Here is a 54,939-nt window from a genome sequence, read left to right as displayed (position 1 = left end):
GGCGGCACTAGGGGTTCGGGGTCCCGACGGCGGTGAGCGTCTACCTCGACTACGCGGCGACGACCCCCGTGGACCCCCGCGTGCTCGCCGCGATGCTCCCCTACTTCAGCGAGCGCTGGGGCAATGCCAGCAGCACGCATGCCTTCGGGCAGGAGGCGCGGGCGGCGGTAGACCGCGCGAGGCAAGAGGTCGCCGCGCTGCTCGGCGCGCGGCCGGGCGAGATCGTCTTCACCGGCGGCGCGACCGAGGCCGACAACCTGGCGGTGCTCGGCGTCGCAAGCGCCGCCGGACGCGCCGGGGGGCACGTGATTACGTCCGCGATCGAGCACCACGCGATCCTCGAGGCGTGCCAGGTGCTCCGACAGCGCGGCGTCGAGGTGACGGAGGTGCCGGTCGGCGCGTCCGGGATCGTGGATCCGGACGACGTGCGCCGCGCCCTGCGGCCGGACACCGCGTTGATCTCGATCATTGCGGCCAACAATGAGATCGGCACGCTGCAGCCGCTGCCGGAGATCGGGACCGTCGCGCGGGAGCACGGCGTGCCGTTCCATTCGGACGCGACCCAATGGGTCGGCGCGCTGCCGTCGCGGGTCGACGACCTGCGCGTCGACCTGCTTTCGCTTTCCGGTCACAAGCGGTACGGGCCGAAGGGCGTCGGCGCCCTCTACGTGCGGACCGGCACGCCGCTCACGCCGCTGCAGCGAGGCGGGGGCCACGAGCGCGGCCGCCGCGGCGGAACCGAAAACGTGCCGGGGATCGTCGGGTTCGGCGCGGCGCTGCGCATCGCCGGCGAGACGATGGAGGCGGAGACGGCGCGCCTCGCCGGCCTGCGCGACCGCCTGATCCAGGGCGCGCTCGGCATTCCCGGGGTCGCGTTGAACGGCGATCCCGTCCGCCGGCTTCCGAACAACGTGAATCTCTCGGTCGAGGGCACCGACGGCCAGTCGCTGGTGATCGGCCTCGACCTCCGCGGCGTCGCGGTGAGCGCGGGCGCGGCATGCTCCTCGGGGACGATCGAGGCGTCCCACGTGCTCACGGCTCTCGGCCTCCCGGCCGAGCGCGCGATGTCCGCGATCCGGCTGACACTCGGCCGGCCGACGGAGGCGGCGGAGGTCGAGGCGGCGCTCGAGGCGCTGCGCGCCGTGGTGACGCAGGTGCGGCGCGCGGCGTAGCGGAGGCGCCGCCCGCGCTCGTTGACACTACTTGGCGCTTCTGCAATTATGGGCGGTGAGCGCCTGTCGGGCGCGGCGTCACAGCGTTGGCACTCCAGAGGGGCACATCGATGTCGGGCTACGTCCCCGTGCTGGTGCACTTCACGCTCGCGCTCCTCCTCGCCGGCACGCTGATGGGTCTCCACATGGCGGTCGGAGGCCGGCGCGCGACGCTGCAAAAGGGCCTGCCGTACGAGGCCGGCGTGTGGCCGTCCGGCAGCGCCCGGGAGCGCGTTCCCATTCGCTACTATCTCGTCGCCATGCTGTTCATTCTGTTCGACGTGGAGATCGTGTTCGTCTATCCGTGGGCGGTGCTCGTCCGCGAGTTGGGGCCGGCCGGCATCGGCGAGATGTTCGCCTTCCTCGGGCTGCTGGCCGTCGGCTACGTCTACATCCTGAAGCGGAGGGCCCTCGAGTGGGAGTGATCGCGACCGAGCGCGACGTCGAGCGCAACGTCCTCACGACGACGATCGACCGGCTGCTCAACTGGGCGCGCGCGAGTTCGGTGTGGCCCGTGCAGTTCGGCCTGGCGTGCTGCGCCATCGAGATGATGTCGAGCGCCGCGTCGCGCTTCGACATCGCGCGGTACGGCTCCGAGTTGTTCCGCGCCTCGCCGCGGCAGGCCGATCTCATGATCGTCGCCGGCCGGGTCAGTCAGAAGATGGCGCCGGTCGTCCGCCACATCTACGACCAGATGCTCGAGCCCAAGTGGGTCATCGCGATGGGCGACTGCGCCAGCACGGGCGGGCTCTACAACAACTACGCCGTCGTGCAGGGCGTCGACAAGGTCATCCCGGTCGACGTCTACATCGCCGGCTGCCCGCCGCGGCCCGAAGCCCTGCTCCACGGCCTGGGTCTGCTGCAAGACCTGATCGCGCGCGGCGCCACCGCCCGGCAGCGCTAGGCCTGTGGATCGCGAGGCGGGGATGCAGGAGTCGCTCCTCGACCGGCTGCGCCCCCACGTGCCGTGGGGCCTCACCACGCCGCGGGAGGAGCGAGGCCGCGCGATCATCCTCGTCACGGTCGGCGCCCTGCTCGACGTGCTGCGTGCCGCGCGCGAACGGCTCGGCCTCGACATGCTGATCGATCTTACGGCGTGGGACCGCCTCCCGTCCGTGCCCCGCTTCGAAGCGGTCTACCTGCTCGGCCGCGCCGGCTCGGGCGACCGCCTGACCGTCAAAGTGCAGGTGGACGGCGAGCCGCCGCGCCTGCCGACGGCGACGGCGCTTTACCCGGCGGCCGCGTTCCCCGAGCGCGAAGTCTACGACATGTTCGGCGTCGTGTTCGACGGCCATCCCGACCTGCGGCGGATTCTCATGCCGGACGACTGGGAAGGCCATCCGCTGCGCCGCGACATCCCGCTGTCCGAGGAGCCCGTCGAGTTCCACGGGCACACGCCGAAGGTGCCGAGCGCGATCATCCCCTACTTCCCGCCGGGCAGCGGATCGGGGTCGGGCGGCGCCGCCGCGCCGAGCGCGGGATCCCCCGCCCCCTCCAGGGGGGACGCCGGCGGCGACGCCCCCGCGCCCGACCCGGGCGCCGGGGAGGATCGGAAATGACGGACGCGGTCGCGCACGGGGGCGAGACCCTCACCCTGAACGTCGGGCCGCAGCACCCCGGGACGCACGGCGTGCTGCGCCTCGTCCTCGAGCTGGAGGGGGAGATCATCCGGCGCGTGACGCCGGAGCTCGGGTATCTCCACACCGGCATCGAGAAAGAGATGGAGGCGCGCACCTATCTGCAGAACGTCACTCTGGTCGACCGGGTCGAATACCTGGCGAACTACAACGAAGAGATGGCGTTCTACCTCGCCGTTGAGCGCCTGCTCGGCGTCGAACCGCCGCCCCGCGCGCGGGCGATCCGGCTGCTCATGTGCGAACTCAACCGGATCGGCAGCCACCTCATCTATCTCGCCGCGGCCGCGCTCGACGTGAACGTCAGCAGCGTGTTCATGTACGCGATGACCGACCGCGAGAAATACCTCGATCTCTCCGAAATGCTGTCGGGCCAGCGCATGATGCCCGGTTACTTCCGTCCCGGCGGCGTCGCGCTCGATCTGCCGGACGGGTTCGTCGCGGCGGCGCGGGCCTTTCTCGACGATCTGCCGGGCCGGCTCGACGAGTACGAACGGCTGCTCGACGACAATCTGATCTGGCGGGAGCGGCTGGAAGGCGTGGCGGTGCTGTCGCGGGAGGACGCCGTCGCGCTCGGGGCGACCGGGCCGGTGCTGCGGGGCTCGGGCGTCGCGCACGACTGCCGCAAGGTGTTGCCCTACGGCGGCTACGACGCGGTCGAGTTCGATGTGCCGATCCGCACCGAGGGGGACGCCTACGCGCGGTACCGCGTGCGGATGGAGGAGATGCGGCAGAGCCGGCGGATCGCGCTCGCGGTCCTCGACCGTCTGCCGGACGGGCCGATCATCGTGGACGACCGCAAGATCGCACTGCCCCCGCGCGCGGAACTCGCCCGGAGCATGGAGGCCGTGATCCATCAGTTCAAGCTGGTGAGCGAGGGGATCCGTCCGCCGGCCGGCGACAGCTACGTGGCAACCGAATCGCCCCGCGGCGAGAAGGGGTACTTCATCGTGAGCGACGGCAGCAACCGCCCGGTCCGCGCGCACATCCGGGCGGCGTCCTTCTACAATCTTCAGACGCTGCCGGCGATGCTGGAGGGCCACCCGCTCTCGGATCTCGTCGTCGCGATCGCGAGCATCGACATCGTGCTGGGAGACGTGGACCGGTAGTGGCCCGCCTCCTCTCGCCGGAGACGCTCGAGACGATCGCCGCGTCACGGGCCCGCTACGCCCGGGCCCAGTCGGCGCTCCTGCCGGCGCTGCACGCGGCGCAGGCGCAGGTCGGCTACCTGCCCGAGCCCGCGCTCGCCGACGTCGCGGACGCCCTCGGCGTGCCGCTTACGGAGGTGGCGGCCGTCGCGACGTTTTATTCGATGTTCCACACGGAGCGGATCGGGCGGCACGTGGTGCGCGTGTGCACGAACCTGTCGTGCCAGCTGAACGGCGCGGAGCCCGTGCTCGACCGGCTGTGCGCGCGGCTCGGCATCCGGCCCGGACAGACGACCGCGGATGGCGGCGTGACGCTCGAGATCGCGGAGTGCCTGGCCGCGTGCGAAGAGGCGCCGGTGCTGCTGGCGGACGCCGATCGCGTCGCGCGGGTCACCCCCGACGCGGTCGACGGCCTCGTCCGGGCGCTTGCGGATGGCTGAGCCCATCCTCACGAGGCATCTCGGTCCCGAGCGCGCGTCCATCGACGCGTATCTCGCGACGGGCGGCTACCAGGCCGCGTCGCGGGCGCTCCGGACGATGACCCCGGACCAGGTCGTCGAGGTGGTCGACCAGAGCGGCCTCCGAGGCCGCGGCGGTGCCGGCTTCCCGACCGGGCGCAAGTGGAAACTGACGCCGAAGCGCGAGGGCGAGCCCCGGTACCTGGTCGTGAACGCGGACGAGGGGGAGCCGGGCACGTTCAAGGACCGGACGCTCATCGAGGGCGACCCGCACGCGATCCTCGAGGGCAGCCTCATCACCGCCTACGCGAACGACGTGCACCAGGCCTACATCTATCTCCGCGGCGAGTTCTTCCTCGGGTACGACCGGCTCCGCCGGGCGCTGGCGGACGCGTACGCGCGGGGATACTTCGGCCGCGACATCCTCGGGAGCGGCTTCGACCTCGAGATGACGATCCACCGCGGCGCCGGGGCCTACATCTGCGGCGAGGAGACGGCGCTGCTCGAGAGCCTCGAGGGCCGGCGGGCGTTCCCGCGGCAGAAGCCGCCGTACTATCCCGCCGTGCGCGGCCTCTACGACCGGCCGACCGTGCTCAACAACGCGGAGACGATGGCGCACGTCCCCTACATCGTGGCGATGGGGCCGGAGGCCTATAAGGCGGCCGGGCCGCCCATCCTGTACTCGGTCTCGGGGCACGTGGTGCGCCCGGGGGTCAAAGAGCTGCCGATCGGCACGCCCCTGCGCGAGATCATCTTCGAGCACGCCGGGGGGCTCCGGCCCGGCCGGACGCTCAAGGCCATCTATCCCGGCGGGTGTTCGTCGGCGATTCTGCTGCCCGAGCACCTCGATACCCCCGCGGACTTCGACTCGCTGGCGAAGATCGGGACCATGCTCGGCTCGAGCGCGATCATCGTGATGGACGATACGACCTGCATTCCGGCCCTGGTGGGGAGGGCGGTGGAGTTCTATCGCGACGAGTCGTGCGGCAAGTGCACGCCGTGCCGGGAAGGCACCGTCTGGCTGAGCCAGATCTTCGAGCGGATCCTCGGCGGGCACGGCCGGATGGAGGACCTCGGCCTCCTCGACGACATCGCCCGTAACATGACGGGTACGTGCTTCTGCCTGCTCGGGGAGAGCGTGCCGCCGACCCTCCGGGCGTCACTCACGTACTTCCGCGACGAGTACGTCCGCCACATCCAGACCGGCACGTGCGACTTGGCGCCGGCGACCGTGGCATACGCCGAGCGCGGTTCGCGTGTCACGCCGACGCCGCTGAGCAACCACGCCGGGGGCCACGACGCGAACGAGGGTGTGAGGACATGAGCCGCGCCGCCGCGGATCCGCCCCCGGCCCCCGACTCGCGCGGGGTGGTCCTGCGCCCCGGGCCTTCGACCGGCCAGGGCACCGAGGCGACCCGCAGGCTGGATTGGCCCGCGGCCGCGCCGCCGGGGCCGGCCGTCCCGATGGTCCACCTGACGATCGACGGCCGGACCGTGGCCGTTCCCAAGGGAACGACGGTCTGGCAGGCCGCCCGCCAGATAGGCATCGAGATCCCGGTGTTCTGCTACCACGACCGCATGCCGCCGCTCGGCGCGTGCCGGATGTGCTTCGTCGAGGTGGAGAAGATGCCGAAACTCGCCACCTCGTGCACGCTCGAGGCCCTGGAGGACATGGTCGTGCGCACGGCCACCGAGCGCGTAAAGCAGGGGCAGCGCGGCATCCTCGAGTTCCTGCTGGTCAACCACCCGCTCGACTGCCCGATCTGCGACAAGGGCGGCGAGTGTCCGCTGCAGGACAACACGCTCAAGTTCGGTCCCGGCGCGAGCCGGTTCGTCGAAACGAAGCGCACCTACGGCAAGCACGTGCGCATGGGCTCCGTCCTGGTGCTCGACCGCGAGCGCTGCGTGCTCTGCTGGCGGTGCGTCCGGTTCGGCGAGCTCGTCGCAGGCGACGACGCGCTGAAGGGCTTCGAACGAGGATACCACAGCCAGATCGCGACGCCGTTCATGGAGCCCGTGGAGAGCAAGTTCATCGGCAACACGATCGCCATCTGTCCGGTCGGGGCGCTGACGAGCGCGACGTATCGGTTCCGCTCGCGGCCGTGGGACATCCGCCAGCACGAGAGCGTCTGTGCCCACTGCGGGTGCGGGTGCGCGACGACACTCGACGTGCGGGACAACGACCTGACCCGGACCCGCGCCCGCGAGCATCCGGAGATCAACGACGTCTGGCTCTGCGACAAGGGGTTCTTCGGCTACGAGTTCACGGGGAGCCGCGACCGGCTTCGCACGCCGCTCGTCCGGGACGGCGGGGCGCTGCGCGACGCGACGTGGGACGAGGCGCTCGACCGGGTCGCGGAAGCGGTGCGGCGGACGCCGTCCGACCGGATCGGCGTGATCGGCGGCGCCCGCGGCACGAACGAAGACGCGTATCTCCTGACCCGAGTGTTTCGCGGGATCGTGGGCACCAACTCGATCGACTTCCGCGACGACACGGCCTTTCCGCTTCCGGCCGCGGAGGCGCCGTGGGGGCTCGGCCGGCCGATCAGCGACGTCGAGCACGCCGATGTGATCGTGCTGCTCGGCTGCGATCTGACCGAGGAGTACCCGATCATCTGGCTGCGGGTCAAGAAGGCAGTCGACCGCGGCGCGCGACTCGTGATCGCGAATCCCTGGGCGCTCGAGATCGCCCGGTGGGCCCGCCACAACATCACCTACCGCCGGGGGAGCGAGCCGGCGATCCTCGAGGCCCTGGCCGGCGGGGGCGCCCCCCCCCCGGACGGGGGCAGGCCGGACGGGGCGTCGCGGGCGTCGGACGTTGATGCCGCGGCGCTGCGCGACGTCGCGGCGCTGCTCGCCGCCGCCGAGCGGCCACTCGTGCTCGCCGGCCACACGGCCCTTGAGCAGCCCGAAGGCCGCGCGGTGGTCGCGTCGCTCCACGCCCTCGGCGCCGCGTATCCGGCGGTGACGACCGGCCTGCTGCGCGGGCGCGGCAACGCGGGCGGCGCCCAGTCGCTCGGCGTCTTGCCGGATTTGCTTCCCGGGTACCGGCCGCTCGCCGACGCGGCGGCACGGGCGTCCGTAGAGGCGGTGTGGGGCCGTCCGATCCCGGCGGCCCCCGGCCGGACGGTCCGGGAGATGCTCGCCGGCGCCCGCGACGGCCGTGTGGTGATGCTGTATGTCGTCGGGGCCGATCCGGCGACGTCGTACCCTGATGCCGCGGCGTGGCGGGCGGCGCGGGAGCGGCTCGACGTGCTGGTGGTCCATGACGCGTTTCTCACGGCGACCGCCGCGGCCGCCGACGTCGTGCTGCCCGTGTTGACCTCCGCGGAGAAGTCCGGCACCGTGGGCAATCTCGAAGGCCGCGTCCAGCACCAGGCGCAGGCGGTGGTCGGCCCGGGGGAGGCGCGCTCGGACTCGGCGATCCTGAGTGCCTTGGCCGCCCGGCTCGGGGTTCCGCTCGCGTTCTCGTCGTGGGAAGAAGTCACGTCTGAGATCGCCCGCCTGATCCCCGGGTGGGCGCCGGACGCGCGCATCGCTCCGCCGCCGATTGCGCCCGCGGCGATGGTACCGGTCCCCGCCCCCGCACCCGGGCGGGGAGAGGCGGCGCCGCACGACGGGGCGCTCGTGTTGCTGGCCGGAACCAAACTGTTCGACCGCGGGACGATGGCGCTTCGCTGTCCGGGGGTCCGCGCACAGGCCGGCGAGCCGTTCGTCGCGCTCCATCCCGGTGACGCCGGCCGGCTGGGGCTCGCCGAGGGCAGTGTGTGCGAAGTGCGCTCGGCGCGCGGCGCGCTCCGGCTGCCGGTGCGCTTGTGGCCCGGTCTTCATCCCGGGCACGCCTACGTGCCGCGCGGCTTCGATGCGGCCCCGGTCACCGCGCTGCTCGACGAGCGCGAGGCGGTCTGGGTGACCGTGCACGCGCTCGCATCCCTCGTGCCCCCGGCCGGCCCCGCCCCCCGGCGGGGGCAGGCCGGGGCGGCCGGGTAGGGGCGGCTTGGTGGCGGCGGCCCTCCTCGTGACCGCGATCAAAAGCGCCGTGATCCTCGTCGGCGTGCTCACCGCATTCGCGTACACGACGCTGCTCGAACGCCGGTTGCTCGCGCGCTTTCAACTGCGCCTCGGACCGAACCGCGTCGGGCCGTGGGGCCTCTTCCAACCGCTCGCCGACGGCATCAAGCTGATCTTCAAGGAAGATTTTCGGCCGGCGGGCGCCGACGCGATCGTCTACCTCGCGGCGCCGCTCATCTCCGTTGTCGCGGCGCTGTTCGTGTACGCTGTGATCCCAATCGGCCCGCCGGTGCGGCTGTTCGGCCGCGAGGTCACGCTGTACGTTGCGAACGTGAACATCGGCATTCTCCTCGTGCTCGCCGCGAGCAGCGTCGGCGTGTACGGCGTGATCCTCGGCGGCTGGTCGTCCGACAGCAAGTACTCGCTGCTCGGCGGGTTGCGCTCGAGTGCCCAGGTGCTCTCGTATGAGCTGTCCCTCGGCCTGGCGGTGCTCGGCGTGATCATGGCCGCGCACTCGCTCAGCCTCGTCGACATCGTCGACGCGCAGCGCCGGGGATGGTTCATCCTCCGCCAGCCGCTCGCGTTCGTGCTGTTTCTAATCGCGGGGTTCGCGGAGACCAACCGGGCGCCGTTCGACCTCCCCGAGGCCGAGCAGGAGCTGACGGGCGGGTTTCAAACCGAGTACGGCGGCTTCAAGTTTGCCATGTTCTACGTCGGGGAGTACATCGGCATGATCACGATGGGGGCGCTCGTGACGACGCTGTTCCTCGGCGGCTGGCAGGGTCCGGTCCTGCCGCCGGTCCTGTGGTTTCTGGTGAAGGTGTTCGTCGTTGTCTGCTTCTTCATCTGGGTGCGCGCGACGCTCCCGCGGGTCCGGTACGATCATCTCATGGCGCTCGGCTGGAAGATCCTGATGCCGGCCGGTCTGCTCAACATCGCGGTGACGGCGTGCGTGATCGTCTGGGGCGGCGCGCGATGACCCCGTCTTTCGCGGGGCGAGCGGCGCCGCACCTCCGGCAGGCCTGGGCGATGGTCAAGGGCCTCGGTATCGTCGGCCGGTACCTGCTTCGCCGGCCGGTGACGACGACGTATCCGGACCGCCGCCCGGCCGTCGCGCCGCGCTTCAAGGGCCGCCACTACCTCACGCTGTTCGCCGACGGCATGGAACGATGCGTGGGGTGCGAGCTGTGCGTCATCGTTTGCCCGAGCCAGTCAATTTTCGTACGCGCCGCGGAAAACGATCCGCTGGCCCCGCACTCCAAGGGGGAGCGGTACGCGACCGACTTTCAGATCAACATGCTGCGCTGCATTTTCTGCGGACTCTGCGAGGAAGCGTGCCCGACCGGCGCGATCGTCCTGGGGCACGACTACGAGCTCAGCGCGACCACCCGCGGCGACCTGATCTACACGAAAAACCGCCTGACCGAGCAGTATCCGGGCGAATCCGGACGCGATCCCCACCGGGAGGTGTAGGCTTACGGGGACCAGACCGTGCCGTTGATCCCGGCGGCAGTGGATCACAAGGCGTCGCTGGCCGACGCGTCTTGATGGGGGACGTGGTCCTCTTCTGGATCACGGCCGTCTGCGCGCTTGCCGGCGGCGCCGGCGTGATCGGCTCGCGGCGCCCCGTGCACAGCGCCCTCGGCCTGCTGCTCGTGCTGCTGAGCCTCGCCGTAGACTACCTGTTGCTGGACGCCCAGTTCATCGCCGCCGCCCAGGTCATCATCTACGCCGGCGCGATCGTCGTGCTGTTCGTTTTCATCATCATGCTGCTGCACGCGCACACCGGCGAGGGCGCGAGCGCCGGGGCGTTTGCCGGCCCGGCGGGCGTGCCGGTCATGCTCGCCCTGTGCGCGCTGCTCGGCGCGGGCCTGCTCGTGCTGGTGGGCCCCCGGCCCGGCCTGCCCCCGGGGGGGGGCGGGCCGGCCGTCCCGCCGGCGTTCGGGACGGTCCAGGCCGTCGGGCGGGCGCTGTTCGGCCGTTACCTGCTGCCGTTTGAAGCCGCGTCGCTCGTGCTGCTGGCCGGCATGATCGGCGCCGTCGCGTTGGGCCGCCGGCTGGAGCCGCGTGAACGGACCACGCCGGGGGGGACGACGCGAACATGAGCGTGCCGGCGCCGTTTTACCTGGGCCTCAGCGCGGTTCTGTTCGCGATGGGGACGGCCGGCGTTCTCGTGCGGCGGTCCGCGCTGATCGTGTTCATGTCGGTCGAGCTGATGCTCAACGCCGTCAACCTGACGCTCGTGACGTTCGCGCGGCTGCACGGGACGGTGGACGGCCAGGTCCTTGTCTTCTTCGTGCTCGTGGTGGCGGCGGCGGAGGTGGTCGTGGGTCTCGCGATCATCGTCGACGTCTTCCGCTCGCGGGAGACGATCGACATCGACGACGCGGACGCGCTGCGCGGATGAGGCCCCCCGCATGACCGGCGACGTCTACGCGGTGGGCATCGTCATGCTGCCGCTGGCCGGCTGGGCCGTCCTGGGCCTCTTCGGCGGCCGGTGGCCCGCGCGCGTGACGGCGACGATCGCCTGCGGCACGGTGCTGGCCGCGTTCGTCGCCGCGGCGCTCGCGTTCCGGGCGCTGGCCGCGATGCCGCCGGAGTCCCGCACCCTAACCGTTGACGTGTACCGGTGGATCGCCGCGGGCCCGGTCACCATCCCGTTCCGGCTGCTCCTCGACCCGCTCTCGGCCGCGATGGCGCTCGTCGTGACCGGCGTCGGGGCGCTGATCCACATCTACTCGATCGGGTACATGGCCGGCGACCCCGGGCTCAGCCGCTACTTCGCCTACATGAACCTGTTCATGGCCGCGATGCTCCTGCTCGTGCTGGCCGGCAACCTGGCCGTCATGTTCATCGGCTGGGAAGGGGTCGGCCTCTGCAGCTACCTGCTGATCGCGTTCTGGTTCGAACGCCCCGCCGCGGCCCGCGCCGGTGTCAAGGCGTTTGTGGTGACGCGGTTGGGGGACGTGGGCTTTCTCCTCGGCATCTTCACGGTGTTCGGCGTGTTCGGGACGCTCGACTTCACGGCGATCACCGGGGCGGCCGCGTCGCGTCTCGCCCTCGGCGGGACCGCGGCGACGGCGATCGCCCTGCTGCTGTTCCTGGGGGCGGCCGGCAAGTCCGCGCAGCTGCCTCTGCACGTCTGGCTGCCGGACGCGATGGAAGGCCCGACGCCCGTGAGCGCGCTGATCCACGCCGCGACGATGGTCACGGCGGGTGTCTACATGGTCGTCCGGCTCCACGCCGTGTACGCGCGGGCGCCGCTGGCGCTCGACGTCGTCGCGATCACGGGGGCGGTGACGGCGATCTTCGCGGCCGCCGCGGCCCTGGTAGAGCCCGATCTCAAGCGCGTGCTCGCGTACTCGACGATCAGCCAGGTGGGCTACATGTTCCTGGGCGTCGGTACTGCCGCCTGGAGCGCGGGCATGTTCCATCTGACGACCCATGCGGTCTTCAAAGCCCTCTTGTTCCTGGCCGCGGGGGCGGTCATGCACGCGCTCGGCGGGGAGACGGACATGCGCCGGATGGGCGGTCTGGCGCGCCGGCTCCCTCGGACCGCCGCGGCGTTCGGGATCGGGGCCCTTGCGCTCGCGGGGATCCCGCCCTTTGCAGGGTTCTTCAGCAAGGAGCAGATCCTCGGCGAGACGTTCGCGGCCGGCCACGTCTGGCTGTGGGCCGTCGGGCTCGTCGCGGCGGGCGTCACGGCATTCTACATCACGCGCGCCGACGTCCTGACCTTCGGCGGCCGCGCCGATCGCGAGGCGGCGGGCGCCCAGGCGGCCGTGCCGCACGACCCTCCCGCCGTGATGTGGTGGCCGATGATCGTGCTCGCCGTGCTCGCCATCGTCGTGGGCGCCGTGCTCGAGCACGTGCCGGCCTCCCCCTGGCTCCGTCCGGTGGTCGAGTCGGGCCTCGCGTCGTCCTCCGCCGGGCCGGCGGCGCCGCTCGGCGGGACGGTCTACGGGCTGCTCCTCGCCGGAAGCGTTGCCGTCGCCGTGGCCGGCCTCGCGCTCGGATGGCTCGTGTACGCGCGCGGGGCGCTCCGCGGCCGGGCCCCGGTGCTGGGCGCGGTGCTCGCGCACCGCTTCTTCATCGAGGATCTGTACGACGCGGCGATCGTGGGGCCGTCGAAGACCGTGGCAGTGCGCGCCGCGGCGTTCGACCGCGGAGTGCTCGACCGGGCCGTCCTCGGCGTCGCGGACGGTCTCGGACGGAGTGGGGCCGCCCTTCGCCGTCTTCAGAGCGGCTACCTCAGACATTACGCCGCGTTCGTCCTGATCGGAGCCCTCCTCATCCTCGCGTACTGGATGTTTCGATGACGGCAACCAGTGACTCGCGGACGCGCACGATCGATGACGCGCGGGGCCGTCGATAGTGCTCACGGTGCTGATCGCGCTTCCCCTTGCCGGCGCCGCGGCCGTGGTCCTCACGGACGCGCGCCGGCCGGGCGCCGCCCGCACTATCGGGCTCGCCGCCGCGGCCGCGGCCTTTCTGGTCGCGGTCCGGGTCTGGATCGCGTTTCACTCCGGGCAGCCGGGGCTTCAGTTCGAAGAGCGCGCGGCGTGGATTGCCGCGGCCGGGATTACGTACCACCTCGGCGTAGACGGGCTCTCGGTCAGTCTGACCGCGCTCGTCACGTTGCTCGTGCCGCTGGCGCTTCTGGCATCGGCGGAGCAGGTGGGGGAGCGCACCAAAGGGTTCGTCCTCACGATGCTCCTGCTCGAAGCCGGACTGCTGGGGACGTTTCTCGCCCAGGACCTCGTCTTGTTCTACGTGTTCTGGGAGGCGATGCTCATTCCGATGTACTTCCTCATTGCGTTGTGGGGCGGGCCGGCGAGACGCGCGGCGGCGATCAAGTTTCTGCTGTACACGATGACCGGCAGCGTGCTCATGCTGCTCGCGATCGTCGCCGTGTATCTCCAGGGCGGGCGCGTCCTCGGCACCCCGACGTTCGACCTGCCGGCGCTCCTGGCCCGGCCGCTCGGGTGGACGCCCGGCGTCGAAGGGGTGCTCTTTGGGGCATTCGCGGCGGCCTTCGCGATCAAAATGCCGGTCTGGCCGCTGCATACCTGGTTGCCGGACGCCTACGCCGAAGCGCCGCCGGCGGTGACCGTGCTGCTCGCCGGGTTGATGGCGAAGGCGGGCGCCTACGGCCTTCTGCGCTTCGGCCTGCCGCTGTTCCCCGAGGCGGTCCGGGCCTGGGGCCCCCTGCTGGCTGCGCTGGCGGTGGTGGGCATCCTCTACGGCGGGGCGGTCGCATGGGCGCAGGGCGACCTCCGGCGGCTCCTCGCGTACGGGAGCTTGAGTCACATGGGCTTCATCCTGCTCGGCATCTCCGCGCTCGACGTCCCGGCGGTGCAGGGCAGCGTGCTGCAGATGATCAATCACGGCGTCAGCACGGGCGCGCTATTCGTGCTCGCCGGGATGCTGATCGCGCGGACGGGCAAGACGCGCACCGACGCGTACGGCGGCCTCGCGTCGGCCGCGCCGGCGCTGGCCGCGTTCACCCTGATCGTCGTCGTCTCGTCGCTCGCCCTCCCGGGCACCAACGGCTTCGTCGGTGAGTTCCTCATCCTGCTCGGGACGTACGAGACGCGTCCGGTGTACGCGGTCCTGGCGGCCGTCGGGGTCGTGGTGGCCGCCGCGTATCTGCTCGCGTTCGTGGGCCGGATTTTTCACGGTCCGCTCCGCGCGGATCTGCGCGGCGTCGCCGATCTTCGCCCGCGCGACTACGCGGTGCTCGCGCCCCTGGTCGCGATGATTTTTTGGGTGGGGTGGATGCCCGGTCCGCTGCTTGGGCGGAGCGAGGCGACGGTGCGGGAGCTGCTGCGCGCGCCCGCGGTCGTGGCCGGGCTGGCCGCGACCGCGGCGGTGCCCGCTCACCGCCCGCCAGAATCGGACTCCCGGGCCGCCGCGGTGCGCGCGGGTTCGCGTCTCCGGCCGGAGCGCCGTCCATGACCTGGAACGATCTCGCCGCCGCCGCCCCGGAGATCATCGTCGTGCTGACCGCGTGCGCCGTGCTGATTCAAGATTCCTGGGCGACCGGCGGCGCCTTGGAAGCCGACCGCCGCAGGCCGACGACGGTCTGGATCGCGCTCGCCGGCGTGGGCGCGGCGATCGCCGCGGCCGTCGCCCGCGCCGACGCGCCGCGGGTCGCGTTCGGGGGAATGTACGTGCGGGACGCGATCACCCGGCTCGCCGACCTGCTGGCGCTCGGGACGGCCGGGCTCGGGGTGCTGCTCGCCGCGGGGTACGTACGCTGGCGGCGGCTGCCGGCCGGCGAATACTACGCGCTCGTTCTGCTCAGCACCGCCGGCGCCATGGTGATGGCCGCGAGCCGCAATCTGATCGTGCTCTTTCTCGGTCTCGAAACGCTCAGTCTGCCGCTCTACGTGCTCGCCGCGCTGGCGCGGCGCAGCACGCGGTCGCAGGAAGCCGGACTGAAGTACCTGCTGCTCGGCGCGTTTGCGACGGCGTTCTTCGTCTACGGCCTTGCGCTCGTGTACGGCGCGGCCGGCACGCTCGATCTCGCCGCGCTGGCCGCGGTCCCGGCCTCGCCCCTCCTCGGCGGCGGCCTCGCGCTGCTCACGATCGGGCTCGGCTTCGAGGCGGCGGTGGTGCCGTTCCACGGCTGGGCGCCGGACGTCTACGAGGGCGCGCCGCTGCCGGCCGTGGCCTACATGTCGGTCGCGGCGAAGGTCGGCGCGTTCGCGGGCCTGATTCGGGTCTTTCCCCAGGCGCTGGCCCACGTCGCGGGAGTGTGGGGACCGATGTTCCAGACGCTGGCCATCGCGACCATGGTGCTCGGCAACCTGGCCGCGCTTCCTCAGACCAACATCAAGCGCCTCCTGGCCTATTCGAGCGTCGCCCACGCGGGGTACATGCTGATCGGGGTGGCCGCCGGCGGGACGGCCGGTACCGGCGCCGTGCTGTTCTACCTGGCCGTCTACGGTGCCATGAACCTCGGCGCGTTCGGCGTGCTGCTGCTTCTCGACCGGCCCGGAGCCGGGGCGGAGGCGGACCGGATCGAGGATCTCGCGGGGCTTGGGGCCCGCGCCCCGTGGGCGGCGTGGGCGCTTGCGATCTGTCTTTTGTCGCTCGCCGGGCTGCCGCCGACCGGCGGGTTCATCGCGAAACTCTACCTGTTCCGCGCGGCGCTCGGGGCCGGACAGACCGGCCTCGCCCTCGTCGCCGTCCTCTCGAGCGTCGTCTCGGTCTTCTATTATATGCGCGTCGCCTACGTCGCGCTGTCGGGGGAGGCCCCGCCGGGGGTGGCGGTGCGGCGCGACGCGCTGGCGGGCGCGGCGCTGGCCCTCGCCGCGGCCGGCGTCCTGGTCTACGGCATCGTGCCGGCGCGGCTCACCGCGGCGGCGCTGCAGGCCGCCGCGCTGCTCAAGTAATCGCCCGCGAACGATGGTGCCGGGAATTCAATCGGCGACGCTCTTGCGTAGAAGTTCCGCGATGTCCATGGGACGCCATGACGTGTGTCCGGCGGCGGCGCTCTCCTCCAGCATCAGCATGCAGAAGGGACACGCGGTGGCCACGATGTCCGCACCGGCCGCGGTGACGTGGCCGCCCCGCACATGATTGACGCGCTGGCCCACGCGCTCGTCGATCCAGTAGAGGCCGCCCCCCGCACCGCAACAGAACCCGCGCTCCCGGCACTGCGCCATCTCCACGAGATGAGCGCCGGGGAGCGCCCGCAGGACCTGCCGCGGCGCCTCGTACTCGCTGTTGTGGCGGCCGAGATAGCACGGATCATGATACGTGATCGTGCCCTCCACTCCGTCGGCGGGCGCCAGACGTCCCTCGGCAAGGAGCCGCGCCAGCAGCTGCGTGGAGTGGTGCACGTCAAACACCCCGCCAAATTGCGGATACTCGTTCTTCAGGGTGTTGTAGCAGTGCGGACACACCGTGAGAATCTTGGAGACGCCGCGGCGGCGCAGTGCTTCAATGTTCTTCTGAGCGAGGGCCTGAAACAGATACTCGTTGCCGATGCGCCGCGCCGGGTCGCCGGTACATTGCTCGTCATTCCCCAGAATGGCGAAGTCGACGCCACATCGCCGCAGCAGGTCGACGAGGGCCCGCAGCGGCGGATGATTGCGCTCGTTCAACGCGGACGCGCAGCCGACCCACAGAAGCCACTCCGCGGACTGATTGTCGCCTAGGATCGGGACGTCCATGCCGGCCGCCCACGCCGTGCGGGAGATCCCGGCGCCGCGGAACGGGGTGCCGCGCGCGTCAAGGCTGCGGACGGCGTCTTCCAGGGTCTTCGGCACCCGCGCCTGCTCCATCATCAGGTGCCGGCGCATGCCGACGATCTTGTCGATATGGTCGTTGGTCGCCGGACACTCCTCCACGCACGCCCCGCAGGTCAGACACTGCCAGAGAAAATCCTCCGAAAACACTCCACCCACCAGCGCGGGTACCTGCCCGCCGCTATGCCCCGTCCCGCCGATCCGATGGAGCTGCCGGCGCAGGTCGGTGTGGAGCCGCCGGGGATCCAATTCCTTGCCGGTGCTGTTGGCCGGGCAGACCTCCGTGCAACGACCGCATTCCATGCATGCGAACGTGTCCAGCAGGTCCTTCCAGGTCAAGTGCTCCACCGATGAGACGCCGACGACCTCGGCCTGCTCGATCTCGATCGGTTCGAGCGCGCCCTGGTGACGCCCTTTCCGCAGCGCGACGTTGGGGATGAGGGTCACCAGGTGAAGATGCTTCCCCTCGGGGATCAGGGTAAGGAAAAACAGGATGATGAGCAGGTGTCCCCACAGCGCGGTCTCGTAGACCCCTCGCACGACGGGTCGCGGCGCGCCGGCCAAGAACTCCGCCGCAAGACTCGACAGCACCGCGCCCCGCCCCCACGCCGGCCGCTCGAGCACGATTTGGGCTCCGCGGGACACGAGCAGCGCCGCCATGATTCCGGCAATGAGCGCGAGAATGAGATAGGCGCCGCGGCGGTCCTGACCTTCCAGGCGCTTCGGCCGGATCACCAGCCTCACCCACAACGCCATGCCGATGCCCGCCAAAACCAAGGCGATGAAGATGTCCTGGACAAAGGCCAGGAGCGGCGCGCCGCCGATCCAGGGCAGCGTCCAGCCCGGCCGGACCGCCTCGCCTGCCGCCTGGACGATGGTGGTGAGCAGGACGAGAAAGCCCCAGAAGATGCACAAGTGCAGCAGACCGAACAGCGGCCGTCGCAGGACCCTCCGGTGCAGGAAGACCTGCACCATCAGGTCGCGCAGCCGTACGGACAGCGGCGCCAACGGCACCGGACCGCGGCCCAGTCGAATGAGCCTGTAGATCCGCCGGAGTTTGCTGGTGAAGACCCCGCCGGCGAGGAGGATCAAGCAACTCAGAATCAGCGCGCGCGCCACGGTGGGCATACCCTTAGGAGCTTTCCGGCCGGCAAGTCCCCGCGATCAACGGCGTCGGTATCTCGCAGTGTTCTCTAGCGACTCCCGAGCATGCCACATTGAACCTGAATTTCCGTTCTTGGTTCTGAAATCCTTTCATCGGAGAAACCTGCGGCGGGGAGCGCGTCCCCTGACCGTCCTCGTCTCACGGGTACAGGACGGGAGGCTCTCCTTTGCGGTGGGATCGCTCAGGAGAGCCGCCCGCGATCTCGACGTGCTCACTCGACCGACTAAAACCCGTGGTCGAGTTCGTGGTCCCGGTCCTGCACGCCGACGGTCTGATTGCCGTCGGCACTCTGCGCGAGCGCCGGGGCCGCCGCCAACGCCAGCACCACTCCGAGAACGAGCAGCCCGATTGCCTTCCGGATCGCGTCCATTGTCTTTCCTCCTTCTCCGGGTTTGGACCCGGCGCGTCTTGTCTTGCGGGTCTATCGTACTCGCGCCGCGCCGGCACCGCGATGAGCCGGCGCACAGCCGGAGTGTGAAACGCGCCATACTCGCGGGCGAATGTGCGGAGTTCGGAGACGTATGCGCAGGCCGCAAAACGGCCTACGCCTGTTGACGCAGGGTGGAAGGACCATACGGCGCACCGTCGAACGTCGCGCATAATCGGGGCGAGAACGTGCCGCCAATCCCGGAGGTCTCCTCGATGCCTGGCCTGCCGTCCGGGACTGTTACATTTCTATGCACGGACGTCGAGGATCTTTCAGGCCCTTCACCCCGAACTGCCCGATGGTACGCCCGTGCGAATTCGTCGCGCCGGTGGAGGCGGCGGGGCAGGATCGCGAACAGGAATCGAGAAGGACGAGCCATTTTCACACGCCGCCAGGGGGAGGAGCCATGAAGCGCTGGAGTGTCTTAGGTCTTACCGTGCTGTGTGGCGCTGCCGTTGTCTGGCTATCGTATGCTGTGCCGGTCCTGCGAGCCGAGGACGACATGATGCTTGCACCGAGCCTTCCGCGTGGGTTCACGGCCACGAAAGCAGTTCCCCTGGGTACGCAGGGAATGCCCCACGTGATCAAGATCGTCTTCTATCGCGTGGAAGCGCAGCCGGGCGCGAAGTGGCCGAATCTTAAGCGGCCGTCGGATGTCTGGGACTTCTGTTACGGACTGGCGGGCGAAATGACGATGACGCTCGCCAATAAGACAAACGCCGCCATCACACCCAGCACGGCGTTCACCTTTGCGGCCGGCAGCACGACACCGCTCTTCGCCAACAACACCAAACACGTCACCTCATATGTCTGCTGGGAGTTTCTGAGTAAGAAGTAGCGCGTTGACATCAGGCCCCACCGGGGTTAAGGAGATCGAGCGGCGCGTGTGAGCCGTGAGGGCGTTGTCCATGGTGGACCCGCCGACCGGAACCCTCACCTTTCTCTTCGCGGATATCGAAGGGTCGACGCGTCTACTCGGCGATTTGGGCGACCGCTACGCAGGCATGTTGGCGGACTACCGCCGGCTGTTCCGCGCCGCCCTCGAACGGTGGCACGGCTACGAGATCGATACGGCAGGCGACGGGATCTTTGCGGCTTTCCGTCGGGCCGGAGACGCCATGTCCATGGCGGTGGAGGCGCAGTGCGCCTTTGCACAACACCCGTGGCCCGAGGGGGCCACGTTGCGCGTCCGAATGGGTCTCCACACCGGCGAGCCGCTCATTATTGGCTCGGAGTACGTCGGCATGGACGTCCACCGCGCGGCGCGCATCGGCGCCGTCGCGCACGGTGGCCAGATCATCCTCTCCGAAGCCACTCACGCCCTCGTCGAGAATGATCTTCCCCGAGACGTGACACTCCGGGACCTCGGTGCCTATCGCCTCAAGGATCTGTTGCGGCCCGAGCATCTCTTCCAGGTCATGCATCCCGTGCTGCCCGGCACCTTCCCGTCTCTTCGGTCGCTTGACGCGCGGTCCCACAACCTGCCGATCCAATTGACGAGCTTCATTGGACGAGAGCGTGAGATCGGGGAGATCAAACGGTTGCTGGGGACGACTCGCCTGCTCACGATCACGGGTGCCGGAGGTTCCGGGAAAACGCGGGTCGGCCTTCAGGTCGCCGCGGAGGTTCTGGAAACGTTTCAGGACGGCGTGTGGCTGGTCGAGCTGGCCGGTCTGACCGATCCCGTTCTCGTGCCCCAGATGGTGGCATCGGCGTTGAGCGTGCCCGAGCAGCCGAACCGCCCGGTGACCGAGACACTCGTGGGCTACCTACGCAGCCGGTCGTCGCTCCTCGTCTTCGACAACTGTGAACACCTGCTGTCCGCCTGTGCAAGCCTCAGCAACGTACTACTGCAGGCATGCCCGAACCTGAGAATTCTCGCGACGAGCCGGGAGGCACTGGGTGTCCCCGGAGAGACAACCTGGCGTGTTCCCCCACTCTCGATGCCCGACCTGCAGCGCCTTCCGCCCCTCACACAGATGATGCGATACGAAGCAGTGCGTCTCTTTGTCGAACGATCGGCATCACGCCAGCCCGGCTTCTCGATAACCGACAATAATGCTCCCGCCGTCGTGCAGGTGTGCCAGCACCTCGACGGTATTCCGCTGGCGATTGAACTGGCAGCCGGACGTGCAAGGGTCCTGACCGTCAAGCAGATCGCGGCCAGGCTTGGTGACCGATTCCGCCTGCTGACCGGAGGCGGTCGTACAACTCTTCCCCGCCATCAGACGCTCCGCGCTGCGATGGATTGGAGCCACGACCTGCTCTCGGAAGCACAACGGGCCTTGTGGCGCCGCTTGTCGGTCTTTATCGGAGGGTGCGCCCTTGAAGCCGCGGAGGCCGTCTGCTCGGGCGAGCACGTCAAGGAGACGGATGTCTTGGACGTGTTGAGCCAGTTGGTCGACAAGTCGCTCGTGATCGCGGAAACCCACGACGGTGAAGCGCGGTACCGCCTGCTCGAAACGGTGCGGGAGTACGGTCGCGAGAGACTCGTGGAGGCGGGCGAGGACGGCGTTGTGCGGACGCGGCATCGGGACTGGTACCTAAGGCTCGCGGAGCAGGGAGAGCGCGGACTCCAAGGGCCCGAGCAATCATCGTGGTTGGAGCGCCTGGAGACGGAACATGACAACCTGCGGGCCGCGTTGGAGTGGAGCAACAGCGACCCCGCGGCGGCGGAGCCCGGGCTGCGCCTGGCCGGCGCGCTGTACTGGTTTTGGTGGATGGGCGGGTATTGGAGCGAGGGACGCCGGTTGCTGGAGGGCGCGCTGGCCCAAAGCAGCGAGGCACCGCCTTCCACCTTGCCCAAGGCACTCCGGGGAGCGGCAAATCTCGCGTGGCACCAGGGCGACTATGAGCAGGCGCTGACGATCTGCGAGCACGGCCTGGCTGTGTCCGCGGATGTTGGAGATAGAGAACACACCGCATGGTTGCTCATGAATTTAGGTATCGTCGCCATGCGACAGGGTAAGTCTGCGCGCGCGTTGGAGCTGTTCCAGGACAGTTTGATGCTCGGCCGCGAACTTGGGCAGAAAGTGATCATCAGCCAGGCGCTCGCGCAATTTGGACACCTGGCGCGACGAAGCGGCGATTATCGAAAGGCCGCGTCGTTCTTTGAGGACAGCCTTGCGATGAGCCGGGAGGCCGGCAACACGAGGCTCATCGCCTATGTGCTGCGCAGCATGGGGATGATAGCGCTCCGGCAGGAGGACTATGCGGCCGCGAACGCGTTTTATTCGGAGAGTCTCCGCCTGTGTCAAGAAGTGAGGGACAGATGGGTGATCGAGGAGTGCCTCGAAGGGCTGGCCGCGGTGACCTCCGCGCTAGGAAACGACAGGCAGGCGGCCCGGCTATTTGGTGCCGCGGAGGCGCTACACTACCTTCTCGGCCGCCGGCGTTTGCCGTCCGATCAAACGGCGTACGACGAACGCGTGGGATCCACGCGTGCCAGGCTTGGAAACAGTGCCTTTGCGGTAGCCTGGGCGGAAGGTAGAGCGATGACACTGCAGCAAGCGATGGAATCCGCGCTGGACCCCCTCCGCGACGAGACCTGACGGGGCCTGTACGTTCCTCCGAAAAACGACCCTGACGGTGCTGCGCGGTCCCTGATGGAACAGACGGGAGTATCCGCCCCTGCCGCCACCCCCCCGCCCAAGAGCCGGGCAGGAGCGGCGGGGCGCAGGTCGAAGAGGCCGTCACGAGCCTGCCGGGCCGATCTAGCATGCTAGGCGGGGGCAATGTCGGCCAAAGAGCTACTGGTTCGCAGTCCTCTGTTCGCCGATCTCACATCAGGCGATCGGGACCGGTTGGCTACCCTCTTTCGCCGACGCCGGTATAAAGCGGGTGAACCGGTATTCCGCGAAGGCGACCCCGGCACGGCCCTCTACGTGATCGACAGCGGTGAAGTCAAGATCCTCCTCGGCGGAGCCGAGGGCAAGGAAGTCATTCTCTCGCTGCTGACGCCGGGAGAGTTCTTCGGCGAACTTGCGCTCCTGGACGGAGAGCCGCGCTCGGCGGACGCTGTCGCGACCGTGCCCACCGAGCTCCTCGTCTTGTCGCGCGAGGACTTTCACCGGTTTCTGCGCGAGGTCCCCACAGTCGCCGTCAACATGCTGGCCCCGTTGAGCCGCCGCTTCCGGCGGACGGATCGGCTGGTGCACGATGCCGCGTTCTCGGATGTGCGGACGCGCCTCACGCGGCTCCTTCTCGAATTGGGTCAGACGCGGGGGCAGGCCGGGCGCGGCGGCGTGGTCATTGGGTCGCGCCTTACACAGGGCGATCTTGCCAACATGGTCGGGGCGACGCGGGAGAGCGTCAATAAGTGTCTGCGGTCCCTTGCGGAGCAAGGGCTCGTTCGCCACGAACGAGGACACTTGGTCCTCTTGAACGTCGACCGTTTGCGTGCGCAGTTACGCTAGAGCCGTCCCCTCCACTCGCCGGGGCCGGATTACCGCTGGATCGATTGCGATGCCGAGACGATCGTCCCTTGCGGCGCACCACGCGTCGCCGCGGCCCGAAGCGAACGCCGTCTCATCAGCGCGAGCGTGCGCAGTACCGCGGTGACGGGCCACATGGCGCCCCGTCGGGTCGGGGGCCGACCTACCTCTGCCTTACTCGCGAGCCACTCGCGGGCAGCGACCTGCGCGGCCTCTTTCCTGTGCTCGTTCGCAATTTTCTCGCGGTTATAGTAGTCAAGCATTTCGGCCCTCCTCGCCCCGCTGTCGATTCCATCAGCATCTGGAACCGGACGTTTGGGCTGTGACCGTGTTCATAGCAGACCGGCGCGCACAAAGGCGAGCGACCGTTGTGTCTCATCAATATCAGAGAACGGGCGCGGGCGCTGTGAGGCGCGTCATAGCGCCGATAGACCGCCGGAGGTAACCTACGACCGACAGTCCGCGCTCCTCCCGCTACCGGCTCACCGTCGCCGGCCCGTGGGGGCGGCGGCCGCAACGTCGGAGGCGAGAACCATGTGGCCTGATCTGTTTGGTCCGGGATCCGAATCAGGACCGTTCGTCGCGGCCGTCATCATGGTGGCGATCGGCGCGATCATGAGCTTCGCGTCGAGCACGCCGCCGTCTGAGCCCGAGCCGGTCGTGCGCGTTACGAGAGACGGGCTGTCAGATGGTCCGCGGTCCGAATCGCGAGGGCGACCATGGTCAACGTGGGATTGACGGCCCCCGGGGTGACGAAGGTGCTGCCGCCGACGACGAACAGGTTGGGACAGCCGTGCACGGTCCCGAATGAATCGACGACGCTGTCGCGTGGATCGTCGCCCATCCGGCACGTCCCCATGTGGTGGCCGGCCGACCACACGGTCTCGATCCCGCGGAGGTGCGCATCGAGGGCGCCGGTGGCCGTGGCTACGCGGTCGAACAACCGCCCTCCGTAGGCGTACGTGGCCTCGTCGAACCCGCTGAGATCGTAGTAGACGTGCGCGTAGGGATCCCCGAAGCGGTCGCGCGCCGCGGACAGCGTCACGGCGCGCCGCGGTTCAGGGGCGGCCTCGCTGTGCAGCGTCATCACCCGCTCGCTGAGGCCCGGCGTCAGCCGCCGGAGGACCTCGGCGCCGCTTTGAGCGCGGGCCGCGGAATCCTCGGACCACGGCACGATGTTGGCGGAGAGCTCTATCTTGACCGCGCCGTGGCGGCCCCGCTCCGGCGGCCTGAGAAACTGGTGGCTCTGGCCTGTGAACCGGCCGAGCCGGCCCGGGAGCATCCGGATCGCATAGCGTAGGCGGCCGGCCCAGAGATGGTGGAACGTCAGGTGCCGGCCTGCGACCTCCCCGAGCGGTACTCCGTCGGGGTGGCGATCGCGGCTCGACAACAGCAGCAGCCGGGCGTTCTCGATGGCGCCCCCGGCCACGACGATGACGCGGGCAGGATGTTCCTCGTCGGCGCGTCCCGCGGCCGGCCGATACACGAGCGACGCCGCCCGCCCGGAGCGTTCGACGACGATCCGGCGCACGGAGACCTCCCGATGCAGCGTGCACCGCCCCGTCGCGAGCGCGCGCAGCAGGTGATGGTTCGGGGAGTATCGGGCGCCGATCGGGCAGACGTCACACGCCCCGAAATTCATGCACCCCGGCCGGTCGCCGTATTGGAGGCGGGTGGCCGCCTGCGGCGTCGTGTGCAGGACGATGCCGGCCGCCGCCAGCCGGGCCGCCAGGATGCGGTCTTCGTAACTCAGGTCGAACGGCGGCAGCGGGTACGGCTGCGAACGCCGCGGTGCGAAGGGGTTGTCGGCGTCCGTGCCCGATACGCCGAGCAGCGCCTCGGCGCGGCAGTAGTACGGCTCGACGTCATCGTAGCCGATCGGCCAATCGTCGCCGAAACCGTAGAGGCTCTTCGTGTGAAAATCCTCCGGAACCATCCGGAGCGCGATGCCGCCCCAGTGCGTGGCGGTGCCGCCCGTAATCATGTGCCGCTCGTGGTTGATGTCGCCCCGGTACGTGCCGGAGACGGTAAGACCCTGAAGGTCGTCCGGCAGGCCGTACGCCGGATTCTCGTACCGGTGGAGGAATCGATCCTGGAACTGCGGCGTGTGGGGATAGGGGTAGTCGGGGCCACGTTCGAAGATCTCGACGCGGTGTCCGCGGCCGGTCAGTTCGTACGCGATCGTCGCGCCGACGATCCCTGATCCGACGATCGCGACCGGAGCCGGATCAGCTCGGGGCACGGCGGTACCGGTCGAGTCCGCGCGGCCTGCCGGGCCAGCCGTCGTAGCCGAGCAGCACCCACGCGTCGGTGTCCGCGAAGAGCGCGAGCGCTTCGCCGAGGATGAACGTGTCGTAGGCGACCCAGGCCCGTCCGCCGGTCAGGAGCCAGGCGCGGTCCGCGATGGTGCGGGGAGCGCGCGCCCGGTCCGCCGCGCGGAGCATCCGGGTGCGGTCCGCCGGGTTGCACTCGGCGAACGGGCAGCGGACGGCGCGCCGGGCGTCGTGATCGAGCTGCGCCGCGAACCGGTCGTACAGCGCCCGGTAGCCCGGGAGATGCTCCGCCCGCCAGCGGAAGTATTCGCCGTAGTGCGACGCTTCGACGGGCCGTCCGACCGCGGTCTTCGCCGCGGCGACGAGCGTCGCGAGCGTCCGTTCACCGATCGGGCCGGGCGCGGTCCCGTCGAGCGCGGGAGTCCAGGGCGGTCCTTCCGGTCCGTACAGCCGGCGCCGCGCGCCGAGTACGGCGCCGGCGCACACCGCGGCGATCGCCCCGAGCAGCGTTCGGCGGGACAGCCGTCGCGGCGGCCGTCGGGCGATCACATCGGCGCCAGCATGGGGCGGCCTGATCACCGGTTCACCTCGGGGCCCGGCCCCGGGCAGGCCGTCCGACGGTCCAGAGAAACCACACGCCCCAGCCCATCAAGACGAGTGCCGCCATCTGACCGAGCGTCAGGAAGGCCCGCGTCCGGTCCTCGCTCCGCAGCAGGTCGAGCAGGAACCGCAGCACCGAAGAGGCCGCGATCGCCGACCAAAAGACGGCGCCGTCGAACGGCCGGCGGCCGGCCAGGCGGAGCGTTCCGGCGAGGATCGCGAGCGTGCCGGCGATCTCGTAGAGGGGAAGCGGGTGCCGCGGTCCGCCTGGCAGCCCGGGCACGGCGATGCCCCACGGTAGCGAGGTCTGATCGCCGAACAATTCGCCGTTCATGAAGTTGCCCCAGCGGATCAGCACGATCGCCGCCAGCACGGCCGGCGTCATCGCGTCGAGCAGACGCCACACCGGCACGCGATGACGCGGACACCACCACGCGAGGAACGCCAGGCCGGCCGCGATCGACCCGTGCGAGGCGAGGCCGGCGTAGGGGGGAAGGACAGCCGCCAGGGGGCGTCCCGCGAACTCGGACAGGTGCGACAGAACGTACCCGGCCCGCGCGCCGACCACGAGCACCGCGAGGAACGGTACCGCGATCGTATCGACGACGGTCCGGTCGATGCCGAACCGCGCGGCAAAATGGGCGGTGACCGGCACCGAGAGCAACAGGGCGAGTCCCATCATGACACCGTACCAGCGGACGGTCAGGGGGCCCACCTGGAACAACAGGGGGTGCATCGAGGCCAGTATAGCAATTCCACCCCGGCCGACGGCGCGCCGCACGCGTTCATTGATCACAACGCAAAAACATTTCGGAAAAGCCGGCGTAACGCGCGCGGGCCAGCGTGAGGACCTGCGTCCGGAGGGCCTCGGCGAGGCAGCGCGGGGACGCCCGTCCGCGGTTGCCATGGGCGAGCGCCGCGGGACCGTGGAGGCGAACCTTCGCCAGCAGCCGCCGGAGGTGCCGGAACGAGAGGCGCAGGAGTCGGGCTGCGTTAGGCACGGTGAGGTGCCCCTCGACGACCTGGGCCAGGACATGAGCTCGTTGCTGCTCTCTCTTGCTCAAAGTGACGCTCCCCCTGTTCATCCTTCCAGGGTGACAGAATCACTGATCCGTCATGGGGTGACAGAATCATTGAGCTATTACACAGTTGAGTTGTTCGAATTGACACCGACAGACGTGTGTGCTACCGTAAGTCATAACTGAATAGCAACTCTTATCCAGAGTGGTCGAGGGACGGGCCCGATGACACCCGGCAGCCTACCAGGTTTTCCCGCCTGGCGTGGTGCTAAATCCCGCGGAAGATCCAATTCCGGTAGATAAGAGGGAGTGATCCCCCTTCGGAGTTGGGAGGGGGATTTTTGTTGCGTCCGACGGGGCGCAGCGAACCAGGTGGGAGGGGAGAGATGGGAGCAACTGCGCTGGTGTGTCGCGAGTGCGACCGGCGGTACACGCTCGATCCGATCTTCGTGTGCGAGGCGTGCTTCGGTCCGCTCGAGGTCCGGTACGATCACGGCGGGGCGAGCGGCGACGCGCTGCGGACGCGGATCCTCTCCGGTCCGGTCTCGATCTGGCGCTACCAGGATTTCCTGCCGGTCGACCGCGTGCCGTCCTGGGACCTGGCGCCCGGGTACACGCCGCTCGTCCGCGCGGAACGTCTCGGCCGCGCCCTCGGACTGAACCACCTGTACTTGAAGAACGACACCCGGAATCCGACGTGGTCGTTCAAGGACCGCGTCGTCGCGGTCGCGCTCGCCGCCGCCCGGACGTTCGACTTCGCCGTGTTGTCCTGCGCGAGCACGGGCAACCTGGCGAATGCCGTCGCCGCCCACGCGGCCAAGGCCGGTCTCCGCGCGGTGGTGTTCATCCCGACGGGGCTCGAGCATGCGAAGGTAGTCACGACGTCGGTCTACCGGCCGACGATCGTCGAGGTCGACGGGACCTACGACGACGTCAACCGGCTCTGCCTGGAGATCGGTGAAGAGCATCGGTGGGCCATCGCCAACGTGAACCTCCGGCCGTACTACTCGGAAGGCGCGAAGACGCTCGCGTTCGAGGTGGCCGAGCAGCTCGGCTGGCGCGCGCCGGACCGCGTCGTCGTCCCGGTGGGCTCCGGCAACATGTTCGTCAAGATCCACAAGGGGTTCGAGGAGTTTCAGCGGCTCGGGGTGATCCCCGAGCACCAGATCCGGATGACGGCCGCGCAGGCCGAGGGCTGCGGGCCGATCGCCGCGGCGTACCGGGGGGAGACGGACACCGTCGTCCCGGTGGTCCCCCACACGGTCGCGAAGTCGCTCGCGATCGGCAGTCCGGCGGACGGGGCCTACGTCCTGGACATCGCCCGCCGCAGCGGCGGCGCCGTTGAGGCGGTGACCGACGGCGAGGTGGTGGACGCGATCCGGCTGCTCGCGGAAACCGAAGGCCTGTTCACGGAGCCGGCCGGCGGGGTGACCGTCGGCGTGCTGCGGAAGCTGGCGCTGGCCGGCGCCATCGATCCGGACGAGACCGTGGTGGCGTACATCACCGGCATCGGGCTCAAAGCGCTCGAGGCCGTGGAAGGGCAGCTTCAGGCACCGGTGCGCATCAAGCCGACGCTCGCGTCCTTTGAAGAGCGCGTGCTGCAGCCTGCCGGCGCCTAGGAAGCGGGCGGAGGAGCGTCTATGGCGGTTCGTGTACGGATCCCCACACCGCTGCGCCAGTTGACGAACGGCGAGCGGCTGGTCGAAGTCGGCGGCGGCGATCTCGCCCAGGCCATCGACGAGTTGGACCGGCGGTTCCCCGGCATCCGCGCGCGTCTCCTCGACGAGCGCGGCGACGTGCTCCGGTTTGTGAACATCTTCGTCAACGAGCGCGACATCCGCTTCCTCGGCGGTCTCGAGACCCCGCTCGATGACGGCGCGGAGGTGTCGATCGTCCCGGCGATGGCCGGCGGCTGACGTTCGCCGCGGCGGCGCGAGGAGGGTTTTGCCCCGCGCCGAAGCCACACCCGTGACCACGGAGCCGCAGCACGGCATGGCCGGCGCCGCCCGCCGCATCGAGACGCTCCGCGAGCAGATCCGCCACCACATTCACCAGTATTTCGTGCTCGACGCCCCGGAGATTTCCGACGAGGCGTACGACGCCCTGGTACAGGAACTGCGCGACCTCGAGGCCGCGCACCCCGACCTCGTCACGGCGGACTCGCCCACGCAGCGGGTCGGCGCGCCGCCGGCGGCGGCGTTCCGCCCCGTCACCCACCCGTACCCGATGCTCAGCCTCGCGAACGCGTTTACGGAAGACGATCTGCGGGGCTGGCACCGGCGCGTCGTCGCCGCCCTCGGCGACGGGCGCGTCGCGTTCGTGTGCGAACTCAAGATGGACGGCGCCGCGGTCTCGCTGGTGTACGAGCACGGGATCTTCGTGCGGGGCGCCACGCGCGGCGACGCCGTGCGCGGGGAAGACGTCACGCCGAATCTCCGGACGGTCGCTCCGCTGCCGCTGCGGCTCCGGGAGGGGGACGTCCCCGTGCCCGACTTCGCCGAGTTTCGGGGCGAGGTCTACCTGCCGACGCGCGCGCTCGACGCGGTGAACGAGGAGCGCGCGCGGGCCGGCCAGCCGCTGTTCGCGAACCCCCGCAACGCCGCGGCCGGGTCCCTCCGCCAACTCGATCCGGCGATCACGGCCGCCCGGCCGCTGGGTCTGTTCGTGTATCAGGTCGGGGCCGTGCCCGGCGTGCGGTTTCGGACGCACGCGGAAGCCCTGGCGTGGGCGGCGAGGCTGGGCCTGCCGGTCAACCCGCACGTGCGGCGGGTCGAGGATCTGGACGACGTGCTGCGGTACATCGCCGAGTGGCAGCGGGAACGGGCGGCGCTGCCCTACGGCACGGACGGCATCGTGGTGAAGGTCGATTCGCTCGACCAGCAGGCAGAACTCGGGGCGACGAGCCAGGCGCCGCGCTGGGCGATTGCGTACAAGTTCCCGGCCGAAGAAGCGGAAACCCGGGTGGCCGACATCTGGGTGAGCGTGGGGCGCACCGGGGCGCTGACGCCGGTGGCCGACCTGGAGCCGGTGCGGGTGTCCGGCGTCATCGTGCGCCGCGCCGGGCTCCACAACGAAGACGAGATGCGGCGCAAGGACGTGCGCATCGGCGACCACGTGATCGTCAGGCGCGCGGGCGAGGTCATCCCCGAAATCGTCCGCGTGCTGGTCGAGAAACGCACCGGCGCCGAGCGGCGATTCGAGATGCCCTCGGTCTGTCCGGTCTGCGGCTCGCCCGTCGAGCGGCGGCCGGGCGAGGCCGTCTGGCGGTGCACCGGCGGCGCGATCTGTCCGGCGCAGGTGCTCGAGCGGCTCATCCACTTCGCGTCGCGCGGCGGCGTGAACATGGATGGTGTCGGTCCGAAACTTCTCCAGCAATTGCTCGACCGCGGGCTGATCGAGGACCCCGCGGATCTCTACCGGCTGACGAAAGAGCAGCTGCTCATGCTCGAGCGCATGGCGGACAAGTCGGCGGAGAACGTCATCGCCGCCATCGACGGCAGCCGCCGGCCGCCGCTCGCCCGCCTCGTGTACGCGCTCGGCATCCGCCACGTCGGCGGGCACGTCGCGGAATTGCTGGCGGCCCACTTCTCCACGTTGGAGGGCCTGGCGGCCGCGTCCGCCGAGGAGGTGCGCGCCGTGCCGGGGATCGGCCCGACGATCGCGGAGAGCGTGGCTGCGTTCTTTGCGCGCGAAGAGACGCAGGCCCTGGTGCGGAAGCTGCGGCAGGTCGGCGTCGAGCCGGTGCCGCCGGCCGGGGGGGTGACCGGCCCGCTCGCGGGCAAGATGTTCGTGTTCACCGGCACGCTGGCCGCCCTGTCGCGGCGCGATGCGGCGGCCCGGGTGACGGCGCTCGGGGGAACCGTCGGCGAGGTGGTGAGCAAGCAGACGGATTATCTCGTGGCCGGGGAAGAGCCGGGAACCAAACTGGCGCGGGCGCGCAAAGCCGGGGTGCGGGTTCTCGACGAGCCGGCGTTTCTCCGGCTCCTGGACGGTGGCCCGGCCGAGGCCGCGGCCGCCGGGTCCGGCGGCCGCGAGGGCGGGAGCGGGCCCTTGTGAGACCGGGCCCGCGCCGGCGTAAGCGCCCCTACGGGGGGCACGAGATCCGCTACGGGGGCCGCGCGGGCCGCCGCCGCGGCCGGGGCCGGCCGTTCCTGGCGTGGTTCGTGATCGCCGCGCTTGTCGCCGCCGCGGTGTTCGCCGCCAGGACGCTCAAGCCGCTCCTGCACGGCAGACCGGAGGCGGGACCGCCCCGGGCCGAGGTGCAGATATTTCTGGTCCGCACCGAACCCGGCGGCCGCGCCCAGACACTCGCCCCCGCCGTCCGGCGCGTCGCCGCGGGTCCGACGCCGGCCCTCGCCGCCGCCGCCCTGCGGGCGCTGCTTGACGGTCCCTCACGCGCGGAGCGATCGCGCGGGCTGACCAGCGAGATCCCGCCCGGGACGACGCTCCGCGACGTGACCGTCGCCGGCGGGACGGCGACCGTGGATCTCAGCGTGACGTTCGCCGGCGGCGGCGGCTCGAGCAGCATCCTGGGGCGGGTGTGGCAGGTCGTCTACACCGTCGGCCAGTTTCCCGACGTCACGGCGGTCCAGTTGCTGATCGGCGGCCGCCGCGTCGATACGCTCGGGGGCGAGGGGCTGCTCGTCGGCGCGCCGCTGCGGCGGCCCGCCGTCATGCCGAGCTTCTGAAGGGACGGCTTCCGGCGTGGAGAATAGGCGGGCCATGCCCCGGCAGATCTTCGCCGACGAGATCGAGCGGTTTCTCGAAACGCTCCACGGGGTGGCGTCCGCGCGCGTCTTGACGGATCCGGACGGCGCCGTGTCGAACGTGTACGTCACCGCATCGTCCGCCGCCGAGGGCCGCGGCCTGCGCCACGGCATCGTCGCGGCGCTGCAGTCGCACTTCGGCATTCCCATCGACGAGTGGCGCGTGCGCATCGCCCAGTTGCGGACAGACGTGCCGGTGAGCGAGGTTCCGTGCTTTCGCGTGACACGGGTCGAGGAGGCGGCCGCGGCGGGCGAACTCGCCGTGACGATCAAACTCGGGTGGACGCGCGGCGCGGAGGATCGGTCGGCCACCGGACGGACCCACGGGCGCGGGGACGCCGCGGAGCGGCCTCGGGCGCTGGCCGCGGCGACCATCGCGGCGGTGCGCGACGCGCTCGACGTTCCCCACGCCCAACTGGCGCTTGACCGCGTCGGGACGGCGACCTTTCTCGATCGGCCGGTGGTGCTGGCGGCGGTCTCCGCGGCGATCGGCGGCCGCGTCCGCCTGTACGTCGGCACGGCGCTCGACGAAGGTCCCGTGCGCGATGCGGCGGGCGAGCCCGCGATCACCGCCGCGCTCGACGCCGTGACGCGGTGGCTGGTGGACGCCGCCTTCGTCGCCGGGGGGGCGCGCCCACTGCACCCGGGTGAGGGGGGCGGCCGGCGCGAGCGGCTGGAGGCCATGCGGCACTTTGTCCTGGAGGCGATGAGCGATCGGGACGCGCCGTCCCGCCTCGAGGAGCGCGGGGCCCTCGCCCCGGCCGCCGGCCAGGCGGCCGGCGGACCGTCAATCGGCACGGCGTCCCGGGTCCGGTCGGTGGACGCGCTGCCGCCGCGGCGCTTCAATCTCGCGCCGAACGGGCAGCCCGTCGCGGATCCCCCTGAAGGGGACGCGCCGGCGGCGGGCGCCCGCGCGGAGGGAGGTGCGACGATGAGCGTGCAGCACGATGTGTCGGACGCGGGAACCGGAGCCAAGACCCCGCGGGCCGTCTCAGTGGAGGAGGGATTCTACCGGGCGCTCATTGCGGATGGGACCCCGGTGCACCTCCGATGCCGGGACGGGTATGAAGTCGGCCGGGCGATCGTGCTCGACGTCGGGACCCACACGCTGCTGGTCGAGACGGCGGACGGGCCGGAGCTGTTCTTCAAGCACGCCATCATTTCGATTCGCGTCCTGCCGAAGCCGGCTGCACAGGCGTAGGGGCGCGAGCGGGGTGCCCGAGCAGCCCGACCGGCGCCTCGAAGAATTGCGCGCGCGCCGTGCCCGCACCGAGGCGGGCGGCGGCGACGAACGCGTCGCCCGGCAGCACGACGCCGGGAAGCTCACCGCGCGCGAGCGCGTCGCGGAGCTTCTCGACCCCGGCACGTTTGTCGAGCTGGACCGCTTCGTGTCCCACCGGGCCACCGAGTTCGGCCTGGACAAGATCGAGGCCCCCGGCGACGGCGTGGTGACCGGATACGGCGCGATCCACGGACGCCTCGTGTACGTCTTCTCCCAGGACTTTACGGTGCTCGGCGGCTCGCTCGGCGAGGCGCACGCCGCGAAGGTCTGCAAGATCATGGATCTCGCCGTGCGCAACGGGGCGCCGGTGATCGGGCTGAACGACTCCGGCGGCGCCCGCATCCAGGAGGGCGTCGCCAGTCTCGGCGGATATGCGGAGATCTTTCTGCGCAACACGCTGGCGAGCGGAGTCGTTCCGCAGATCTCGGCGATTCTGGGTCCCTGCGCCGGCGGGGCGGTCTATTCGCCGGCGATCACCGATTTTACGATCATGGTGCGCGGGACGAGCTACATGTTCGTCACCGGGCCGCAGGTCGTGAAGGCGGTGACCCGCGAGGACGTGAGCCTGGACGCCCTCGGTGGCGCCGAAGTGCATGCGACGCGGAGCGGCGTCGCGCACTTCATGGCCGGTTCCGACGAGGACGCGCTCGCGCTGATCCGGCGGCTCCTCACCTACCTCCCCCAGAACAACCTCGACGAGGCGCCCCGCGCGGACGCCGCCGACGATCCGCAGCGCATGGATGCCGCGCTCGACACGCTCGTCCCCGCGGATCCGAACCGCCCCTACGACATGCGGGACGTCATCGGACGCGTCGTCGACCACGGGGAGTTCCTCGAGGTCCACGAGCACTTCGCACCCAACCTCGTGGTCGGCTTCGCGCGTCTCGGGGGCCGGTCCGTCGGCGTGGTGGCGCAGCAGCCGGCCGTGCTGGCCGGGGTGCTCGACATCAACAGTTCGGTCAAAGGCGCGCGATTCGTCCGCTTCTGCGACGCGTTCAACATCCCGCTCGTGACTTTCGTCGACGTGCCGGGGTTCCTGCCGGGGACCGCGCAGGAGCACGGCGGCATCATCAAGCACGGGGCAAAGCTGCTGTACGCTTACTGCGAGGCCACGGTCCCGAAGCTCGCCGTGATCACCCGGAAGGCCTACGGCGGCGCCTACGACGTGATGTCGAGCAAGCACATCCGGGGCGACCTCAACCTCGCCTGGCCGACCGCGGAGATCGCAGTGATGGGTCCCGAAGGCGCCATCGACATCATCTTCCGGCGGGACCTGGATGCCGCCGATGATCGCAAGGCGATGCGGGCGCGTCTCGCCGCGGAGTACCGGGAGCGCTTCGCGAATCCCTACATCGCCGCGGAGCGCGGCTACATCGACGACGTCATCGAGCCCCGCGAGACCCGCCCGCGGCTCATTTCCGCCCTGGAGATGCTGGCCGGGAAGCGCGACCGCAACCCGTCCCGCAAGCACGGCAACATCCCGCTCTGACATGGCCGCCCGCCCGCCGGACTCGAACGGGGGGGCGCTCCGCAAGGTGCTCGTCGCCAACCGGGGCGAGATCGCGCTGCGCGTCATTCGGGCCTGCCGGGTGAGCGGCCTCGAGGCGGTGGCGGTCTACAGCGACGCGGACCGGACCGCGCCGCACGTCGCCGCGGCCGACGAGGCGTACCGGCTCGGCCCGGCGCCGGCGGCGGAGTCGTATCTCTCGGTCGGCGCGATCGTCGACGCCGCCCGCCGGTCGGGCGCCGACGCGGTGCACCCCGGCTACGGCTTCCTGGCCGAGAATCCCGCGCTCGCCGCGGCGTGCGCCGGCGCGGGGCTGGTATTCGTCGGGCCGCCCGCCGCCGCGCTGGCCCGGTGCGGCGACAAAGCCGAAACGCGGCGGGTCGTGCGGGCCGCCGGCGTCCCGATCCTGCCGGGCACCGATCCGCTGGACGACGCGGCCCTCGCGCGGGAAGCGGAGCGGATCGGATTCCCCGTGCTGCTCAAAGCCGCGTTCGGCGGCGGGGGCAAAGGCATTCACCTCGTGTCCCGCGCCGCCGATCTGGCGGCCGCCGTCCGGCTCGCCAGGGGCGAGGCCCGCGGCGCCTTCGGCGACGACCGCGTGTATCTCGAGCGGTGGCTCGACCGCGCCCGGCACGTCGAGGTGCAGATTCTCGCCGACGCGGCGGGCGCGGTCGTCCACCTCGGCGAACGGGAGTGCTCGATCCAGCGCCGTCATCAGAAGGTCATCGAAGAAGCCCCGTCGCCCGCGCTCGACGCGCCGCTGCGGGACGCCATGGGCCGCGCGGCGATCGCCGCCGCCCGCGCCGTCGGTTACGCCAACGCCGGCACCGTGGAGTTCGTGCTGAGCGGCCGTGACTTTTTCTTCCTGGAGATCAACGCCCGGCTGCAGGTGGAGCACCCGGTGACCGAACTCGTGACGGGCATCGACCTGGCGCGCCTGCAATTCGCGATCGCCGGCGGTGCGGCGCTGCCGTTCGGTCAGGACGACGTCGCGATGCGCGGCCACGCCATCGAGGGCCGGATTTCCGCCGAGGACCCGGACGCCGGGTTCGTCCCCTGGGTCGGCCGCGTTGGGCACGTGGTGCTGCCGGGCGGCCCGGGCGTGCGGGTCGACGCGGCGCTGATACCCGGCATGGACGTCACCCGGTTCTACGATCCTATGCTGGCGAAAGTGATCGCCTGGGGGGAGACGCGCGCCGAGGCGATCGCGCGCCTCGGCGAGGCGCTGCGCGAGACGATCATCACCGGCGTGCCGACCACCGTGCCCTTCCTCCGGTGGGCGCTCGCGCACCCGGCGTTTCGCGACGGGACCTACACCACCCGGTTTGTCGAGACGGAGTGGAACGGACGCCCGCGCAGCGCGCCGGACATCGCGGGTCCCGCCGCCGCGGCGCTCACGCATCTGACGGAGCGCGGGGCGCCGGCCGCTGTTCCGCACGCGGGGAGAGCGTGGATCGAGGCGGCGCGACGCGAAGGCCTGTCGTGACGACCTATTATGTCCGCGTGGACGGTGTGTCCCTGGAGGTCGCACTCGAGGAAACATCCGAGGGCCCGAGGGTCTTTGGGGTGGGCCTGCGGGCGGCTGCCGTGCGCGCGACCGGCACCCCGACGCGGCCGGCGGGCCGTCGGTCCCCGTCGCGCACGCGGCCGAGCCGGATCGACCTCGCCGAACTCCTGCCGGGATGGTACTCGCTGCTCGTGGACGGTCGGTCGCATACCCTCGGCGTTGCCACCTGGCACAACCCCACCCGTGGCGGCCCGGGGGCGGAGCCTGCGCTGGGCGGGTCCCGCCGCTGGATGCTCCTCATCGACGGCGTCACGAACGCCGTCGACGTGGGACGGTCTCCGCGGGTCCCCGGCGTGACGGCGGCCGTCACGGCCGGAACGGGACAGGTCCGGGCTCCCATGCCGGGTTTGGTCGTGGCCATCCGGGCCGAACCGGGAACGGCCGTGGTGCCGGGCCAGCCGCTGATTATAATGGAGGCGATGAAGATGCAGATGGAGATCCGCGCCCCGCACGCCGGTACCGTCCGCGAGGTTCGGGTCGTGCCCGGCCAGGACGTGGCGGGCAACGAACTCCTCGCCACGGTAGAGTAGGGGAGGCCCCCCGCATGCCGGACGACGCGAACGAGACGGCATCGGGCATTCCCGTGGCTCGGGTCTACACCGGCGCCGACGCGGCCGGGATCGACCCCCGCCGCGACATCGGCCTGCCCGGCGAAGCCCCCTTTACCCGCGGCATCTATCCGACGATGTACCGGGGCCGGCTGTGGACGATGCGGCAGTACGCGGGGTACGCCACCGCCGAAGAGTCCAACCGGCGCTTCCGGTACCTGCTCCAGCAGGGGCAGACCGGGCTCTCCATCGCCTTCGATCTGCCGACCCAGATGGGCTACGACTCCGATCACCCGCTCGCGGAGGCGGAAGTCGGCAAGGTCGGGGTGGCGATCGACTCGCTCGCCGACATGGAAGTGCTCCTCGGCGGGATTCCGCTCGACCGCGTCAGCACGTCCATGACGATCAACGCCACCGCGGCGATACTGCTGTGCATGTACCAGGCGGTCGCCGAGCGGCAGGGCGTCCCGGCGGACCGTATCGACGGGACGACGCAGAACGACATCCTGAAAGAGTACATCGCCCGCGGGACCTACATCTATCCACCCGGGCCGTCGATGCGGCTGGTGACGGACGCGTTTGCGTACTGCGCGGATCACCTGCCCCGCTGGAACCCGATCAGCATCAGCGGCTACCACATCCGCGAAGCCGGCGCGACGGCGGTCCAGGAAGTCGCCTTCACGCTCGGCAACGCGATCGCCTACCTCCGGGCGGCGCAGGAGGCCGGCATGGACGTCGACCGCATCGCGCCGCGGCTCGCGTTTTTCTTCGACGCCCAGATGGACTTCTTCGAGGAGATTGCGAAGTTCCGCGCGGCGCGGCGCCTGTGGGCGCGGACGATGCGCGAGCGGTTCGGCGCCCGCGACCCGCGCTCCGGCATGTTGCGGTTCCATACCCAGACCGCCGGCGTGGCCCTCACCGCCCAGCAGGCGGACAACAACGTCGTGCGGGTGGCGATCCAGGCGCTCGCCGCGGTGCTCGGCGGGACCCAGTCGCTGCACACGAACGCGCGCGACGAGGCCCTCGCCCTTCCGACCGATGAGTCGGCGCTGTTGGCCCTGCGGACACAGCAGATCATCGCCTATGAGACGGGCGCGCCGTCCACGGTGGACCCGCTCGGCGGATCCTACTACGTCGAAACGCTGACCGCGGAAATCGAACGCCGGGCCGAGGCGTATCTCGAGCGCATCGGGCAGTTGGGCGGGATGCTCGCGGCGATCGAGCAGGGGTTCGTGCAGGGGGAGATCGCCGAGGCCGCCTACCGCGAGCAGCAGCAGGTCGAGGCGGGCCGCCGCGTTATCGTCGGCGTCAACCGCTACCAGAGCGAGGAAGGGCGGGTGCCGCCGATCCTGCGCGTGGATCCGTCCGTGGTGGAGGACCAGCGGGCCCGCCTCCGGCGGGTGCGGGCGGAGCGCGATCACGGCCGGGTGCAGGCGACGCTCGCGGCGCTCGCCGGCGCCGCCCGGGGCCGCGACAATCTCCTGCCCCCGATCCTCGATTGCGTGCGCGCGTACGCGACGGTCGGGGAGATCTGCGATACCTTCCGCGGCTGCTTCGGCGTCTACCGGCCGGCGGCGGTCGTGTGAGCCGGTGCCGCAACTGGCGCATGTGGCGCTCATCGTCCGAAGCCTCGATGCGCCGGCATCCCTTCCCGTGTCCGCACTCGACCTCGCGCCGCGGGAGCGGACGGCCCTGCCGGGCGAGGGGGTGACGGTGTCCTTCATCACCATGGGGGCGGCCTGCGTCGAGCTGATTCAGCCGGTCGGGCCGCCCGGCCCGCTCCTCAGGTTTCTCAACGCTCGGGGCGAAGGCATTCACCACGTCGCCCTTCGCGTGGTGGACATTGAGGCGGCGATCGCCCGCGCCGCGGGCGCGGGCATTCGGGTGTCGGGCGAGGCGCCCAGACCGGGCGCGCACGGTGCCCGGGTCGCGTTCCTTCACCCCGCGTCGCTCCACGGCGTTCTCGTGGAGTTGGTGGAGGCGGCCACGTAGGCTGGGGTCCGGCCCAGACCGGGTCACGGTTTTCTCTAGAAAACTTCGCGCAGGCGTCCTTGCATTGAGTACGGTCTATATGATATAGTGCGCGCCGTAGACTGGAATCTATAGTTCACGGCTCTAGGTTCCAGAATACCCTCCCCACATCGCAGCAGGACTCGCAGTCTTGCCCCGCTCGGCCGGGGCCGGATTCATCTCGCAAGTCACCGGCGTGCCGGCCGCCGTACTGCGCGGCGCCGTCGCGCAGGCGCGAGTCTGGCGAGAAGGGGGGGATGTATGCCACCAGGCACGTCGGCGGTCTCCGCGGGGCCTCTCCGCGCCGGCACCGCCCGTCAGGCCGTTCGCGCGTGTCTCTTCCTCGGTCTGTTGCTTCCCATGGTCGCAGTGCTCGCCACGTGGGGCCTTCCCGTCGGGCGCACGGTGCACATCTCGGTCGACGGGCGCCAACTGACATTCCGGTCGTATCGAGGGACCGTAGGGGACGCGGCAGAGTCGGCCCAGATCACGATGCACCCCGGCGATCGGCTCGTCCCCGCGGCGGATACCTTGCTGTGGCCGGGGATTCAGGTCGCGGTGATACGGTCGGTCCCTCTGACCCTGCACGTCGGGACCGACAGCTCGCCGGTCCAGGTGGCCGCCACGACCGTCGCCGAGGCGCTGCGGACCCTGGGTGTGCCGCTTGGACCGATCGATCGCGTGTACCCGGATCCCGGCACCGCGCTTGTCGCGGGGATGCGGGTGACCGTCGAGCGGCGCGAATGGCGCACCTGGGTGGAGCAGCGGCCGGTAGCCTTTTCCTCGCGGGTCGTCGGCGACCCGCAGTTGTTCAAGGGCGATCGGGTCGTGCGGAGTGAGGGCCGGGCGGGATTGGATCAGCGGAACGTCGAGGCGCTCTACGCCAACGGCCGGCCGGCCGCCGTCGTTCCCCACCTTTGGACCGCCCTCCACGCACCGGTCCCGCGCGTGATCGCGGTGGGCACGCGGGCGTTGGTCGCCGCCCGCGGCGATTTCGCGGGCCGCGAGTACCTGATGCTTGACGCCACGGCGTACTATTCCGGGCCCAACAACTTCGGCGGCGGCGTCGGACCCCGGACGGCGGTCGGGCTCCTGGCGCAGCGCGGGGTGGTCGCGGTCGATCCTTCGCTGATTCCCCTCGGGACGCGGTTGTTCATCGACGGCTATGGCTACGCCGTCGCCGGCGACACCGGCGGCGCGATCCAAGGCATGCGCATCGATCTGTGCTTCAACAGCTACGACGAAGCGATCCACTTCGGCCGCCGGACGGTCAAGGTCTACATTCTCGATCGCCGGTAGGTGGGAGCGGGCCTCATTAGCGGCGAGCCGCCGGCGAGTCCCGCGGCGACCCGTGCGCTGCTGCGGCGGTTCGGCGTCCGTCCCACGAAGCGCTGGGGCCAGCATTTTCTCGTCAGCGCCCGGGTGCTCGACGTTATCGTCGCGTCCGCGGAGCTGTCCCTTCGCGACACGGTGCTGGAGGTCGGGCCCGGGCTCGGCACTCTGACCGAGGCGCTGGCCGCGCGGGCCGGCGCCGTGATCGCCGTCGAAGTCGATCCCCGTCTGGTGCGCGTGCTGGCGGCCCGCGCCGGCACGCTGCCCAACGTCCGCATCGTGCACGGCGACGCCCTGCACATGGACCTCGCGGCGCTGCTGCCGGACCCGGGGAGCGCCGGTGCCCGCAAGGCCGTCGCGAATCTGCCCTACAACATCGCGGCCCCGCTCCTGCTGCGCCTGCTCGAACCCGGCCTCGGGATGGCCCGGCTCGTCGTGACCGTCCAGCGCGAGGTCGCGGAGCGCATCGCCGCCGGACCCGGGACGGCGGCCTATGGGCGCCTCTCGGTCGCGGTGCGGTATCGGGCGGCCGCCAGGATCGTGTCGCGGATTCCGCCCGGGGCGTTTCTCCCGGCCCCGGACGTGGAATCGTCGGTGCTGGCCCTGGTGCCCCACCCGCGTCCGCCCGTGCGAGTTGACGATGAGGCGCGGTTGTTTCGGGTCGTGGCGGCCGGCTTCGGCCACCGCCGCAAGACGCTGGCCAACGCCCTTGCGCGCGGACTGGAGTTGTCCCCGGCCGCGGTCGCCTCTGCCTGCCGCGCCGCCGGTGTCGATCCGCGCGCCCGCGCGGAGACCCTCGGACTCGAGGCGTTCGCCGCCCTGACCCGTGCCCTGTACCCGGCCGATCGCTGACGCGCACCGGCTACGGGGTGGGCGGCGGGGTCACCTGGGCGCCGTAGCCGCGCCCCAGGACGAGGGTGAATTCTGCCGGCGCCGTCCCGCGCGGCGCCGCCGCGGTGACCGCCGCCGTTGAGGCCGGCTCGACGAGGACGCGGCTCATCCGCGTGCCGGCGGCGATGACCGCGGCCACCCGGGTGTCGCCCTGGTGCACGACGAGCACGCTCTCGGCGGCATCGGGAGCGGAGGCGACGCGGACCACTCGCACGCCGAGGGCGCCGAGGCGGGCGAGCGCGTCCCCGACGGCGTCGCGGCCTGCGCCGGACGTCAATACTTCGACGGACGTCCGCGCCAAGTCGGCGGCGTCCATGCCGTAGAACATCCGCGCGATCGTGGCCCGGTCTTCGGCCGGGTCCGGCAGCCAATCCGAGGCGCCGAACCGCCCCGGGAGCGTGCCGCGGTCGATGCCGTCCTTTGGCAGGCGCGCGGCGAACCATCCGAGCGCGATCAGCTGCTCCGGCCGGAGATTCGTGGCGATGTCCTCGCGAAAGACGGTGAGAATCCGGCCGGCGCGGAACACGACCCGCGGCCGGCGCAGTTCGGCCACGAGCGCGTCGACGACCTGCTGCTGGCGCCGGATCCGTCCGATATCGCCGAGCGGGTCGTGGCGGAACCGGGCGTATTCGATCGCGGCCTGGCCGCCCAGCCGGCGGTTGCCTTTCTTCAAATGGACGTGCAGCCCGTCCCAGTTGTCGTCGTAGTTGAGGTCCTTGTCGATGCGGATGGTCACGCCGCCGACCGCGTCGATCAGATGGACGTAGCCGCGCTCGGTCATCGTGATGTAGTACGGGAACGCGACGCCCGTGAAATTCTCCACCGTCCGCCGGGTGAGCGCGAGGTCGCCGTAGGCGTGCGCCGCGTTGATCTTGTCCGTGCCGTGGCCGGGGATGGCCGCCCGGGTGTCGCGCGGGATGCTCAGGACGTGGACACGGCGCGAGCCGGGATCGAAGCCGACGGCGATGAGCGTGTCGGTGCGGCTGACCGGGTAGACCACGTTGGGGTTCCGGTCGCTGACGGTCCGATCGAGGCCCATCACGAGCACGTTGGTGCGTCCGGTGACGCGGAACGGCCACGCGAACGTCGGCCCCGCCGGCTCCGCGCGGAGGGCCGCGACGGCCACGGCGCCGGCCAGCGCCGCTGCAAAGCCGATGACGAGGCCCCGGACCACGGCCCCGGCCGCGCGGGCCCACGCGGGCCGCGCCTTCGGCCGGCCCGCTCCTGGGACCGCGTCCGAAGTCACCGTGTTGGGTGGCGGTGGTTGCGTTGGCATGGCTGTCTATACTCTACGCTGTTCGCCGGCGAGTGTAACAGGCCCCGCGCAAAGCGCGGGGCAGGCCCGCGCCCCGGCCGCGCCGGGGATCGAATGTTAACGTTTGGGGAAGGAACGCTAATGAGAGGGGCGAAGTGTAGGGTGCAACGGTTGACCGTCCCTGGCATGGGGTGACGGGAGATGCGAGGGTCACGTACAGCGCCGACGGCCACGAACGTTTCGTTCGTGGCGCAACCCGCGGAGCCGCCTTGTGACGGCGCCGCGGGTTGTGTGTTTAGGTGCGAGTCCCGATGATCAAGATGATCAAGAGGAGGGTGCCGCAGTGAAGGAGCTGCACCTCAACGCGTACGCCAAAGTCAATCTGACGCTCGATGTGCTCGGCGATCGCTCGGACGGGTATCACGACATCGAAACGATTCTGCACACCGTCGAATTGCACGACTCGATCACCCTGCGGGAGGACGGGGACGGCATCGCCGTCCGCTGCGCGAGTCCCGAAGTGCCGGAGGACACGCAGAACATCGTGCACCGCGCGGCCGCCCTGCTCCGGGAGACCTTTCGCGTGCCCCGCGGCGTCGAGGTCGAGCTGACGAAGACGATCCCGATCGCGTCCGGCCTCGGCGGGGGCTCGAGCGACGCGGCCGTCACGCTGCTGGGACTCGCACAGATGTGGAAGCTGCGCCTCGACGAGCGGCAGTTGTTGGAGTTGGCCGGCCAGATCGGCTCCGACGTGCCCTTCTTCCTGGCCGGCGGGGCGGCGCTGGCGTTGGGACGCGGCGAGCGGATTCAGCCGCTCCGGCCGCTGCCGACCACGTGGGTGGTGCTGGCGCGGCCCCCGCTGCAGATCTCGACGGAGTGGGCGTACGGGGTGTTGGACCACGCGACCGAGCGGCGCCGGCCGGATACGCGCGCCGTCATGCGGGCGCTCGAGACCGAGGATCCCGCCGAAGTCGGACGGCTGCTCTACAACGTGTTCGAGGACGTGGTGGAATCTCACCATCCCGCCGTCCGCGCGCTCCGCGAGCGCATCGCGGCGCACCGTCCGCTCGGCGTGTCGATGTCGGGCACGGGCCCGGTGATGTTCGCGCTCGCCGCCAACGAGGCCGACGCGAGGACGATCGCCGCATCCCTCGCCGCGGACGCCGGGCACGAGGTCTTCGTGACGCGGACCTTCGCAGAGGAACGGTAGCGGCCGCGCTCAGGATTGTCGACGCGGTCGTCCTGGCAGGCGGGCCGCCAGCTCCCGCGCTGACCGGCAGCGCGCTTCCAAAGGCGTTTGCGCCGGTCGGGGGCTCCACGATGGTGGAGCGGGTCCTTTCGGCCCTACGCGCCACCCCGCACATCGGCCGCATCGCGCTTGCGGGTCCTGCATCCGTTCCGCCGGCGATCGCCGCCGCGGCGACGATGACGGTCGTCGCCACGGGCGGACTCCTCGACAACCTGGCGGCAGGGCTTGCCGCGCTCGGCGGTCCCCGGCCCGTGGATGCCTCCCGCGGTGCCGTTTCCGTCCTCGTGGCGGCGGCCGACGTGCCCCTCCTCACCTCCGCCGCGGTGGCCGCGTTTCTCGACGCGGCCGACGCGGCGGACGCCGACGCGGCGTACGCGATCGTGTCGCGTGAGGACGTCGTGCGCGCCTTTCCCGGCGTACGGAAGACGTTCGTGCGCCTCGCCGACGGAACATTCACCGGCGGGAGCCTCATCCTGCTGCGCCCCGCGGCGTTCGTTCGCGTCCGCCCGATCCTCGAGCGCGCCGTCCGCGCCCGCAAGCGCCCATGGGACTTGGCGCGGCTGTTCGGCCTCGGGACACTCGTCGGGCTCGCGACCGGGCGGCTCCGCATCGCGGCCCTGGAGCGCCGGGCCGAGGCGGTGGCGGGGCTCCGCGCCCGCGCGATCGTCTGCCGGGATCCGGGCGTCGCCCTCGACGTCGACACGCCTGAGGTCCTGGACGTCGTGCGGGCCGTTCTCGCGCCCGCGCCCGGTGCCGCGGTACACGTCGGGTGAGGCGGCTGCGCCGCGGCGACCGGATGGTGCTGATCGCGCAACGGCTGTTTGGCGAGCCGCATAAGATCTTTCCGCTCGCCACCTTCACGGAGGCGCTCGGCGCAGCGAAGTCGACCATCAGCGAAGACTTGGCCGCGCTACGCGCGCTGTGCGAGGAGTTTCAGTTGGGCCGGATCGAGACGCTCGCCGGCGCGGCGGGCGGCGTCCGGTACACGCCCCTCTGCACGCCGGCGCAGATCGAGGCGATTGCCGAGGACCTGGCGTCGCGCCTGCGCCAGCCGGCGCGCATCCTGCCGGGCGGCTTTCTCTACATGACGGATCTGCTGTCGCTGCCCTCCGTGGTGTCCCGCCTCGGTGACGTCTTCGCCACGTTCTTTGCCGACCGGCGGCCCGACGTCGTGCTGGCGATGGAGGTCAAGGGGATCGCGCTCGCCTTGATGACCGCGCGGGCGTTCAACGTGCCCCTGGTGACGATCCGCCGCGGCGGCCGGGCGATGGAAGGCGCCGAGGGCGCCTCGGTCACGGTGAATTACGTCTCGGGATCGTCGCGCACCGTGCAGGCGATGACGCTGCCGCTGCGCGCGGTCGCGCCCGGGGCCCGGGCCTTGTTCATCGACGACTTTCTGCGGGGCGGCGGCACCGCGCGGGGCGTGCGCGATCTGATGCGGGAGAGCCGGGCGGACGTCGTCGGGGTCGGCGTGCTGATCGAGGCGAGCCAGCCGCGCGAGAAACTGATCGACGAGTACGTGTCCCTGCTGACGTTCGACGGGGTGGACGAAGCGGCCGGCGCGGTCCGAATCGCGCCGAGCCGGTGGACGCTGCGGCGCGCCGGTCGCCCCGCGGCAGACGGGGTGGCCGCCGCCAGGAGCGCCGAATCCACGGCGCACGGCTCCCGGGCGCCGCGCTCCGCCCGCGCCCGGGGAGACGACGCGAACGGCCGGTCGTCCGTCTAAGCAGTCTCCGCAGGCGATCGCCGGCGTCATCGAGCGCGGTCTCGCGGCCGCCGCCGTGGCCTACGTACGCCAGGCCGGCGGAGCGGTTCACGAGGACCCGCGGCTCACGTGGGTGTCCACCGGCACTCCGCTCCGCTTCTACAACGGCGTGGTCCGCACGCGTCTCGCATCCCGGGATGCGGATCGAGAGATCGAGTCCGTGGTGTCCCGGTTTCGAGAGCGCGGCTGGCTCATGGTGTGGTGGGTGATGCCTTCCAGCCGGCCGCCCGATCTGGCGCCGCGTCTTGCCGCGCACGAATTTGCCCTCCGGAACCGGGACCTCGCCATGGCGGCGGATCTCGCTGCGCTGTCCGGAACGGCGCCGGTCCCGGCCGGCGTGACGGTCGAGCGGGTGCGCACGCGTGAGGCGCTCGAAGACTGGGTGCGGGCGTTCGGCGCAGGATTCGGCGTTCCCGACGAAGCGTTGGCCCAGTACTCCAAGCTTCCGCTCAGCGTGGCGCCGGCCGATTCCGCGTTCCGGTACTACCTCGCCCGGGCGGACGGGGCACCCGTGGCCACGGCGCTGTGGTATCCGGCCGCGGACGCCGCGGTGATCGACGAGGTCGCGACGATTCCCGCGATGCGCCGCCGCGGCATCGGTACTGCGATCACGTCCGCGGCGCTTCGGGACGCCCGGGCCACGGGGTACCACACCGCGGTCCTGGTGGCCTCCGAGGCCGGCGCCGGCGTCTACCGGCGGATCGGGTTCGCCTCCTACGGGCCGCGATACATCTACCTTCGGCCAAATCCGGGCCCATAGCCCGCGCGGAGCGGGGCGGGTCGCATACACCTCTTGACTTCATTTTCTAACGATGTTAGATTAATTATCGGGGTGATATTATATTATGGGCGTAAGGGAACGGCGGCAGCGGGAGCGCGAGGGGCTACGCCGGGCGATTTTGGACGCCGCGCGTGAGATCGCGGCCGCCGAGGGCTGGCCCGCGGTCACGATCCGGCGGGTCGCGGAGAAGATCGAGTACAGTCCGCCCGTCATTTACGAACACTTCAACAGCAAGGAGCAGATTGTCGTCGAGTTGCTGCGCGAAGGCTTTCGCGCGATGCTCGCGGGGATGCGGGCGGCGCGCGACGCGGAGAAGGACCCGGTCGCGGCTCTGCTCGCGATCGGACGGGCCTACTGGGCCTTCGCGGTCGCGCATCCCGAGATGCATCTCGGGATGCAGGGGGAGACCGCGTTCGAAGCCTGCATGGTCCGTCCGTACATCGCCGGACCCAAGGACCGGCAGGACGAGCCGTCGTCTCCGCCGCGCCACCGCCCGTTCGACGAAGTGCACGACCGCGAGGAGTGGCATCGGTTCTTCCGGTCGCGCTCCGCGGAGATTCCCCCGGATGAGCCCTTTCCGGAGACCCGTGAAATCTTCCTGACCGTGCGGGACGGCCTGGAGCGGGCGCTCGGCGGGCGGGATGCGGATCTGGAGAGCCTGTCCTGGAAAGTCGTGATCTTGTGGGGCGCAACCCACGGCCTCGTCACGCTGGCGATGGCCGGCATGATTCCGAACGGCCGCGAAACCGGCGCCTACCTCGTGGACAAGATGGTCCGCGACCTGCTGACCGGCTGGCGCGCCGAGACCAAGCCGTGGCGGCCCGATGCCGCCCGGGTGAAGACGCCGGCGCGTTGATCCGGCGGTATTACGCGTCGCCCGGGGCGGGGAGCCCGCGGGCACGGAGCGATGGGGGAAACAGAGATGCGCACGCGTGTTGTGATCGTTGGTGCCGTACTGGTGGCCGCGCTGGCCTCGACCATGGTGGTCCGGAGCCTCGGCCACCCGGCCTCCTCGAGGAGCACGGCCGCCGCCGCGGCCGATCCTGTATCGGTCACGGCGGTCGCCGCCAAGGCCGGCGACGTGGTGACGCGGGTCCTCGCGACCGGAACCGTGACGAGCATCCGGGATGCGAAGCTCGGCTCCAAATTGTCCGGCCGCGTGGCCGCGGTCCTCGTGGACGAGGGGATGCGGGTCGCGGCGGGCACGCCGCTCCTACGGCTGGATGCGAGCGACATCCTCGTCCAGCAGGCAGAGGCGCAGGCGAGCGCGGCGGCCGCCCGCGCGCAACTGCAGAAAGTCGTGACCGGCGCCCGGCCGCAGGAGCGGCAGCAGAGCACGGACGCCGTGCGGCAGGCCCGGGCCAACGTGGACTCCGCGCAGGCGTCGGTGCGGTGGGCGCAGATGACGGTGGATCGGGACCGCTCGCTCCAGGCGCAGGGCGCCATTGCCCAACAGGACCTCGACCAGGCGACGACGCAGCTGCGCGTGGCCCAGGCACAGGCGGCCCAGGCGCAGGCGGCATACGACTCCGCGGTGCAGACCGCGAGCCTCGTGCACATCGGCTCACGTGAGGAAGACATCCAGGCCGCGCGGGCGCAACTGGCCCAGGCGGAGGCGGCGCTCGCGGCGACGCAGGTCCAGCTGCGCGATGCGACCATCTACGCGCCGTTCGACGGGACGATCACCAAGCGCGACGTCGAGCCGGGTCAGATCGTGTCGCCCGCGACGACGTCGAGCAACCCGCTGCTCGTGCTGAGCCAGGTCGACGACGTGTACGCGGAGTTCATCGTGCCCGCGCAGCATCGGTTCGAGCTGCAGCCGGGACAGGACTCGGTGCTCGCCGTGGACGGGCTGCCGGGGCAGACGTTCCAGGGGCGGGTGCAGGAGATTCGGCCGGCGGCGGATCCGGCCAGCCGGACCTTCGGCGTGCGGATCCGCGTCCACAACACGAACGGGGTCCTGCGGCCCGGGATGTTCGCCCGCGGCGCGGTCACGGTCGGCGTGCGGCACAACGTGCTGCAGATTCCGGAAGGGGCCGTCGTGACGGCGGCGTCGGGCCCCATGGTCTTCGTCGTGCGCGACGGCCGCGCGATCCGGCGGCCCCTCACCTTGGGCGCGCACCACGACGGCATGGTCGACGTGGCCTCCGGCTTGTCCGCGGGCGAGCAGATCGTCGTCGAGGGGCAGGACGCGCTGACCGACAATCAGCCGGTCGCGCTCCGCGGCCGCTAGGCGGAGGAGAGAGACCCGTCATGCAGTGGCTTGCCGGCCTGTCCGTCCGCCGCCCCGTCCTCGCGTCGGTGATCGTCCTGGCGATGGTCTTCCTGGGCGCGTTTTCTTACTCCGGACTCAAAGTCGAGCGCTTCCCGAACGTCGACATTCCGTTTGTGATCGTCACGACCGCCGATCCGGGCGCCTCGCCGGAAGAGATCGAGAGCGACGTCACCAACAAGATCGAAGACGCGGTGAGCTCGGTGAACGGCATCGACCACACACAGTCGACGTCGGCCGAGGGCGTCTCGATCGTGGCGATCCAGTTCGTCCTGGAAAAGAACATCGACGTCGCGGCCCAGGACGTCCAAAACAAGATCAACGCCATCCCGGACCTCCCGGCGGGAATCGATCCGCCGACGGTCTTCAAGTTCGATCCGAGCGCAATTCCTGTGATGACCGTGTCGCTGTCGGCCAACCGGCCGGTCCGCGATCTCACCGAGTACGCCGACAAAGTGCTGAAGCCCCAGCTTGAGGGGATCTCGGGCGTCGGGCAGGTGACGCTCACCGGCGGCCAGGCGCGGCAGATCAACGTCTGGGTCGATCCGGACAGGCTTGCGGCGTACGATCTGGCGGCCAACAGCGTGCTCACGGCCGTGCAGAACCAGAACGTGCAGCTCCCCGCGGGCAACTTGGACCGGGGCAATACGCAGGTCACCCTGCGGGCCCTCAGCCGCGTCACCTCCCCGCGCGAGCTCGCGACCGTGGGACTCACGACGCGCGCCGGCCGGCCCGTGACCCTCGGGGACGTCGCCACCATCGAAGACGGCGCCGCGGAGCCGGTCACGACGGCCAACATCAACGGCACCCCGGCGGTGCTGCTCGAGATCACGAAACAGTCGGGCGCGAACACCGTGAACGTCGTGGACGCGCTCAAGGCGCGGCTCCGTGCGACGACGCCGCTGCTGCCGGCCGGGTACGATCTGCGCGTCGTGCGCGACCAGTCCGTGTTCGTGAAGGCGTCGACGGCCGCGGTGCAGGAGCACCTGATCGTCGGGTCGATCCTGGCCGCGTTCGTCGTCCTGCTGTTCCTCCGGAGCTGGCGGCCGACGATCATCGCGGCGCTCGCCATTCCTACGTCGATCATCAGCACGTTCGCGCTGATCGCCGCCCTCGGCATGACGCTCAACATGATCACCCTGCTCGCGCTGGCGCTGGTCGTGGGTATCGTCATCGACGACGCGATCGTCGTCCTCGAGAACATCTACCGCTTGATGAAAGAGAAGGGCCTCTCGCCGGTCCAGGCGGCCGTCGAGGGGACGCGCGAAATCGGCCCGGCGGTGACCGCGACCACCATGAGCCTGATCGCGGTGTTCCTGCCCCTCGCCTTCATGAGCGGGATCGTCGGCCAGTTCATGAAGAGCTTCGGCTGGACGATGGCGTTCGCGATCGCGGTCTCCCTGGTGGTGAGCTTCACGCTGACCCCGTCGCTGTCCGCCCGCTGGCTGGGTGGACGGGCAGGCGGCCGTACGGGCCGCGGGCCGGCCGGACCTGCTCCGTCGGCGGGCGCGCCCGGCGCCACCGCCCTCGCCATCGATACCGGCGTGGGCGCGGACGCAACGGCGCAACGCGGCCGGCTCTACGGCGCGCTCGACCGCGGGTATCACCGGCTGCTGGAATGGGCGCTGAGGCGGCGCTGGGTCGTGGTGGTCCTCACGCTGCTGACCCTGGTGAGCATCGCGCCGCTCGGCGCGGCGGTCCACAAGAATTTCCTGCCGGAAGACGACCAGTCCCAGCTCGAGGTCGTCGTGCGGGCGCCGGAGGGATGGACGCTCGACGCCGCCAGCCGGTTCGGCACGCAACTCGCCGTTGAGATCCGCCACCTCCCGGGCGTCGACTACACAATCGTGACCGCCGGCGACGACTCCCAGCATACGCCGAACCGCTTCACGATCTTCGTGAAGATGGTCGACCTCGACAAGCGGTCGGTCAGCCAGCAGGCGATGTACGGCCTGATTCGAGACGGGATTCTCTCCCGCTACGCGTACCTGGGGCTGCAGGCGCAGGTCGAGGCGACCTCCGAGTTCGGCGGCAGCGGCGGCTTCCAGCCGGTCGACTACGTCGTCAGCGGTCCGGACCTCGCCGTCCTAACGCGCGTGGGCGACGAGGGCCTCAAGCTCCTGGGCGCGATCCCGGGGGTGGTGGATGCGCGGTCGTCGCTCGTGAGCGGGGCCCCCCAACTCGGGATGCGGGTGGACCGGCAGCGGGCGGCGGACCTCGGCGTCAACGCCGTCGACGCCGCCAACGCCATGTACATGCTCGTCCAGGGCGTCGAGGTAAAAACCGCCAAGTACGCGGAGGCCGGACAGCAGTACAAGATCGTCATCCGCGCCGACAAGCAGCACCGGACCAACCAGCAGGTGCTGGCGCAGCTGCCGGTCGCCTCCAGCACGACCGGCGTCGCGTCCCTCGAACAGGTGGTGAGCTCCAGCTACGGGACCGGGCCCAGCGAAATCAGCCACTACAACCGGCGCCGGCAGGTGGAGTTGACCGCCAACCTCCTCCCGGGGGCGTCGCAGGCGGCCGTGCTGCAGCAACTCGACCGCAAGATCCGCGGGCTCGGGCTGGGCCCCGCGTACGACATGACGTTCACCGGTCAGGCTCTGGAGCAGGGGCGGCAGGCGGCGGCGTTCATGACGTCGTTCATGCTGTCGTTCGTCTTCATGTACCTGGTGCTGGCCGCGCAGTTCGAGTCGTGGATCCATCCGGTGACGATTCTGCTGTCCCTGCCGCTCACCGTGCCGTTCGCGCTCCTGTCGATCCTCTTCCTCCACGGGTCGCTCAACATTCTCTCGCAGCTCGGCATCCTGGTGCTGTTCGGGGTCGTGAAGAAGAACGCAATCCTTCAGATCGACCGCGCGAATCACCTGCAGGCGGCCGGGCTGGACCGAAAGGCCGCCATCATCCAGGCGAGCCGTGACCGGCTCCGGCCGATCCTGATGACCACGATCGCCTTCGTGGCCGGCATGATCCCTCTCGCCATCAGCCGGGGCGTGGGAGCCGAGACGAACCGGGCCATGAGTTCGGTGATCATCGGCGGCCAGGTGCTGTCGCTGCTCCTTACGCTTGTGGCGATTCCGGTCATCTATACGTACTTCGACGAGCTCCAGCGGACCGGCGTGGGGCGCCGGCTCGGGCGCGCGCTCGGCCGGCTCTTGGCCACTGTGTTTGGTCGCCGTCGCCCGAGTGGCGAGACCCCGCGTTCGAGCGCGGGCGCCGAGACGCCCGATCGCGTCCGGGTCGGCGCGGGGAGATCCGGCGGCGCGGACTAAGGCCGGGCCGGCATACGTCAGGCTGCCATTAACGTTCTCCCGAACTTGGGGATAGAATGAGTGAACGGTCAGTCACCGCGGTGGAACGCCGGCGGAACCGGGCCTGCGGCGCGGGTGGGAGACGGCATGCCATGGTACGCTTGAGCTCGAGCGCGCGTGAGGCGCGCATCGGTGAGCGGCGGTCCCAAATTCTGCGGGCGGCGCTCGACGTGTTCAGTCGGCGGGGCTTTCACGGGGCGACGATTCGCGAGATCGCCACCACCGCCGGGCTGGCCGAGGGAACGATCTACCTCTACTTCCCGAGCAAGCAGGAGCTGCTTCGGGGCGTGATCGTCCTGGTCGCCGAAGACGGCCCGCCACCGGCCCCCGAGGCCTTCGGACCGGGCGCCGATCGGGCGTTTCTGAGCGCGTTTGTCCGGAACCGTGTGGAGACGCTGGCGAGGCACGCGGCGTTCATCCGGCTGGTCGTGCACGAGGCCGATTTGCACGAGGATCTGCGCCGGGAGTTGTTCAGGCGGTTGCACGATCCGTTCGTCGGCCGGTTTCGCCCGTACCTTGAAGCCCGCATCGCCGCCGGGGCATTCCGGCCGGTCAATATCGAGGTCGCCGCCTCGATCTGCGCCCGCATGGTGATGAGTTATGTCATGACACACCACGTTCTCGACGTGGCCCAACCGCGACACGACGATGACGAGTACCTCGGCGAGATGGTCACGCTGATCCTTCAAGGACTCGAGGCGCGGCCGTCGTCGCCGGATTCGGCATCAGGCACTTCGAAGGAGGAGTGAGATGCTCAGTTGGCCTGCTCGTTGGATCGCGTGTGTCGCGCTCGGCGCGATGACCATGCTGCCGGTCGCCGCGGACGCCCAGACCCCGCCCGCCCCCGCACAGCCGCCCGCGCCGGCCCCGGCGCCGATCCCCGCGGTCCCGCCGGTGCCGTCCGTCTCCGGCGGCACGCCGCTCACGCTGCTCGACGCGGTGCGCCGGGCCCTCGAGCAGAATCTCCAGGTGCGCGCGGCGGCGATCCAGGTCGCGATCTCGCGGGCGCAGGTGGCTCAGGCGGAAGCGGGCCTCTTGCCGACGGTGACGTTTGGGGCCAGCTACACCGACCAAACCGCGCCCGGCAGTTCGCACCTCGGGGGCATCATCAACATCCCGAGCGCCGGGATCACGGGCGCCCCGTTCACGGCGATCCTCCCCGGCACGACGACGCCCCCCTGGGCGCTCAAGCTGAACTTCCAGTACCCGCTGTACACGGGCAACGCGCTCCAAGACCAGCTGGCGATCACGCGGGCCAACCTGCGCGGGCAGGAGAGCGCGTTCACGGCGACGGCGGAGCAGGTGGTGCTGGCGGTGCGGCAGGCGTACTACAACCTGGAGCAGAGCGAAGGACAGGTCGCCGCGGCGCAGCGGGCGGTGGACGCGTCGCAGGAAAACGTGCGCGTGACCGATGCGCGCGTGCGCGTGGGGACGTCCCCGCAGTTCGATCTGCTGCAGGCGCAGGTCCAGCTGGCGCAGGCGCAGCAGAACCTGACCAAGGCGAAGGCCGCGGCGGTGGCGGCCGAGCAGCAGCTGGCGGCGGTCATCAACGTGCCGATCTCCTCCCCGCTGAATACGACGACGCCGATGGGGCTCCCGGCGCCGCCGGCGGACGTGGAGGCGCTCGTGACCCAGGCGCTCCGGCAGCGGCCGGAGATCGCGCAGGCGCAGGCGGCGATCCAGGCCGGGCAGGCCGCGGTCGACCTGGCCGCGGCGGGGTTGCGGCCCAACATCAGCATCACGGGCGGCCCGTCAATCGTGACCAACGACCTGACGACCAACGCGCCGGTCGGGTGGGCCGGGACGATCCAGCTGACGCTCGCGGTCTTCGACGGCGGGCTGACCCGGGCCAAGGTCGAGCAGGCGCGGCAGCAGCTCGCGCTGGCGCACGTGCAGGACGCGCAGACGCGGCAGACGGTCGAGGAGCAGGTGCGCGCCGCCTACCTGAACCTCCAGCAGGCCGCGGAGCAGCTCACGTCGGCCCGCATCGGACTCACCGCGGCGCAGGAGGCCCTGCGCATTGCTACCGTGCGGTTCCAGGCCGGCGTCGGGACGCAGCTCGAGGTCGTGACGGCGGTGCAGAACCTCGAGGCCGCCGACTTCGCCGTCGTGCAGGCGACGTTTCAGTACAACCTCGCCCTCGCGCAGATCGATCAGGCGGTCGGGACCCAGATCACCTTCTGACGGCCCGCTCGGCACCGGGTGTCGGTCTCGGCGGTGTCGAAGACGTCGGCACCGCGAGATTCTGATGAGGGTGTCGGCATCGAATGCCTGCGGCGCTGGATTCTGCCGGTCGTCGGCCTCGGCGTGCTGATGTGTGCGGCGGCGATCAGCCGCTTCCAAGAGCGGGTCGATTAGGAGGGGCATGGACACAACGGGTGGGATCGACGCACGGGTGTTTCGCGACGCGCTGGCGCATTTTGCCACCGGGATCACCATCGTGACCGCGCCGGCGGTCGACGGGCCGCACGGCGTCACCATCAATGCGTTCACGTCGCTCTCGCTCAGGCCCCCCCTCGTGCTGATCTGCATCGAACACGGCCGCTACTCGCTTCAAGTGCTGGAGACGGCGCGGGTCTTCGCGGTGAACGTGCTCGCCGAAGGCCAGGAGCACCTGTCGCGCTTCTTTTCGACCGATTCGCGCCCGGAGGGGCCGCACGCGTTCGACGGCATTCCGTACCGGCCCGGCCGCCTGGGTGCGCCGGTGCTCGACGGCTGTCTCGCGCTGCTCGAGTGCCGCGTGACGGCGCAATATCCGGGCGGCGACCATGCGATTTTCGTGGGAGAGGTCGAGGCCGCCGAAGTTTTTCCCGGCCGCCGCCCGCTCCTCTACTACGACCGCGCCTACTGCGGACTCGCCGGCACGTAGAACGAGGGGCCACTGAACGACGCGGTTTGCCGAACGCCCAGATCGAGCAGTTGGTCCCGGCGGTTCTGGATCGTGTGGTGCCACTGAACGACGCGTTTTGAAGGAGGGGGATCGGATGAGCAAACGGATCGTCAGGACCGAACAGGCGCCGCAGGCGATCGGTCCGTATTCGCAGGCCGTCGTCGCGGGCGGGTTCGTGTACGTGGCGGGGCAACTCGCGCTCGATCCCCACACCGGGCAACTGGTGCCGGGCGACGTTCGGATACAGACCAAGCGCGTCATGGAGAACATCAAGGCGATTCTCGAGGGCGCCGGGTCGTCGATGGCCGGCGTGGTCAAGACGACCGTTTTTCTCCGCGACCTGAACGACTTCGGCGCAATGAACGAGATCTACGGGTCCTACTTTCAGGAAGACCCGCCGGCCCGCTCCACCGTCCAGGTGGCAAAGCTGCCCCGTGAAGGCGCGGTCGAGATCGAGGTGGTGGCGGTCGCGAAGTAGTGCCGGGCGGCGGGTTGGTCGATCATCGCCGGCCGCCTGTGCACCGGCCCCCGCCCGCCCGCGGCCCTTGCCGGACCGCGGCGGACGCGTTACGATCGCGGAGGAAGATGCCGCAGATCGTGCAGGTGATCTAGGCGGTACTGGATCACAAGGTGCCGCCGACCGACGCGCTTTGGTGGGGGGTCGGCTAACGGTAGGCCATCAGACTTTGGATCTGAGAGTCCAGGTTCGAATCCTGGCCCCCCAGCCACATCAGAGACGACGCGATGCAACGGAAAGTCAAGAAATACAACGGTTTTCAGCAGCCATGGGCACTCAGGATCTGACGGTGCACCCTGCCTGCACTTATTTTGCACTTGTGCCGTGCTCTAACCCAACTTCCGCAGTTGAGGGGTAAA

At 70.4% G+C, this 54,939-nt stretch carries 48 protein-coding genes, 1 tRNA gene and 1 riboswitch; of the genes, 42 read left to right on the top strand and 7 right to left on the bottom strand.

The features are described from left to right. The first annotated feature begins 32 nt into the window (after positions 1-32). From VGZ23_01895 to VGZ23_01825, 15 genes are all read left to right on the top strand, one after another. On the top strand, positions 33-1,172 hold the full coding sequence (locus tag VGZ23_01895; GenBank protein HEV2356354.1) for a cysteine desulfurase family protein: 1,140 nt from the start codon (positions 33-35) through the stop codon (positions 1,170-1,172). Between the two features lie 110 nt (positions 1,173-1,282). Further along, a complete protein-coding gene (locus VGZ23_01890) occupies positions 1,283-1,636 on the top strand; it encodes an NADH-quinone oxidoreductase subunit A (GenBank protein ID HEV2356353.1) in 354 nt (117 codons plus the stop codon). Next, on the top strand, positions 1,633-2,115 hold the full coding sequence (locus tag VGZ23_01885; GenBank protein HEV2356352.1) for an NADH-quinone oxidoreductase subunit B family protein: 483 nt from the start codon (positions 1,633-1,635) through the stop codon (positions 2,113-2,115). The genes VGZ23_01890 and VGZ23_01885 overlap by 4 nt, the downstream gene beginning before the upstream one ends. A 22-nt stretch (positions 2,116-2,137) precedes the next feature. Next, positions 2,138-2,770 (top strand): NADH-quinone oxidoreductase subunit C, encoded by a 633-nt coding sequence (locus VGZ23_01880; GenBank protein HEV2356351.1) that lies wholly within the window; start codon positions 2,138-2,140, stop codon positions 2,768-2,770. Further along, a complete protein-coding gene (locus tag VGZ23_01875; GenBank protein ID HEV2356350.1) occupies positions 2,767-3,954 on the top strand; it encodes an NADH-quinone oxidoreductase subunit D in 1,188 nt (395 codons plus the stop codon). Before VGZ23_01880 ends, VGZ23_01875 begins: the two co-directional genes overlap by 4 nt. Further along, entirely contained in the window at positions 3,954-4,433 is a 480-nt protein-coding gene (locus tag VGZ23_01870) for an NAD(P)H-dependent oxidoreductase subunit E (GenBank protein ID HEV2356349.1), read from the top strand. The genes VGZ23_01875 and VGZ23_01870 overlap by 1 nt, the downstream gene beginning before the upstream one ends. Then, positions 4,426-5,775 (top strand): NADH-quinone oxidoreductase subunit NuoF, encoded by a 1,350-nt coding sequence (nuoF, locus tag VGZ23_01865; protein HEV2356348.1) that lies wholly within the window; start codon positions 4,426-4,428, stop codon positions 5,773-5,775. Before VGZ23_01870 ends, nuoF begins: the two co-directional genes overlap by 8 nt. After that, the gene (gene nuoG, locus VGZ23_01860; GenBank protein ID HEV2356347.1) at positions 5,772-8,441 is read left to right on the top strand and encodes an NADH-quinone oxidoreductase subunit NuoG; all 2,670 of its coding nucleotides are present in this window, start codon (positions 5,772-5,774) and stop codon (positions 8,439-8,441) included. The genes nuoF and nuoG overlap by 4 nt, the downstream gene beginning before the upstream one ends. 10 nt (positions 8,442-8,451) lie before the next feature. Continuing rightward, positions 8,452-9,441 (top strand): NADH-quinone oxidoreductase subunit NuoH, encoded by a 990-nt coding sequence (nuoH, locus tag VGZ23_01855; protein ID HEV2356346.1) that lies wholly within the window; start codon positions 8,452-8,454, stop codon positions 9,439-9,441. Further along, positions 9,438-9,935, top strand: coding sequence for an NADH-quinone oxidoreductase subunit NuoI (gene nuoI, locus VGZ23_01850; protein HEV2356345.1), 498 nt, complete (start codon positions 9,438-9,440; stop codon positions 9,933-9,935). The genes nuoH and nuoI overlap by 4 nt, the downstream gene beginning before the upstream one ends. Positions 9,936-10,009: 74 nt before the next feature. Then, positions 10,010-10,567, top strand: coding sequence for an NADH-quinone oxidoreductase subunit J (locus tag VGZ23_01845; GenBank protein HEV2356344.1), 558 nt, complete (start codon positions 10,010-10,012; stop codon positions 10,565-10,567). Further along, the gene (nuoK, locus tag VGZ23_01840) at positions 10,564-10,869 is read left to right on the top strand and encodes an NADH-quinone oxidoreductase subunit NuoK (protein ID HEV2356343.1); all 306 of its coding nucleotides are present in this window, start codon (positions 10,564-10,566) and stop codon (positions 10,867-10,869) included. The genes VGZ23_01845 and nuoK overlap by 4 nt, the downstream gene beginning before the upstream one ends. 10 nt (positions 10,870-10,879) lie before the next feature. Beyond that, positions 10,880-12,781, top strand: a complete 1,902-nt coding sequence (gene nuoL / locus VGZ23_01835) for an NADH-quinone oxidoreductase subunit L (protein HEV2356342.1) — start codon at positions 10,880-10,882, stop codon at positions 12,779-12,781. A gap of 55 nt (positions 12,782-12,836) precedes the next feature. Further along, positions 12,837-14,420: an NADH-quinone oxidoreductase subunit M gene (locus tag VGZ23_01830; GenBank protein HEV2356341.1), complete on the top strand. Its 1,584-nt coding sequence runs from the start codon at positions 12,837-12,839 to the stop codon at positions 14,418-14,420. Beyond that, on the top strand, positions 14,417-15,862 hold the full coding sequence (locus tag VGZ23_01825; protein HEV2356340.1) for an NADH-quinone oxidoreductase subunit N: 1,446 nt from the start codon (positions 14,417-14,419) through the stop codon (positions 15,860-15,862). The genes VGZ23_01830 and VGZ23_01825 overlap by 4 nt, the downstream gene beginning before the upstream one ends. 27 nt (positions 15,863-15,889) lie before the next feature. On the opposite strand, the gene VGZ23_01820 is transcribed toward VGZ23_01825, so the two are convergent. Together VGZ23_01820 and VGZ23_01815 are read right to left on the bottom strand one after the other, a co-directional pair. Continuing rightward, positions 15,890-17,839: a (Fe-S)-binding protein gene (locus tag VGZ23_01820; protein ID HEV2356339.1), complete on the bottom strand. Its 1,950-nt coding sequence runs from the start codon at positions 17,837-17,839 to the stop codon at positions 15,890-15,892. Between the two features lie 269 nt (positions 17,840-18,108). Further along, entirely contained in the window at positions 18,109-18,255 is a 147-nt protein-coding gene (locus VGZ23_01815) for a hypothetical protein (protein ID HEV2356338.1), read from the bottom strand. A gap of 559 nt (positions 18,256-18,814) precedes the next feature. Between VGZ23_01815 and VGZ23_01810 the strand changes: the two genes are divergently transcribed. From VGZ23_01810 to VGZ23_01800, 3 genes are all read left to right on the top strand, one after another. Next, the gene (locus tag VGZ23_01810; protein HEV2356337.1) at positions 18,815-19,150 is read left to right on the top strand and encodes a hypothetical protein; all 336 of its coding nucleotides are present in this window, start codon (positions 18,815-18,817) and stop codon (positions 19,148-19,150) included. 70 nt (positions 19,151-19,220) lie between these two features. After that, entirely contained in the window at positions 19,221-21,863 is a 2,643-nt protein-coding gene (locus VGZ23_01805; protein HEV2356336.1) for a tetratricopeptide repeat protein, read from the top strand. 252 nt (positions 21,864-22,115) lie between these two features. Next, positions 22,116-22,727, top strand: coding sequence for a Crp/Fnr family transcriptional regulator (locus VGZ23_01800; GenBank protein HEV2356335.1), 612 nt, complete (start codon positions 22,116-22,118; stop codon positions 22,725-22,727). A 685-nt stretch (positions 22,728-23,412) separates the two neighbouring features. On the opposite strand, the gene VGZ23_01795 is transcribed toward VGZ23_01800, so the two are convergent. From VGZ23_01795 to VGZ23_01780, 4 genes are read right to left on the bottom strand one after another with little or no spacing between them, the layout of a single operon-like run. Further along, entirely contained in the window at positions 23,413-24,987 is a 1,575-nt protein-coding gene (locus VGZ23_01795; GenBank protein ID HEV2356334.1) for a GMC family oxidoreductase, read from the bottom strand. Continuing rightward, positions 24,974-25,597: a hypothetical protein gene (locus VGZ23_01790; GenBank protein ID HEV2356333.1), complete on the bottom strand. Its 624-nt coding sequence runs from the start codon at positions 25,595-25,597 to the stop codon at positions 24,974-24,976. The genes VGZ23_01795 and VGZ23_01790 overlap by 14 nt, the downstream gene beginning before the upstream one ends. A gap of 4 nt (positions 25,598-25,601) precedes the next feature. Further along, on the bottom strand, positions 25,602-26,399 hold the full coding sequence (locus VGZ23_01785) for a prolipoprotein diacylglyceryl transferase (protein HEV2356332.1): 798 nt from the start codon (positions 26,397-26,399) through the stop codon (positions 25,602-25,604). A 4-nt stretch (positions 26,400-26,403) separates the two neighbouring features. After that, positions 26,404-26,682 (bottom strand): helix-turn-helix domain-containing protein, encoded by a 279-nt coding sequence (locus VGZ23_01780; protein HEV2356331.1) that lies wholly within the window; start codon positions 26,680-26,682, stop codon positions 26,404-26,406. A 148-nt stretch (positions 26,683-26,830) separates the two neighbouring features. Next, positions 26,831-26,943, top strand: a riboswitch (SAM riboswitch). An 80-nt stretch (positions 26,944-27,023) separates the two neighbouring features. Here VGZ23_01780 and thrC point away from each other — a divergent pair. The 12 genes from thrC to rsmA all read left to right on the top strand — a co-directional run bounded on the left by thrC (position 27,024) and on the right by rsmA (position 40,501). Beyond that, positions 27,024-28,256 carry a threonine synthase gene (thrC, locus tag VGZ23_01775; GenBank protein ID HEV2356330.1) on the top strand — a complete coding sequence of 411 codons (1,233 nt, stop codon included), beginning with the start codon at positions 27,024-27,026 and terminating at the stop codon, positions 28,254-28,256. A 21-nt stretch (positions 28,257-28,277) separates the two neighbouring features. Continuing rightward, positions 28,278-28,553 (top strand): MoaD/ThiS family protein, encoded by a 276-nt coding sequence (locus VGZ23_01770; GenBank protein ID HEV2356329.1) that lies wholly within the window; start codon positions 28,278-28,280, stop codon positions 28,551-28,553. Between the two features lie 52 nt (positions 28,554-28,605). After that, entirely contained in the window at positions 28,606-30,693 is a 2,088-nt protein-coding gene (ligA, locus tag VGZ23_01765) for an NAD-dependent DNA ligase LigA (protein HEV2356328.1), read from the top strand. Then, positions 30,690-31,325 carry a GerMN domain-containing protein gene (locus VGZ23_01760; protein ID HEV2356327.1) on the top strand — a complete coding sequence of 212 codons (636 nt, stop codon included), beginning with the start codon at positions 30,690-30,692 and terminating at the stop codon, positions 31,323-31,325. The genes ligA and VGZ23_01760 overlap by 4 nt, the downstream gene beginning before the upstream one ends. A gap of 34 nt (positions 31,326-31,359) precedes the next feature. After that, positions 31,360-32,604 (top strand): hypothetical protein, encoded by a 1,245-nt coding sequence (locus tag VGZ23_01755; protein HEV2356326.1) that lies wholly within the window; start codon positions 31,360-31,362, stop codon positions 32,602-32,604. Positions 32,605-32,617: 13 nt separating this feature from the next. Continuing rightward, positions 32,618-34,174: a carboxyl transferase domain-containing protein gene (locus VGZ23_01750; GenBank protein HEV2356325.1), complete on the top strand. Its 1,557-nt coding sequence runs from the start codon at positions 32,618-32,620 to the stop codon at positions 34,172-34,174. Position 34,175: 1 nt separating this feature from the next. Beyond that, on the top strand, positions 34,176-35,678 hold the full coding sequence (locus VGZ23_01745) for a biotin carboxylase N-terminal domain-containing protein (protein HEV2356324.1): 1,503 nt from the start codon (positions 34,176-34,178) through the stop codon (positions 35,676-35,678). After that, positions 35,675-36,289, top strand: coding sequence for a biotin/lipoyl-containing protein (locus tag VGZ23_01740; protein HEV2356323.1), 615 nt, complete (start codon positions 35,675-35,677; stop codon positions 36,287-36,289). The genes VGZ23_01745 and VGZ23_01740 overlap by 4 nt, the downstream gene beginning before the upstream one ends. Positions 36,290-36,303: 14 nt before the next feature. Continuing rightward, positions 36,304-37,893: a methylmalonyl-CoA mutase family protein gene (locus VGZ23_01735; GenBank protein ID HEV2356322.1), complete on the top strand. Its 1,590-nt coding sequence runs from the start codon at positions 36,304-36,306 to the stop codon at positions 37,891-37,893. A 4-nt stretch (positions 37,894-37,897) separates the two neighbouring features. Continuing rightward, positions 37,898-38,299: a VOC family protein gene (locus VGZ23_01730; protein ID HEV2356321.1), complete on the top strand. Its 402-nt coding sequence runs from the start codon at positions 37,898-37,900 to the stop codon at positions 38,297-38,299. A 279-nt stretch (positions 38,300-38,578) separates the two neighbouring features. Continuing rightward, positions 38,579-39,616, top strand: a complete 1,038-nt coding sequence (locus tag VGZ23_01725) for a 3D domain-containing protein (GenBank protein ID HEV2356320.1) — start codon at positions 38,579-38,581, stop codon at positions 39,614-39,616. Beyond that, positions 39,617-40,501 (top strand): 16S rRNA (adenine(1518)-N(6)/adenine(1519)-N(6))-dimethyltransferase RsmA, encoded by an 885-nt coding sequence (gene rsmA, locus VGZ23_01720; GenBank protein ID HEV2356319.1) that lies wholly within the window; start codon positions 39,617-39,619, stop codon positions 40,499-40,501. It abuts the gene before it with no gap. Positions 40,502-40,511: 10 nt separating this feature from the next. Here the strand turns inward: rsmA and VGZ23_01715 are convergent, their stop codons facing one another. After that, on the bottom strand, positions 40,512-41,714 hold the full coding sequence (locus VGZ23_01715) for an LCP family protein (protein ID HEV2356318.1): 1,203 nt from the start codon (positions 41,712-41,714) through the stop codon (positions 40,512-40,514). 424 nt (positions 41,715-42,138) lie between these two features. Here VGZ23_01715 and ispE point away from each other — a divergent pair, with 424 nt between their 5' ends. The 12 genes from ispE to VGZ23_01655 all read left to right on the top strand — a co-directional run bounded on the left by ispE (position 42,139) and on the right by VGZ23_01655 (position 54,791). Then, on the top strand, positions 42,139-43,005 hold the full coding sequence (ispE, locus tag VGZ23_01710) for a 4-(cytidine 5'-diphospho)-2-C-methyl-D-erythritol kinase (protein HEV2356317.1): 867 nt from the start codon (positions 42,139-42,141) through the stop codon (positions 43,003-43,005). After that, positions 42,942-43,817, top strand: a complete 876-nt coding sequence (locus VGZ23_01705) for an NTP transferase domain-containing protein (protein HEV2356316.1) — start codon at positions 42,942-42,944, stop codon at positions 43,815-43,817. Before ispE ends, VGZ23_01705 begins: the two co-directional genes overlap by 64 nt. Next, positions 43,814-44,770: a pur operon repressor gene (purR, locus tag VGZ23_01700; protein ID HEV2356315.1), complete on the top strand. Its 957-nt coding sequence runs from the start codon at positions 43,814-43,816 to the stop codon at positions 44,768-44,770. Before VGZ23_01705 ends, purR begins: the two co-directional genes overlap by 4 nt. A 55-nt stretch (positions 44,771-44,825) precedes the next feature. After that, positions 44,826-45,569 (top strand): GNAT family N-acetyltransferase, encoded by a 744-nt coding sequence (locus VGZ23_01695; protein HEV2356314.1) that lies wholly within the window; start codon positions 44,826-44,828, stop codon positions 45,567-45,569. A gap of 85 nt (positions 45,570-45,654) precedes the next feature. Further along, complete coding sequence (locus VGZ23_01690; protein ID HEV2356313.1) at positions 45,655-46,446, top strand: helix-turn-helix domain-containing protein; 792 nt, start codon at positions 45,655-45,657, stop codon at positions 46,444-46,446. 66 nt (positions 46,447-46,512) lie between these two features. Further along, positions 46,513-47,823, top strand: coding sequence for an efflux RND transporter periplasmic adaptor subunit (locus tag VGZ23_01685; GenBank protein ID HEV2356312.1), 1,311 nt, complete (start codon positions 46,513-46,515; stop codon positions 47,821-47,823). 20 nt (positions 47,824-47,843) lie between these two features. After that, positions 47,844-51,134, top strand: coding sequence for an efflux RND transporter permease subunit (locus tag VGZ23_01680; GenBank protein ID HEV2356311.1), 3,291 nt, complete (start codon positions 47,844-47,846; stop codon positions 51,132-51,134). A gap of 131 nt (positions 51,135-51,265) precedes the next feature. Continuing rightward, on the top strand, positions 51,266-51,922 hold the full coding sequence (locus VGZ23_01675; protein HEV2356310.1) for a TetR/AcrR family transcriptional regulator: 657 nt from the start codon (positions 51,266-51,268) through the stop codon (positions 51,920-51,922). 1 nt (position 51,923) lies between these two features. Further along, positions 51,924-53,357: a TolC family protein gene (locus tag VGZ23_01670; GenBank protein HEV2356309.1), complete on the top strand. Its 1,434-nt coding sequence runs from the start codon at positions 51,924-51,926 to the stop codon at positions 53,355-53,357. A gap of 181 nt (positions 53,358-53,538) precedes the next feature. Further along, positions 53,539-54,042, top strand: a complete 504-nt coding sequence (locus VGZ23_01665) for a flavin reductase family protein (GenBank protein HEV2356308.1) — start codon at positions 53,539-53,541, stop codon at positions 54,040-54,042. Between the two features lie 115 nt (positions 54,043-54,157). Continuing rightward, positions 54,158-54,541: a RidA family protein gene (locus tag VGZ23_01660; protein HEV2356307.1), complete on the top strand. Its 384-nt coding sequence runs from the start codon at positions 54,158-54,160 to the stop codon at positions 54,539-54,541. A 176-nt stretch (positions 54,542-54,717) separates the two neighbouring features. Next, positions 54,718-54,791 (top strand) — tRNA-Gln (locus tag VGZ23_01655). The last annotated feature ends 148 nt before the right edge of the window (positions 54,792-54,939 follow it).

This window comes from bacterium, assembly GCA_035945995.1.
In the GTDB taxonomy this organism is placed as follows: Bacteria; Sysuimicrobiota; Sysuimicrobiia; order Sysuimicrobiales; family Segetimicrobiaceae; genus DASSJF01.
This window is presented reverse-complemented; position numbering and strand designations above follow the sequence as displayed.

Coding starts and splice junctions, on each gene's coding strand:
- VGZ23_01890 (HEV2356353.1), top strand. CDS start 1,283: ATGTCGGGCTACGTCCCCGTGCTGGTGCACTTCACGCTCGCGCTCCTC.
- VGZ23_01880 (HEV2356351.1), top strand. CDS start 2,138: ATGCAGGAGTCGCTCCTCGACCGGCTGCGCCCCCACGTGCCGTGGGGC.
- VGZ23_01875 (HEV2356350.1), top strand. CDS start 2,767: ATGACGGACGCGGTCGCGCACGGGGGCGAGACCCTCACCCTGAACGTC.
- nuoF (HEV2356348.1), top strand. CDS start 4,426: ATGGCTGAGCCCATCCTCACGAGGCATCTCGGTCCCGAGCGCGCGTCC.
- nuoG (HEV2356347.1), top strand. CDS start 5,772: ATGAGCCGCGCCGCCGCGGATCCGCCCCCGGCCCCCGACTCGCGCGGG.
- nuoI (HEV2356345.1), top strand. CDS start 9,438: ATGACCCCGTCTTTCGCGGGGCGAGCGGCGCCGCACCTCCGGCAGGCC.
- VGZ23_01845 (HEV2356344.1), top strand. CDS start 10,010: ATGGGGGACGTGGTCCTCTTCTGGATCACGGCCGTCTGCGCGCTTGCC.
- nuoK (HEV2356343.1), top strand. CDS start 10,564: ATGAGCGTGCCGGCGCCGTTTTACCTGGGCCTCAGCGCGGTTCTGTTC.
- nuoL (HEV2356342.1), top strand. CDS start 10,880: ATGACCGGCGACGTCTACGCGGTGGGCATCGTCATGCTGCCGCTGGCC.
- VGZ23_01825 (HEV2356340.1), top strand. CDS start 14,417: ATGACCTGGAACGATCTCGCCGCCGCCGCCCCGGAGATCATCGTCGTG.
- VGZ23_01815 (HEV2356338.1), bottom strand. CDS start 18,255: ATGGACGCGATCCGGAAGGCAATCGGGCTGCTCGTTCTCGGAGTGGTG.
- VGZ23_01810 (HEV2356337.1), top strand. CDS start 18,815: ATGATGCTTGCACCGAGCCTTCCGCGTGGGTTCACGGCCACGAAAGCA.
- VGZ23_01805 (HEV2356336.1), top strand. CDS start 19,221: ATGGTGGACCCGCCGACCGGAACCCTCACCTTTCTCTTCGCGGATATC.
- thrC (HEV2356330.1), top strand. CDS start 27,024: ATGGGAGCAACTGCGCTGGTGTGTCGCGAGTGCGACCGGCGGTACACG.
- VGZ23_01770 (HEV2356329.1), top strand. CDS start 28,278: ATGGCGGTTCGTGTACGGATCCCCACACCGCTGCGCCAGTTGACGAAC.
- VGZ23_01755 (HEV2356326.1), top strand. CDS start 31,360: ATGCCCCGGCAGATCTTCGCCGACGAGATCGAGCGGTTTCTCGAAACG.
- VGZ23_01745 (HEV2356324.1), top strand. CDS start 34,176: ATGGCCGCCCGCCCGCCGGACTCGAACGGGGGGGCGCTCCGCAAGGTG.
- VGZ23_01735 (HEV2356322.1), top strand. CDS start 36,304: ATGCCGGACGACGCGAACGAGACGGCATCGGGCATTCCCGTGGCTCGG.
- VGZ23_01725 (HEV2356320.1), top strand. CDS start 38,579: ATGCCACCAGGCACGTCGGCGGTCTCCGCGGGGCCTCTCCGCGCCGGC.
- VGZ23_01690 (HEV2356313.1), top strand. CDS start 45,655: ATGGGCGTAAGGGAACGGCGGCAGCGGGAGCGCGAGGGGCTACGCCGG.
- VGZ23_01685 (HEV2356312.1), top strand. CDS start 46,513: ATGCGCACGCGTGTTGTGATCGTTGGTGCCGTACTGGTGGCCGCGCTG.
- VGZ23_01680 (HEV2356311.1), top strand. CDS start 47,844: ATGCAGTGGCTTGCCGGCCTGTCCGTCCGCCGCCCCGTCCTCGCGTCG.
- VGZ23_01675 (HEV2356310.1), top strand. CDS start 51,266: ATGGTACGCTTGAGCTCGAGCGCGCGTGAGGCGCGCATCGGTGAGCGG.
- VGZ23_01670 (HEV2356309.1), top strand. CDS start 51,924: ATGCTCAGTTGGCCTGCTCGTTGGATCGCGTGTGTCGCGCTCGGCGCG.
- VGZ23_01665 (HEV2356308.1), top strand. CDS start 53,539: ATGGACACAACGGGTGGGATCGACGCACGGGTGTTTCGCGACGCGCTG.
- VGZ23_01660 (HEV2356307.1), top strand. CDS start 54,158: ATGAGCAAACGGATCGTCAGGACCGAACAGGCGCCGCAGGCGATCGGT.